At 69.9% G+C, this 48,230-nt stretch carries 37 protein-coding genes, 1 tRNA gene, 4 pseudogenes and 1 riboswitch; of the genes and pseudogenes, 25 read left to right on the forward strand and 17 right to left on the reverse strand.

What is annotated here, in order from left to right:
- The first annotated feature begins 150 nt into the window (after positions 1-150).
- A complete protein-coding gene (locus tag BKN37_RS06055; protein WP_071023271.1) occupies positions 151-495 on the forward strand; it encodes a type II toxin-antitoxin system HicB family antitoxin in 345 nt (114 codons plus the stop codon).
- 85 nt (positions 496-580) lie between these two features.
- Entirely contained in the window at positions 581-1,591 is a 1,011-nt protein-coding gene (locus BKN37_RS06060; RefSeq protein ID WP_071023275.1) for an LLM class flavin-dependent oxidoreductase, read from the forward strand.
- Here BKN37_RS06060 and BKN37_RS06065 read toward each other — a convergent pair.
- From BKN37_RS06065 to BKN37_RS06075, 3 genes and pseudogenes are all read right to left on the reverse strand, one after another.
- A pseudogene (locus BKN37_RS06065) lies at positions 1,588-3,101 on the reverse strand (SulP family inorganic anion transporter). The gene BKN37_RS06060 and the pseudogene BKN37_RS06065 overlap by 4 nt on opposite strands.
- A 251-nt stretch (positions 3,102-3,352) precedes the next feature.
- The gene (locus BKN37_RS06070; RefSeq protein ID WP_071023376.1) at positions 3,353-4,378 is read right to left on the reverse strand and encodes an NAD(P)H-dependent glycerol-3-phosphate dehydrogenase; all 1,026 of its coding nucleotides are present in this window, start codon (positions 4,376-4,378) and stop codon (positions 3,353-3,355) included.
- Between the two features lie 50 nt (positions 4,379-4,428).
- The gene (locus BKN37_RS06075) at positions 4,429-4,722 is read right to left on the reverse strand and encodes a WXG100 family type VII secretion target (RefSeq protein ID WP_083341605.1); all 294 of its coding nucleotides are present in this window, start codon (positions 4,720-4,722) and stop codon (positions 4,429-4,431) included.
- 124 nt (positions 4,723-4,846) lie between these two features.
- Between BKN37_RS06075 and BKN37_RS06080 the strand changes: the two genes are divergently transcribed.
- Positions 4,847-6,202, forward strand: coding sequence for a hypothetical protein (locus BKN37_RS06080; protein ID WP_071023278.1), 1,356 nt, complete (start codon positions 4,847-4,849; stop codon positions 6,200-6,202).
- Positions 6,203-6,284: 82 nt separating this feature from the next.
- Here the strand turns inward: BKN37_RS06080 and BKN37_RS06085 are convergent, their stop codons facing one another.
- Together BKN37_RS06085 and BKN37_RS06090 are read right to left on the reverse strand one after the other, a co-directional pair.
- Positions 6,285-7,754: a flavin-containing monooxygenase gene (locus BKN37_RS06085; protein ID WP_071023281.1), complete on the reverse strand. Its 1,470-nt coding sequence runs from the start codon at positions 7,752-7,754 to the stop codon at positions 6,285-6,287.
- Between the two features lie 80 nt (positions 7,755-7,834).
- Positions 7,835-8,326, reverse strand: a complete 492-nt coding sequence (locus BKN37_RS06090; RefSeq protein ID WP_071023285.1) for a YajQ family cyclic di-GMP-binding protein — start codon at positions 8,324-8,326, stop codon at positions 7,835-7,837.
- Between the two features lie 86 nt (positions 8,327-8,412).
- Between BKN37_RS06090 and BKN37_RS06095 the strand changes: the two genes are divergently transcribed.
- Both BKN37_RS06095 and BKN37_RS29745 read left to right on the forward strand, forming a co-directional pair.
- Positions 8,413-8,498, forward strand: a tRNA-Tyr gene (locus tag BKN37_RS06095).
- Positions 8,499-8,542: 44 nt separating this feature from the next.
- Positions 8,543-9,460, forward strand: a pseudogene (locus BKN37_RS29745) (glycosyltransferase 87 family protein); the annotation flags it as partial.
- A gap of 288 nt (positions 9,461-9,748) precedes the next feature.
- Here BKN37_RS29745 and BKN37_RS06100 read toward each other — a convergent pair.
- Positions 9,749-10,180: a pyridoxamine 5'-phosphate oxidase family protein gene (locus tag BKN37_RS06100; RefSeq protein ID WP_071023382.1), complete on the reverse strand. Its 432-nt coding sequence runs from the start codon at positions 10,178-10,180 to the stop codon at positions 9,749-9,751.
- Positions 10,181-10,233: 53 nt separating this feature from the next.
- Here BKN37_RS06100 and BKN37_RS06105 point away from each other — a divergent pair, with 53 nt between their 5' ends.
- From BKN37_RS06105 to BKN37_RS06120, 4 genes are all read left to right on the forward strand, one after another.
- Positions 10,234-10,980 (forward strand): Mut7-C RNAse domain-containing protein, encoded by a 747-nt coding sequence (locus BKN37_RS06105; RefSeq protein WP_071023288.1) that lies wholly within the window; start codon positions 10,234-10,236, stop codon positions 10,978-10,980.
- Positions 10,981-10,994: 14 nt separating this feature from the next.
- The gene (locus BKN37_RS06110) at positions 10,995-11,483 is read left to right on the forward strand and encodes a DUF309 domain-containing protein (RefSeq protein ID WP_071023292.1); all 489 of its coding nucleotides are present in this window, start codon (positions 10,995-10,997) and stop codon (positions 11,481-11,483) included.
- Positions 11,467-12,399 (forward strand): SAM-dependent methyltransferase, encoded by a 933-nt coding sequence (locus BKN37_RS06115; RefSeq protein ID WP_071023295.1) that lies wholly within the window; start codon positions 11,467-11,469, stop codon positions 12,397-12,399. The genes BKN37_RS06110 and BKN37_RS06115 overlap by 17 nt, the downstream gene beginning before the upstream one ends.
- 553 nt (positions 12,400-12,952) lie before the next feature.
- The gene (locus tag BKN37_RS06120; RefSeq protein ID WP_071023300.1) at positions 12,953-13,735 is read left to right on the forward strand and encodes a PIG-L deacetylase family protein; all 783 of its coding nucleotides are present in this window, start codon (positions 12,953-12,955) and stop codon (positions 13,733-13,735) included.
- Here BKN37_RS06120 and BKN37_RS06125 read toward each other — a convergent pair.
- Positions 13,722-15,833 carry an FUSC family protein gene (locus BKN37_RS06125; protein ID WP_083341607.1) on the reverse strand — a complete coding sequence of 704 codons (2,112 nt, stop codon included), beginning with the start codon at positions 15,831-15,833 and terminating at the stop codon, positions 13,722-13,724. The genes BKN37_RS06120 and BKN37_RS06125 overlap by 14 nt on opposite strands.
- A gap of 104 nt (positions 15,834-15,937) precedes the next feature.
- Here BKN37_RS06125 and galT point away from each other — a divergent pair, with 104 nt between their 5' ends.
- From galT to BKN37_RS06140, 3 genes are all read left to right on the forward strand, one after another.
- Positions 15,938-17,008 carry a galactose-1-phosphate uridylyltransferase gene (gene galT, locus BKN37_RS06130; RefSeq protein WP_071023303.1) on the forward strand — a complete coding sequence of 357 codons (1,071 nt, stop codon included), beginning with the start codon at positions 15,938-15,940 and terminating at the stop codon, positions 17,006-17,008.
- Positions 17,005-18,078 (forward strand): galactokinase, encoded by a 1,074-nt coding sequence (locus BKN37_RS06135; protein ID WP_071023307.1) that lies wholly within the window; start codon positions 17,005-17,007, stop codon positions 18,076-18,078. The genes galT and BKN37_RS06135 overlap by 4 nt, the downstream gene beginning before the upstream one ends.
- Before the next feature lie 253 nt (positions 18,079-18,331).
- Positions 18,332-18,652: a hypothetical protein gene (locus tag BKN37_RS06140; protein WP_071023310.1), complete on the forward strand. Its 321-nt coding sequence runs from the start codon at positions 18,332-18,334 to the stop codon at positions 18,650-18,652.
- A 1-nt stretch (position 18,653) separates the two neighbouring features.
- Here the strand turns inward: BKN37_RS06140 and BKN37_RS06145 are convergent, their stop codons facing one another.
- Positions 18,654-21,020 (reverse strand): lysylphosphatidylglycerol synthase transmembrane domain-containing protein, encoded by a 2,367-nt coding sequence (locus BKN37_RS06145; protein ID WP_071023313.1) that lies wholly within the window; start codon positions 21,018-21,020, stop codon positions 18,654-18,656.
- 198 nt (positions 21,021-21,218) lie between these two features.
- Between BKN37_RS06145 and BKN37_RS06150 the strand changes: the two genes are divergently transcribed.
- From BKN37_RS06150 to BKN37_RS06165, 4 genes are all read left to right on the forward strand, one after another.
- Positions 21,219-22,046, forward strand: a complete 828-nt coding sequence (locus tag BKN37_RS06150) for a protein kinase family protein (RefSeq protein WP_071023316.1) — start codon at positions 21,219-21,221, stop codon at positions 22,044-22,046.
- A 5-nt stretch (positions 22,047-22,051) separates the two neighbouring features.
- Positions 22,052-23,041, forward strand: coding sequence for a vWA domain-containing protein (locus BKN37_RS06155; RefSeq protein WP_071023320.1), 990 nt, complete (start codon positions 22,052-22,054; stop codon positions 23,039-23,041).
- A gap of 14 nt (positions 23,042-23,055) precedes the next feature.
- Positions 23,056-24,345 (forward strand): adenylosuccinate synthetase, encoded by a 1,290-nt coding sequence (locus BKN37_RS06160; protein ID WP_071023324.1) that lies wholly within the window; start codon positions 23,056-23,058, stop codon positions 24,343-24,345.
- 699 nt (positions 24,346-25,044) lie between these two features.
- Complete coding sequence (locus tag BKN37_RS06165) at positions 25,045-25,440, forward strand: tautomerase family protein (RefSeq protein ID WP_071023329.1); 396 nt, start codon at positions 25,045-25,047, stop codon at positions 25,438-25,440.
- 9 nt (positions 25,441-25,449) lie between these two features.
- Here the strand turns inward: BKN37_RS06165 and BKN37_RS06170 are convergent, their stop codons facing one another.
- The 4 genes from BKN37_RS06170 to BKN37_RS06185 all read right to left on the reverse strand — a co-directional run bounded on the left by BKN37_RS06170 (position 25,450) and on the right by BKN37_RS06185 (position 28,229).
- On the reverse strand, positions 25,450-26,325 hold the full coding sequence (locus tag BKN37_RS06170; protein ID WP_071023332.1) for an oxidoreductase: 876 nt from the start codon (positions 26,323-26,325) through the stop codon (positions 25,450-25,452).
- A gap of 107 nt (positions 26,326-26,432) precedes the next feature.
- On the reverse strand, positions 26,433-27,284 hold the full coding sequence (locus BKN37_RS06175) for an acyl-CoA thioesterase (protein WP_071023335.1): 852 nt from the start codon (positions 27,282-27,284) through the stop codon (positions 26,433-26,435).
- 113 nt (positions 27,285-27,397) lie between these two features.
- The gene (locus BKN37_RS06180) at positions 27,398-27,589 is read right to left on the reverse strand and encodes a hypothetical protein (RefSeq protein WP_071023338.1); all 192 of its coding nucleotides are present in this window, start codon (positions 27,587-27,589) and stop codon (positions 27,398-27,400) included.
- 100 nt (positions 27,590-27,689) lie between these two features.
- Positions 27,690-28,229 carry a hypothetical protein gene (locus BKN37_RS06185; protein WP_242657109.1) on the reverse strand — a complete coding sequence of 180 codons (540 nt, stop codon included), beginning with the start codon at positions 28,227-28,229 and terminating at the stop codon, positions 27,690-27,692.
- Positions 28,230-28,559: 330 nt separating this feature from the next.
- Here BKN37_RS06185 and BKN37_RS06190 point away from each other — a divergent pair, with 330 nt between their 5' ends.
- Both BKN37_RS06190 and BKN37_RS06195 read left to right on the forward strand, forming a co-directional pair.
- Complete coding sequence (locus tag BKN37_RS06190) at positions 28,560-29,522, forward strand: DUF7159 family protein (RefSeq protein WP_071023341.1); 963 nt, start codon at positions 28,560-28,562, stop codon at positions 29,520-29,522.
- Positions 29,523-29,683: 161 nt separating this feature from the next.
- Positions 29,684-31,138 (forward strand): ADP-ribosylglycohydrolase family protein, encoded by a 1,455-nt coding sequence (locus BKN37_RS06195; protein ID WP_071023345.1) that lies wholly within the window; start codon positions 29,684-29,686, stop codon positions 31,136-31,138.
- Positions 31,139-31,149: 11 nt separating this feature from the next.
- On the opposite strand, the gene BKN37_RS06200 is transcribed toward BKN37_RS06195, so the two are convergent.
- Complete coding sequence (locus BKN37_RS06200) at positions 31,150-31,551, reverse strand: hypothetical protein (protein WP_071023349.1); 402 nt, start codon at positions 31,549-31,551, stop codon at positions 31,150-31,152.
- A 736-nt stretch (positions 31,552-32,287) separates the two neighbouring features.
- Positions 32,288-32,397: riboswitch (SAM riboswitch) on the forward strand.
- Between the two features lie 31 nt (positions 32,398-32,428).
- Between BKN37_RS06200 and BKN37_RS06205 the strand changes: the two genes are divergently transcribed.
- From BKN37_RS06205 to BKN37_RS06230, 6 genes are all read left to right on the forward strand, one after another.
- A complete protein-coding gene (locus BKN37_RS06205; RefSeq protein WP_071023352.1) occupies positions 32,429-33,202 on the forward strand; it encodes a hypothetical protein in 774 nt (257 codons plus the stop codon).
- A gap of 446 nt (positions 33,203-33,648) precedes the next feature.
- Positions 33,649-34,542, forward strand: a complete 894-nt coding sequence (locus tag BKN37_RS06210; RefSeq protein WP_071023356.1) for a lytic transglycosylase domain-containing protein — start codon at positions 33,649-33,651, stop codon at positions 34,540-34,542.
- A gap of 70 nt (positions 34,543-34,612) precedes the next feature.
- Positions 34,613-35,095 carry a nuclear transport factor 2 family protein gene (locus BKN37_RS06215; protein ID WP_071023360.1) on the forward strand — a complete coding sequence of 161 codons (483 nt, stop codon included), beginning with the start codon at positions 34,613-34,615 and terminating at the stop codon, positions 35,093-35,095.
- A gap of 1 nt (position 35,096) precedes the next feature.
- Positions 35,097-35,918 carry an SDR family NAD(P)-dependent oxidoreductase gene (locus BKN37_RS06220; protein ID WP_071023364.1) on the forward strand — a complete coding sequence of 274 codons (822 nt, stop codon included), beginning with the start codon at positions 35,097-35,099 and terminating at the stop codon, positions 35,916-35,918.
- A gap of 131 nt (positions 35,919-36,049) precedes the next feature.
- Positions 36,050-37,510, forward strand: coding sequence for a protein adenylyltransferase SelO (locus tag BKN37_RS06225; protein ID WP_071023367.1), 1,461 nt, complete (start codon positions 36,050-36,052; stop codon positions 37,508-37,510).
- 108 nt (positions 37,511-37,618) lie between these two features.
- Positions 37,619-38,206 carry an ADP-ribosyltransferase family protein gene (locus BKN37_RS06230; RefSeq protein ID WP_071023370.1) on the forward strand — a complete coding sequence of 196 codons (588 nt, stop codon included), beginning with the start codon at positions 37,619-37,621 and terminating at the stop codon, positions 38,204-38,206.
- Positions 38,207-38,543: 337 nt separating this feature from the next.
- Here the strand turns inward: BKN37_RS06230 and BKN37_RS06235 are convergent, their stop codons facing one another.
- From BKN37_RS06235 to BKN37_RS30355, 3 genes and pseudogenes are all read right to left on the reverse strand, one after another.
- On the reverse strand, positions 38,544-39,815 hold the full coding sequence (locus BKN37_RS06235; RefSeq protein WP_242657110.1) for a DUF6880 family protein: 1,272 nt from the start codon (positions 39,813-39,815) through the stop codon (positions 38,544-38,546).
- A gap of 267 nt (positions 39,816-40,082) precedes the next feature.
- Positions 40,083-40,850, reverse strand: coding sequence for a hypothetical protein (locus BKN37_RS27605; RefSeq protein WP_242657111.1), 768 nt, complete (start codon positions 40,848-40,850; stop codon positions 40,083-40,085).
- Between the two features lie 165 nt (positions 40,851-41,015).
- A pseudogene (locus tag BKN37_RS30355) lies at positions 41,016-41,162 on the reverse strand (DUF4236 domain-containing protein); the annotation flags it as partial.
- Positions 41,163-41,578: 416 nt separating this feature from the next.
- Between BKN37_RS30355 and BKN37_RS06240 the strand changes: the two are divergent.
- Positions 41,579-47,941, forward strand: a complete 6,363-nt coding sequence (locus BKN37_RS06240) for a DUF3320 domain-containing protein (protein ID WP_071023373.1) — start codon at positions 41,579-41,581, stop codon at positions 47,939-47,941.
- Between the two features lie 119 nt (positions 47,942-48,060).
- Here BKN37_RS06240 and BKN37_RS28250 read toward each other — a convergent pair.
- A pseudogene (locus tag BKN37_RS28250) lies at positions 48,061-48,230 on the reverse strand (IS256 family transposase); the annotation flags it as partial.

Consider the following 48,230-nt stretch of genomic DNA (forward strand, 5'->3'; position numbering starts at 1 on the left):
CCCGTCGCGCGGTCCCGTCGCGCCCGCCCCGGCACGGCACCCAGGCCCCACCCGCCGCGCAGGGCCCACGGAGCATTTCTGCCCCACCAGCCCCAGATCCTGGGGATATGTGGCTTGTCGAAACGGATAGCGCATGCGCTACTACCCGGCATGAACCACTTCACCTACCGCGCGGAATGGTCCCGCGAACGCAACCAATACGTGGGCCTGTGCCTGGAATTGCCGCGGCTGACGTTTTGGGCGTGGACGATGCAGGAGGCGATGGCCGGGATCGAGCAACTCGTCGACGAAGACATCGCCGAACGGGAGGCGGCCGGCGAGAAGCTGCCAACGCCCATCACCGACCGGCCCTTCAGCGGCAAGTTCCTGGTCCGGACGTCGCCCATGTTGCATGCGCGGCTTGCCGTCGAGGCCGCCGATCAAAATGTGTCGATGAATTACTGGGTGGCGTTGAAGCTGGCGGAGCGCCCGCCGCCAAGCCTGCTGGACTGGTGATATCGCCGGCGCTATCCGTTTCGCGCGCACCTACATGGTCCGGAATTCGGTACGGGTGGGGCCAGAGTGACTAGCCTCATAGCCTATGAGCACCTACGGTGTCGCGATCCTCAGCTCGGACCTCAAAACCCTCGCCGAGGACGCCAAAAAGGCCGACGAGAAGGGGCTCGACGCCGTGTGGGCCTCGGAGTTCTATTCCCGCTCGGCCACCGTCTCGATGGCCGCCATGGCCACCGCCACCCAAACCTGCCGGATCGGGTCGTCCATCCTGTACGGCATCGGGCGCAGCCCGCTGGTGCTGGCCACCGAGGCCCGTGATCTCGACGAGCTGTCGAACGGCCGGCTGGTGCTCGGCATCGGCAACGGCACCAAACGGATGATGAGCGACTGGCACGGCGTGCAAGACACCTCCGCGCCGGCGCTGCGGATGGAAGAACTGGTGCCGCTGGTGCGGCGCATCTGGAACCTGCACGAGGGCCCGATCCGCCACGAGGGCCGCTTCTACAAGATGAACCTGATCCCCACCGAACAGGTGCCGCCGCCCAAACGCGACATCCCGATCGTCACCGCCGGGGTGCGACCCCGGATGTGCGAGGCGGCCGGCCGGGTCGCCGACGGGCTGGCCGGCCATCCGCTGTTCACCACCAAATACGTCGAGGAAATCGTCAAACCCGCCGTCGCCAAGGGCGCCGCGCACGCCGGCCGCAACCCGGACGACGTCGAGATCATCTCCATGGTCATGTGTTCCATCCACGACGACCCGCTCATCGCCCGCCGCGAACTGGCCCAACAGATCGCTTTCTATGCCTCGGTCAAGACCTACGACACGGTGCTCGACGTCAACGGCTTCACCAAGGAGGGGCAAGCCATCCGCGAGGCCTTCGGAAGGCGCGACCTGCCGGCCATGTTCGACGCGGTCTCCGAGGAGATGATCGACACCATGGGGGTGGCCGGCACCGCCGAGCAGGTCCGCGACGGGCTGCGCCGCTACGAGGGGGTGCTGGACCACATCATGGTCTACCCGCCGTCGATCGGCATTGCCCCCCAACGGGTCCGGGACAACTATGACGCGCTGCTGGACGCCTGCGCCCGTTAAGCGGGCTCAGCAGGGGAAGCAGGGCGTGAATCGCGGTGGCGGATACTGACCGTCCCGCCGGCGCCGCGATGCTGGCGCTGCCAGTCGTCGATCGCCTGCTGCGCGGCGTGATCGAGATAGTTGGTCGCGATGTCGACGGTGACGGCGCTGCGGGCCGGGATCTCGGCCAGCACCCGAGTCAGCTTGGGCAGCGCCAGGAAGGTGCAGGCCCCGGCCACCGTCACATGCCACTGGTCACCGATGTGCTCGGCGGTGATCTTGGCCCGGATCACCCGCCACCCGGTCACCGCGATGGCCAGCAGCAGCCCGACCAGGACCCCGTGCAGCAGGTTGACGAACACCACGCACGACACGGTCACCAGGTACACCATGAAATCACCGTTGCGCCGGGCGGTTTCGATGTGCGCCAGGTTCACCAGCTCGATCCCGATGACGATGAGCAGACCGGCCAGCGCCGCGGTGGGGATCTTTTGGACCAGCGCCGCGAACGGCAGGGTGAACAGCAGGATCCATACCCCGTGCAGGACGGCCGAGGCGCTGGTTTTGGCGCCGGCCTTGATGTTGGCCGAGCTGCGCACGATCACCCCGGCGATCGGCAGCCCGCCCAGCATCCCGGACGCGATGTTGGCGGTGCCCTGCCCGATCAGCTCCCGGTTGAAGTCGGTGCGTGGCCCGGTGTGCATCCGGTCCACGCGGCCGCGGTCAGCAGGCTTTGCACGCTGGCGATCAGCGCCACGGTGAGCACCCCGGTGGCCACCGCGCCCCAGTTGCCGTCGGGCAGCGCCGGCAGCGCCAGCGCGTCCAGCAGCGACCCGTCGAACGTGATCCGGGCCACGTCGAACGGGAACACCAGCGAGAGCGCCGTCACCCCGACGATGGCGACCAGCGGCCCGGGCACGTAGGACAGCGGCGCCGGGACCCGCCGCCAGGCGATCAGCGTGACGATCACCAGCACCCCCAGCACCAGGCCGCCGCCGTGCGCGCCGACGATCTGATCCGGCAGGCCAATGACGTTATGCCAGGCCGAGCTCTTGGACTCCCCGCCCAGCAGCACGTGCGCCTGCTGCAGCGCGATGGTGATCCCGATCCCGGCCAGCATGGCGTGCACGACGACCGGGGAGATCGCCAGCGCGGCCCGCGCCACCCGGCTCAACCCCAGCAGCACCTGCAGCACCCCCGCCGCCACCGTGATCAAACACGTCACCGCCCAACCGAACTGGGCGACCAGGTCGGCGACGATCACGGTCATCCCGGCGGCCGGCCCGCTGACCTGCAGCGGCGACCCGCCGATCAGCCCGCCGAGGATGCCGCCGACCACGGCGGCGATCAACCCGGCCAGCACCGGCGCATCGGAGGCGATCGCGATGCCCAGTGACAGCGGAAGCGCCACCAAGAACACCACCACCGAGGCGGGCAGGTCGTAGCGGCACAGCGAGCGCAGCCGCTCGGTTCGCGACGGCGCCGGGTCTTGGTCAACGGGGTGGCTGGCCAATGGCTCGGTGTGCTGAATCGGTCGCTCCCTTGTTCGGTGACGTTCGCTTTGGACACGGAGCGTAACGACGTGCGGTTACCGCTGCGGTTTACGACGTTGCGCCGACGTAAACACTTCGTACACAGGGCTTTACTGATGCTGTGAGCACGGTGGTGCGCTGCTCGACGCCCAATAGCTATGGGCCAGGCTATTTATCGGGCAAACGGTGCGGCAACCGGCAAGCGGTGACACATAGAGAACCCAAATCTTTGCGGTTCAGATCACACCGATCAGAACCCGGCGCCGTGCACCTCGTGGCCGGGGGTTTCGGCGATCAAGCCGCGGTAGGCGTCCTCGACGGTGGCGCCGTGGTTGATCACCGCGTCGACCTCGCGGGCGATCGGCATGTTCAGCCCGTACTTGTTGGCGAACTCCATCACCACGCTGGCGGCCTTGACCCCCTCGGCCACCTGGTTCATCGACGCGATGATCTCGTCGATGGTCTTGCCGGTGCCCAGCTGCTCGCCGACGTGCCGGTTGCGGCTGCGCTGGCTGGTGCAGGTGACGATCAGATCGCCCATGCCGGCCAGCCCGGCGAAGGTGTCGCGCTGGCCGCCCATCGCCTCGCCGAGCTTGGCCATCTCGCGCACCGCGCGGGCCATCACCATGGCGCGGGTGTTCTCCCCGATGCCCAGCGAATAGCCCATGCCGACGGCGATCGCATACACGTTCTTCAGCGCGCCGGCCATCTCCACACCCACCACATCATCGGTGGTGTAGGTGCGAAACCGCTTGGTGCGGAACAGGTTCGCCAGGTTGGCGGCCATGTGCTGGTCGGGCATCGCCAGCACCGCGGCGGCGGCGTAGCCCTCGCCGACCTCGCGGGCGATGTTGGGGCCGGCCAGGATGCCGGCCGGATGCCCGGGCAGCACCTCCTCGACGATCTGGCTCATCCGCATATTGGTGCCCTGTTCGAGGCCCTTGACCAGCGACACCACCGGCACCCAGGCCCGCAGCTCGGCGGCCAGCTCGGTGAGCACCCCGCGGAAGCCGTGCGAGGGCACCCCCATCACGATGACGTCGGCGCAGGCCGCGGCCTCGGCGAAGTCGGTGGTGGCCCGCAGCGTGTCGGACAGCTCCACCGCGTCACCCAGATAGCGGCTGTTGCGGTGGTTGTCGTTGATGTCGGCGGCGGTTTCCGCGGAGCGCACCCACTGCAGCGTCGGCCCGCGCCGCGCACAGATCGACGCGACGGTGGTGCCCCAGGAGCCCCCGCCGAGGACGACGACGTTCGGTTCCCGCTGTCTCGGTGCCATGGCGATCACCCTATGGCCGACCCCGGCCCTCTCACGGCGAGTTGGCGAACTCAGCCGTCCGGCGGCGCCAGCAGCCGCGCGTTCGTCGTCTCCATCGCCGCAAACCGCAGCGCACCGGTGTGCAGGTCGGTGGCGTGCTCGCCGACCCGGCCCACCATCGTCGTCGACGCCGCCGCCCAGCGCGACGCCCGGCGGCTCAGCGCGGCGGCCGAGCGCCCGGCCCACCCGGGCGCCGCCGACGCGATGCGGTTGTCGGCGGCCAGGTGCCGCGTCGCCAGGTCCTCGCCGTGCCCGCCGACCTGCACCGCCGCCGTCACCAGGCGCTCCACCGAAACCCGCAACACCGTTTCTGCATAGCAAGACCGCGCCGGGCTGTCACTTCAGCCCGGCGCGGTGCTGCACAGCCGCCGGCCCGAGGTGAAGTGACGGCGGCCGGCCGCGCTGCCACACTCCGGCCCAGGGGTCGCCATGAGTGGGAACGGGATATCGGTCGCCGAGTTGCAGCGCTGGAGCGCCGAATCGGTGCGCGCGGTGTTCCACGCGGCCACCGACCGCGGGCGGGCCGCCTTCGATGTGGCCGACGGGCTGGCCGCCCTCGACGTGTTCGACGACTGGGGCGGGGACACCGCGGTCGCCGCCAAGACGTCGATCAGCCAAACCCGCCAAGACCTCGACGCGCACGGCCAGGAGGCGATGGCCGTCGCGCACGCCGCGAAAACCGCCGCCGACGGCATCGAGGCGCTGCAGGCCCGGCTGCGGGCGCTGATCGCCGAAGCCGACCAGCATGCGCTGGTGGTGAACCCGTCGACCAGCCGGGTGGAATTCAGCGACCACGTCACCAACCCGGTCGACGCGCTGATCACCGCGCTGGACCTGCAGCACCGCCTCGACGCGCTGCTGGCCGACGCCGACGCCCTCGACGACACGCTGGCCACCGCGATCAACATGGCCGACGGGGACGCCGTCATCCCGAGCATCCCCGGCGCGCCGGAGCACGCCGAAACCCGGCTGCAACACCAAATCGACGCGTTCACCGAGGTTTTCGGCCGCCCGCCGGTGTCGGCCGCGGACTGGGAGACCGCGGCCGCGCTGGATCCGCACAGCTATGAGGACAAGAACGCCGGCGCCGAACCGCACATCGTGGTGGGCCGCATTCAGCCGGTGCCCGGCCAAGGCGTGGTCCGGGCGAACCTGTTCATCCCGTCGGCCAGCGTCAAGGACCCGACGTTGTCGCACTGGCCGCCGTTCGACGACAACGCCGGCGACAACCGCGGCTTCGACCCGGCGGCCGGCCCGGAACGCGCCCGGGTGTCGGTGGACGTCGACTACGAAAACGGGCTGGTGGTGGTGCGGCAGAACCCGTCGGTCAACCTGACCACCGGGCAGGTCCGGGCCGGCACCCCGACGGTGAAGGTCGCGCAGCGCCGCGACGGCTCGGTGTACCTGCGGTATCAGGCGGCCGACCCGTTCTCACCCGGCGGGGAGACGCTGGCCAAGAACACGCTGTGCGTGCAGGGGGAACTGGTCGTGCAACCCGGCGCCGCGACCCCGCGCCTCGGTGGCGTGGTCAGCGCGTTCCCGGCGCTGGAGGTCTACAACGACCGGGCGGCCCCCGGCGGGGTGCCGACCACCGCGACGCTGGGCCAGATGTGGCCCGCCAACACCGGCCAATGGGGCCCGATGCTCGGCTTGCCGTTCACCCGCAGCGTCGGCGACGACCGGCTGCTCAGCGACTTCGTCGGCGTCGCGACCGGCACCATGTATCCGCTACCCACCCCGCTGGGCCCGCCCGCGCATCCCCCGGCCGTGGTGATGGTCAAGTAGGTCCGCCGAGCAGACACAAAAGCCCCCTCCCGGGCGCCAAAATGGGTACTTTTGCGTCTGCTCGCGCTAGAGGCTGCCCGCGCTAGACGGCGACCCGGTCGGCGGCCCGGCCGAACACCATCGCCTCCTCGATGCGGTCGAACCGGTAGTCGATCGCGTCGGCGAAGTAGTTCTGCCGCACATTCCACGGCCGCCGGGTGCCCGACTTCGGCAGCGCATGCAACGCGCGCTGCACGTAGCCGGCCTGGATGTCCCAGGCCGGCTTCTCCGGCATCGGCTCGCCACCCAGATGCGGGTAGGCGTGCGTGTAGCCGCGGGTCCGCATGTAGGCCAACAGTTTTGCGGTGGCCCGGGCGGTCATGTCGGCGCGCAGCGTCCACGAGGCGTTGGTGTAGCCCACGCACCAGAACAGGTTGGGCACGTCTTCGAGCATGTGCGCCTTGTAGACGAACCGCTCCTGCGGCTTGATCTCGGTGCCGTCCAAGCTGATTCGCACCCCGCCCAGCGCCTGCAGCTGCAGGCCGGTGGCGGTGACGATCACGTCGGCGTCCAGGTGCGCCCCGGAGCGCAGCGCGATGCCGGTGGCGTCGAAGTGGTCGATGTGGTCGGTGACCACCGCGGCGCGGCCGTCGCTGATCGCGGTGTACAGGTCGGCGTCGGGGATCAGGCACAGCCGCTGATCCCACGGGTCATACGGCGGCTTGAAGTGGGTGTCCACCGCGTAGCCGGGCGGCAGGTTGTTGACGGCCTGCCGGCGCAGCAGCCACTTCATCAGCGGCGGGGTTTTGCGCGCCAAGAACCAGATCATGCCCTCGAACAGCGCGTTGCGGATCCGGATGATCGGGTGAGCCCAGTTGCGCGGCAACACCGTCCGCAGCGCGTCGGCGAACGGGCTGAACTTCGACGCCGAGATCAGATACGTCGGGGTGCGCTGCAGCATGGTGACGTGGGCGGCCTTCTCGGTCAGCGACGGGATCAGCGACACCGCGGTGGCTCCGGACCCGATCACCACCATCTTCTTGCCGGTGTAGTCCAGCTGCTCGGGCCAGTGCTGCGGATGCACGACGGTGCCGCCGAACTGCTCGATGCCGGGGAACTCCGGGGTGTAGCCGGCGTCGTAGTTGTAGTAGCCGGACCCGAAGAACACGAACCGGGACCGGTAGTGCTGCGTCGCACCGTCCTGCTCGACGGTGACCGTCCAGGTGTCGGTGGTCGAATCCCAATCGGCCGCGCGCACATAGCTGTTGAACCGGATGTGGCGGTCGATGCCGTATTTGTGCGCGGTCGCGGTCAGGTATTCGCGGATGTGCGCCCCGTCGGCCACGCCTTCCTTGCGGGTCCACGGCTCGTAGGGGAAGCACAGCGTGAAGATGGACGAATCCGAGCGCACCCCCGGGTAGCGGAACAGGTCCCAGGTGCCGCCGATGTGGGCGCGTCGCTCCAGCACCACGTAGCGGGTGTCCGGGTTGCGTTGGGTGATGCGGTAGGCCGCGCCGAGACCGGAGATACCGGCCCCGATGATGACGACGTCGACGTCTGCGTGCACCGTCATGACCCAGCCTCGCTTCCCGGCAACTGTGGCGCCTATCACCCTAGGGTAGGCACCCACCGGTTGATTGGGCCAGGGACGGCTTACCGGTAGTTGACGAACTGCAGCGCCACCGGCAGGTCGGCGCCCTTGAGCAACGCGATCACGGCCTGCAGGTCGTCGCGCTTTTTGGAGCTGACCCGCACCTCGTCGCCCTGGATCTGGGTCTTGACGCCCTTGGGGCCCTCGTCGCGGATCAGCTTGGTGATCTTCTTGGCGTTCTCGGCGTCGATGCCCTGCTTGAGGCTGCCGGTGACCTTGTAGGTCTTGCCGGAGGCCTGCGGCTCGCCGGCGTCGAACGCCTTCATCGAGATGTCGCGGCGGACCAGCTTCTCCTTGAACACGTCGATCGCGGCCTTGACCCGCTCCTCGGTCGAGCTGGTCAGCTCGATGTTCTCCTCGCCCTTCCAGGCGATCGAGGTGTCGGTGCCGCGGAAGTCGAACCGGGTGGCCAACTCCTTGGCGGCCTGGTTCAAGGCGTTGTCCACCTCCTGGCGGTCGACCTTGCTGACGACGTCGAACGATGAATCCGCCATTATTGGTCCCCTCTCAGTGCTCTGCGGAAGGCCGTGGCCATTTGTATCGTGGGTACATCTTCGTTGTAGTCTGCTAAACGCGATACGGCAGGTTGCCCGAGCGGCCAATGGGAGCGGACTGTAAATCCGTCGGCTTACGCCTACGCAGGTTCGAATCCTGCACCTGCCACCAAGCGCCACCGAAGTACTGTCTGTCGACCTAGCGGGGGGCACACGATGGGCGGCGCGAACCGCACGCTGGTGGTGCGACGACCGGCGCTGCTGGTGCTGGCCGCCTGGGCCGCGGCGTCGGTGACGCTGCTGGTGACCACGGTCCCGCTGTGGAAAAAATGGGTCGGGCTGTTCGCCGGCGGCATCGACCTCGAGGTGTACCGGGTCGGCGCCGAGCAGGTGTTTCGGGCCGGCGGATCGCTGTACGACGGGCCGCTGGTCGGGCACCTGTACTACATCTACACCCCGTTCGCGGCGCTGACCTTCCTGCCGATGCAACTGCTGCCGCACGGCTCGGAGAAATACGTCTGGATGGGCATCAACGTCGCGCTGCTGGTCGCCGCGGTGCTGCGGTGCTGGCAGCTGCTGGGCTACCGGATCAGCCGGGGCGTGGTCGGGGTCTCGATGCTGCTGGCGCTGATCTGCCTGTTCCTCGACCCGGTGCGCAGCACCCTGTTTTGGGGCCAGATCAACCTGGTGCTGCTGTTGCTGGTGCTGTGGGACACCGGGCAGCCGCACACCAGCCGGCTGGCCGGTGTCGGGGTGGGGCTGGCGGCCGGCATCAAGCTGACCCCGGGCTACTTTTTGCTGTACTACCTGGCGCTGCGCCGGTGGCGGGCCGCGGCGACCGCGGTCGCGACCGTCGCCGCGACGATCGGGCTGGGTTTCGCGGTGCTGCCGCGGGATTCGTGGAAGTTCTGGACCGGGACGTTTTTCGACTCGACCCGGATCGCGCGCACCACCCACCTGTCCAACCAGTCGCTGCGCGGCGCGCTGGCCCGGCTGGCCGGCGGCACCCCGCCGGCGTGGTGGTGGCCGGTGGCGGCGCTGGCCGTCACCGTCGTCGCACTCGGCATCGCGGTGGCGCTGTACCGGGGCGGGGAGCGGCTGCTGGCGGTGACCGTCGTCGGCCTGGGATCCACTGCGGTGTCGCCGTTTTCGTGGATGCACCACTGGGTGTGGTTCGTGCCGCTGATGGTCTACCTGGTGCACCGGGCATTGCACGCCCGGTGGTGGTGGCTGGGGGTCGCCGCGGTGTTCGTGGTGATGGGCACCTGGCCGCACACCTACCCCTATGACCGCACCCCGCGGCTGGGGTTGTACCTGTTCCCGCCGACCTGGCTACCCAAGCTGGTGGTGGCCAACCTGTACCTGGTGGTCTATGCGGTCATCCTGGTGGGCGCCGCCGTCATCGCGGTGACGGCCCGGCGCTCACAGGTCGTCGGAGAAATCGGCGGTGAACCAGCGGTCGGGCCGGATGGTGAACAGCACGCTGGCGGCGCCGTCCATCTGCCGGGCGAACTCGCGCCCACCCTGCTCGCCGAGGTAGCGGACGGCGACGGCCTCGCGGAGCTCGGCCGGCGCCGGTGAGGCCGCGTCGACGACGGTGCCCTCCACGATCACGTACTGGTACGGCAGTTCCTCGCGCTGCACAACCAGGGTCACCGCGCCGGCCCGCTCGATGAGCTTGGCCTTGCGGTTCCCGGCGCCGGTGTTGATCCGGATGTCGCCGCCGGGGGTGTAGTCGTACCAGATCGGGACGCTGGCCGGCGGCCGGCCGTTCTCGGCGGCCACCGACAGCACCGCGACGTGCTTGTCGGCGAGAAATTGCTGACGTTCGGTTTCGGTGAAGGCTTTGGGCATGTTCGTCTCGAACATCGCCGCGCCTTGAGCTATTCCCCGTGCCACCATGGGGGATGGCCGGCTACGTGGAGGTCCGGGCATACGCCGAGCTCAACGACTTCCTGGGCGCCGACGCCCGCGGGGTGACGGTGCGCCGCCCGTTCCGCGACCACCAGACCGTCAAGGATGTGCTGGAGGCGATGGGCATCCCGCACACCGAGATCGACCTCATCGTGGTCAACGGCGTGCCGCGCGGGTTCGGTCACCGGCCCGCCGTCGGCGACCGCATCGCCGCCTACCCGATGTTCGAGGCGCTCGACATCGCGGCGATCGCCCGGCTGCGGCCGGTGCCGCTGCGCGACCCGCGGTTCGTCGTCGACGTCAACCTCGGTCGGCTGGCGCGGCTGCTGCGGATGCTCGGGTTCGACGTGTGGTGGTCGCACGACGCCGACGACGCCGCCCTCGCCGAGATCAGCCTTTCTCAGCAGCGGATCCTGCTGACCCGAGACCGGGGCCTGCTGAAGCGGCGCGCGATCACCCACGGCCTGTTCGTGCGCGCCGACCAGCCCGATGAGCAGACCCTGGAGATCCTGCGGCGGCTGGACCTGGCCCAGCGGCTGGCGCCGTTGACCCGGTGCGTGTGCTGCAACGGCGTGTTGGCCGCGGTGGCCAAGGCCGAGGTCGCCGACGTCTTGGAGCCGCTGACCCGGCGCTACTACCACCAATTCAGCCGCTGCGCGGACTGCGGACGGATCTACTGGCCCGGCTCGCACCACGCCCGGCTGCTGGCGCTGGTCGAGGGATTCCGCGACCGGCTGTGAGCCATGATGGGCGGATGGCCGAGCGTGATCGCGACGAATCGGGCCGCCCGCGCAGCGCGCGCCCGCGGGACGCGCTGGGTCGACCGCTGCCGCGGGGCAGCGCCGGGGTGCCCCGCATCCCCGACGACCTGCGGCTGCCGCCGGCCGAAACCCTGGCCTACGCCCAGGACCTGCTGGACCGGGGGTTGGCGTTCAACGCGCACGAGGTGCTGGAGGCGGCGTGGAAGAACGGGCCTTCTTCCGAGCGCGACTTGTGGCAGGGCCTGGCCCAGCTGGCGGTCGGCATCACCCACATCCAGCGCGGCAATGTGACGGGCGCGACGGCGTTGCTGTCCAGTGCGACGGCCCGGCTGTCCGGCCCGGCCCGGCACGGCATCGATGTGGCCGGGTTGGTCGGCTTCGCGGCCGCGCTGATCGACGACCTGGCGGCGGGGGCGTCGATTCCGCCGCAGCGGCTGCGGCCCCGGCTGCGGGTACCGTCGAATCGTGGCCCGAACCGATGACGACAGCTGGGACATCACCGAAAGCGTGGGCGCGACGGCGCTGGGGGTGGCGGCGGCCCGCGCCGCCGAGACCGAAAGCGCCAACCCGCTGATCTCCGACCCCTATGCGCGGGTGTTCCTGGACGCCGCCGGGGAGGGCATCTGGAATATGTTCGCGCCGACCGCGCTGCCCGCCGAGCTGGCCGAGGCCGAACCCGACCTGCCGGCGCGGATGCGGGCGATGGGCGACTACATGGCCTGCCGGACCGCGTTTTTCGACGACTTCTTTGCCGCAGCGGGCGGTGCCGGGGTGCGGCAGGTGGTGATCCTGGCCGCCGGGCTGGACGCGCGGGCGTGGCGGCTGGACTGGCCGGTCGGCACGACGGTGTACGAGCTCGACCAACCCAAGGTGCTGGAGTTCAAGGCGTCGACGCTGCGGGCGCACGGCGCGCAGCCCAAGGCGGGGCTGGTGCATGTCCCGGTGGACCTGCGCCAGGACTGGCCGGCGGCGCTGCAGCGGGCCGGCTTCGACGCGTCGGCGCCCAGCGCGTGGCTGGCCGAGGGGCTGTTGCCGTTTCTGCCGGCCGCGGCGCAGGACCTGCTGTTCGAGCGGGTGCAGGCGTTGACCGCCGCGGGCAGCCGCATCGCCGTCGAGGCCACCGGGCCGGACTTCTTGGATCCCGACATCCGGGCCCGGCAGCGCGCGCTGATGCAACGCTTCCGGGCGCTGTCCAGCGAGGCGACCGAGCTGCCCGACTTCGAGGAGCTGTGGTACTTCGAGGAGCGCACCGATGTCGGCGACTGGCTGGCGGGGCGCGGCTGGCAGGTGTCGGTGGAGCCGTCCGCCGAGATGATGGCCCGCTACGGTCGCCGCCCGCCCGCCGACCTGGAAGACCCGGCGCCGGGCAGCCTGTTCGTCTCCGCGCAGCGGGTGTAGGGCGGATTCGCCGGCGCGCCGCGCGATCGGGAGCGGCCGGTGCCGGGGTGAGCTGTGAGCCCGGTGTCCCTTCTGCCACACCTGTCCCGGCGAGAGGGGCATGTGGTGTTGCGTCCGCGTCTGAGCGACAACTCGGGTGTTCAGGCCGGCAACCGAGCGATTGCATGTCGCTTGCGGCACATGTGTCTCTGGTGTCGCAGTCGTCACGGATTGTCGCTGGGGGGAGACTGCCCGGCTATCAGCGACAAAAGGTCGCCGGGCGGGTTCTCGGGGCCGAGCCCCAGCCTCGAAACTGCGGTGACGGCGCCGAGACTGCGGTGAGGGCGTCGAACCTGCGGTGAGGGCGTCGAGCCTGAACTGGTGGCGTCGAGACTGACGTGAGGGCGTCATCGCAGCCAAAATCAGGCTCTGAGTTCAGGCTGGGCGCCGTCAGTTCAGCCTCGATGCTCTGAGTTCCGTCTCGGCGCCGCCACCGCAGCCTCGACGCCGCCACCGCAGCCTCGGCGCGGCGGCGAACCACCCACACCCCCATCCGACCGGCATACTGCATGGCATGGCTACTGTCGTCGCATTCCACGCCCACCCCGACGACGAGGCGATCCTCACCGGCGGCACACTGGCCCGCGCGGCTGCCGCCGGGCATCGGGTGGTGATCGTCACCGCCACCGACGGCCACATGGACGACGGCGACGCCCCGCACCGGCTGGATGAATTGCGGTCCAGCGCCCGCATTCTCGGCGCGCACCGGGTGGAATGCCTCGGCTACGCCGACAGCGGCTACGGCCCCGACTTCTATCCCGACCCGCCGAAGCGGGTCCGGTTCGGGCGCGCCGACCGCGAGGAGGCCGCGCAGCGGCTGGCCGCGATCCTGCGCGACGAGGACGCCGACCTGCTGCTCAGCTACCAACCCAACGGCGGCTACGGTCACCGCGACCACGTCCAGGTGCACCACGTCGGCAAGCGGGCCGCCGAGATCGCCGCCACCCCCCGCCTGCTGGAGGCGACCATGCCGCGCGAATTGCTGTGCCGCATCGCCGATCTCGCGCGCCTGCTGCGGCTGCCCGCCCCCTACGAACGTGACGTCGCCCGCGCCGCCTACGCGCCGCGGGCGACCATCACCCACCGGATCAACGTGTTCCGGTTCGCCCGGCAAAAGCGCGACGCGTTCGCCGCGCACCGCTCCCAGATCACCGGGCCGGCCGCGCGGCTGTTCGGGCTGCTGCTGCGGTTGCCGCCGCAGGTGTTCGGGGTGGTGTTCGCCCGCGAATGGTTCGTCGACCCCACCGCGCGCCCCGGCACCGTGCACCGCGACATCTTCGCGGTCACCACAGCGTGATCTGCCCGGCGCCCAGGTCCACGGCGGCGTCGACGACGGCCCGGTCGATCTGGCGCAGCGCGTGCGAGGCACCCAGCAGCCGGCGGCTGTCCGGGCCGACCAGGGTGTCGACGGCGTCGAGCAGGTCGGTGGCGGGCATGACGTCGGGCGCCTCCCGCTGATCCAGGGTGGCCACCAGCGCGCCGATATTGCGTCGGGTCTGGGCGGCCGCGGCGGCGACGGCGTCGGCCAATTCCGTTGACACCGTCGGTGTTTCAACGCTGGCGCGGGCCAGGGCACGCGCGTAGTGGTCGCAGGCGGTCAGCAGCCGCAGCCCCCGCTTAATGCTGCGCCGCCCACCGAGCCCGGCCACCCCGACGGTGCGCGGTTTGGCGGTGTCCCGGAACTGCTGGAGTTTGCGGTCCAGCCCGCGGGCTTGTTCGGTCAGCCCGGCGGTGGCGTCGTCGTCGGCCAGGGCGGCGACGCAGGTGGCGATCAGCTCGGACAGCGCGGTCAAAAACGCGCGGGCGTCGTTGCGGATCGAGGTGCCGGTCCGGGTCGGCAGCACCAGCAGCGCCACCGTCACCCCGATGACCGCGCCGATCGCGGTCTCCTCGATCCGCAACAGCAGCAGATCCACGCTGAATTGGCCGAGCAGCCCGTACAGCAACGCCAACATGGTGGTGATCCAGAAGATCATCAGGCTGTAGGCCACCTTCATCAGGTACACCGCGCAGAACAGGCACACGAAGATCAGCACCAGCGCGACGACGTCGTGCCCGGACACCAGCGTCGCGACCAGCACCCCCGACGGCACCCCGAGCACGGTGCCCAGCAGCCGCTGCCAGCCCTTGGTCAGCGTTTCGCCCCACGAGGTGGTGCCGGCGAAGGTGACGAACGCGGTGATCACCGCCCAATACCAGCGCGCCGGGGACACCAGCTCGCCGACGACGATCGCCAACGTCGCCGCGATGGTGACCTGGATGGCTTGCCGGGTGGTCGGCCGTAGCCCGCGCCGCGGCTGCTCCTCGGCGTCGGCGCCGACGGCCAGCGGCGCCCCGGCTTCCACGCCCTCGGCGGCGGCTCGCTCGATCATCGCCCGGATCGCCGACCCGGCCGCCGCGGTGTCCAGGATCGCCATCGCCAGCCGGCGGGCCTGGACACCGGCGTCGGGCAGGTCGCGCACCGACCGCGCCAGCTCGGCGGCGCGGCGCAACCCGCCCGATCCCGGCGCGCGCATATCGAACGCCAGCTGGGCCAGCGCCTCGGCCAGCTCGGCGCGGCCCGGAATGTCGACGGCGGCCGCCCGGGCCGCGGCGGCGGCGACGCGTTCCACGGTCAGTTCGGCGTCGAACAGCCGCAGCGCCAGCTCCCCGCCGCCGACACCCGGCCACACCAACGCCGGGTCGACCTTGTCCTCGATCTGGTTGTGCACCATCAGCGCGGTCTCGTTGAGCCGTGCCACCCGTACCCGCAGCTGGTGGCGGCGCCGCTCGTCGAACCGGCCGGTGCGCACCGCGTCGGCGGCGGTGTCGACGACGACGGCCATCCGCGCCCGCAGCGAGGCCACGGTGCGGCGCAACACCCGCTCGGGCCGGTCGGGCAGCACGTAGCTGCTCATCACGAAGCTGCACAGGGTGCCGACCGCGACGGCCACGATCAGCCACGGCAACTCGGCGGTGCCGGCCCGGAAGAACAGGGTGAAGAAGTAGGCCATGAACGCGACCATCCCCAACGCCACCCCGCGGCCGCCGAACCGGCGGATGTACACCGCGGCGAAGATGATCACCACGAACACCGCGTCGGCGGCGATGCGGTGCGGGGCCAGCACCGCCGCCGCGGTGATCGCGGCGGCAGCCGGCAGCGGCAGCAGCGCCAGGGTGATCCTCTGTTGCCGCGGATCGGGGTCGTTGACCGAGCGCGCCGACACCATCGCGATCACCGCGCCCAGCAGCGCCACCGTCAACGGCTGGTGGGTGACCCGGGTCAGCAGGTACAGCAGCCCGAGCGCGACGCCCAACGCGATCGTGGTGCGGGCCGCCAGCTGCAGCCGCAGCAGCCCGGGGTCGGATTCGATCGCCCAGTTGCGGGCCCGCTCGTACAGGGCCGCGGGCGGCACCGGAGCGGCGCGGGGGTTGTCCACGACCTCGTCGCGACCGGACACCCGCGCCACCTTTCGTCTGTTCGCATCCCCCGTCTCATGGTGCACTAGGGTTCCTGACCGTGACGGCGCCGACGCGGTGGACCCTGGCCGACGGCCGCGACCTGCTGTTTTTCGCGCTGCCCGGCCACACCCCGGCACCGGTGGCCGACCGGCGGCCGCTGCCGCCGCGCCCCGCGGACCCCACCCAGCTGCGGTTTGACCGCGCCACCGGGCAGTGGGTGATCATCGCCGCCGGGCGCCAAGACCGTACCTACAAACCGCCCGCCGAGGCGTGCCCGCTGTGCCCGGGGCCGACCGGGCTGACCAGCGAGGTGCCCGCCGCCGACTACGACGTGGTGGTGTTCGAGAACCGGTTCCCCAGCCTGGCCGGTGCGGCGGCCGTCCCGACGCCCGACGGCGACGGGTTCGTCGCCGCGCCCGGATCCGGCCGCTGCGAGGTGATCTGCTTTTCCGCCGATCACGCCGGATCGTTCGCCGACCTGCCGCTCGCGCACGCCCGGCTGGTGGTGGACGCCTGGCGGCACCGCACCGCCGACCTGCTGGCCCGACCCGGCATCGCGCAGGTGTTCTGCTTCGAGAACCGCGGCGAGGAGATCGGGGTCACGCTGGCGCATCCGCACGGCCAGATCTACGGCTACCCGTATGTCACGCCGCGCACCGCCGCCATGCTGGAGCAGGCCCGGGCGCACCGGACCAGCCACGGCCACAACCTGTTTGCCGACCTGCTGGCCGCCGAGGTCACCGAGGGTATCCGGGTGGTGCTGCGCAACGAATGGTTCACCGCGTTCGTGCCGTTCGCCGCCCGCTGGCCGGTCGAGGTGCACCTGTACCCAAACCGGATGGTGCACAACCTGACCGAGCTGACCGACACGGAGCTGGACGCGTTCACCGCGATGTACCGGGAGCTGCTGGCCCGCTTCGACCGGCTGTATGACGCCCCGCTGCCGTACATGGCGGCGCTGCACCAGTACACCGCGGCGCAGCCCGACGGCTACTTTCACGTCGAGCTGATGTCGATTCGGCGCAGCGCCACCAAGTTGAAATACCTGGCGGCCTCCGAGTCGGCGATGGACGCCTTCATCGTCGACGTGACCCCCGAGGCCGTGGCCGCGCGGCTGCGCGAGCTGTGATCAGCTACGCCGCGCCCGGTCGGATCAACCTGATCGGCGAACACACCGACTACAACAGCGGTTTCGCGTTGCCGATCGCGCTGCCGGCCCGCACCACCGTCACCTTCGACCCCGCCGACACCGACGCGATCACCGCCCGCAGCGACCGCGCCGACGCCACGGTGCGCCTCCCGCTGGACACCGCCCCCGGCGCGGTGACCGGCTGGGCGGCCTATGTGGCCGGGGTGATCTGGGCGCTGCGCGCCGCCGGACACCCGGTGCCGGGCGGCACGCTGTCGATCACCAGCGAGGTGGCGATCGGGTCGGGGCTGTCGTCGTCGGCGGCGCTGGAATGCGCGGTGCTGGGCGCGTTGCTGGCGGCGACCGGGACGCGCCTGGACCGCCTCGAGCAGGCCCGCATCGCGCAGCGCGCCGAAAACGACTACGTGGGGGCACCCACCGGGTTGCTTGATCAGCTGGCGTCGCTGTTCGGGGCGCCGGATACCGCGCTGCTCATCGACTTTCGCGACACCACCGTGTCTCCGGTTCCGTTCCAGCCGACCGGGGCGGTGCTGCTGCTGATCGATTCCCGCGCCGCGCACCAGCACGTCGGCGGCGAGTACGCGGCGCGGCGGGCGTCGTGCGAACGCGCGGCCGCCGACCTGGGGGTGGCCTCGCTGCGCGACGTACAGCAGGCCGGCGCCGCGGTGCTGGGCGGGGTCAGAGACCCGGTCGACGCCCGGCGGGCCCGGCACATCCTCACCGAAAATCAGCGAGTGCTGGATTTCGTGGCGGCGCTGGCCGATTCGGATCTTGTGGCCGCCGGTCGGCTGCTGAGCGCGTCGCATGCCTCGATGCGCGACGACTTCGCGATCACCACCGACCACATCGATCTGATCGCCGCGACCGCCGTGACCGCCGGCGCGCTGGGGGCCCGGATGACCGGCGGCGGGTTCGGCGGCTGCGTGATCGCGCTGGTGCCCGACGACCGGGCGGCGGTGGTCGCCGCGGCGGTGCGGCAGGCGGTCGCCGCCGCCGGCTATGTCGAGCCGAGCATCAGCACCACCCATGCCGCGGCCGGCGCCGGCTAGCCCTGCTGAAATCGACGCGAAAATTGCCAGTCAACCCGTGAATCGGGGGGTTGCGCGCCATATGGACGTCGATCTCAGCAGCGCCCGGTCGCGGCGGTACGTTCCACACGCGCCCGGAACCCCGATTGTCGCTCAGACGCGGACGCACAGCCATATGCCTCCGCCGCAGGGGCTCCTGTGGCCACTGTGAATGGAGCCGGCCGGCGCCGAAATTCGTGCAGCCCGGCACGCAACACCGTGCCACGCTTAACGGGTGTATCCGCCGCGCCAGTCCCCGGGCGTCCTCGCGGTGCGCATCGTCACCGGGGTGGTGGGCGGTGCGGCGGCGTTACTGTGGCTGCTGCTGGCGTTCGCGGTGCTCAGCTCGCGCTTCGACACCAACCCGGCCGGCGATCCGCACGGCTACGTCTTGCTGTTCGGCACGTTGATGTCGGTGCCCGTGGGCGCGGTGTGCGCGGCGACGCTGCCGTTCGCGTTCCCCCGGCAGCGCTGGCCGTTGGGCTTCGCCGTCGTGGTCCCCGCGTTCGTGGTCGGCACCGTGCTGCTGTTCGCCGCGTTCCTCACCGCGCACTAGGTCAGATCATCTCGCTGCGGGTCAACCACCGCATCACCGGCCACCCGATAAACACCGGCAGCCAGCAGGTCAGCACCCGATACAGCAGCACCGACGGCACCCCCACCGCCGCGGGCACGCCGAAGGCGGCCAGCCCACCGATCAGGGCGGCCTCCACCGCGCCGACCCCGCCGGGGGTGGGCGCCGCCGAGGCTAGCGTGCCGCCGACCATGGTTACCACGGTGACGGTGACGAACGAGGTGTTGCCGCCGAACGCCTCCACGCTGGCCCACAACGCCAGCGCCGCACCCAAAGTCGTGCCGGCCGCGCCCAGCACGATCAACGCCAGCCGCCGCGGCTCGCGGGCCAACTCGATCAGGTCGCTGGACACCTCGGTCAGCCGGGGCCGCACCGCGGTGGCCAGCCAGCGCCGCAGGTTGGGCACTAGCAGGAAGGTGCCGACCGCCCCCAGCGCCACCCCGGCGATCAGGTACAGCATGGTGGGGCTGGGCACGAAATGCGACAGGTCGGCCGACGCGCCGGCGGCGGTGCTGAAGATGATCAGCAGCGCGACGTGCACGATCACCTGCACCGACTGCTGCAACGCCACCGCCGCGGTGGCCCGCAGCGTGCTCAGCCCGCCCTTGACCAGAAACCGGGTCGAGAGCGCCAACCCGCCGACCCCGGCCGGGGTGGTGGTGGCCGCAAACGTGTTGGCCACCTGCATGATCGACAGGTTCCGGAAGCTCACCGCCCCGTTGGCGCAGGCCCACAACGCTCCGGCCGCGCCCACATAGGTCAGCGCCGACACCGCCAGCCCCACCAGCGCCCACCACCAATTCGCGGTCCGCAGTTCGGAAAAGAACGTCGGCACCGCGCTGATAAACGGGTAGGCGACATACACCAGCGCCACCAGCAGCACCAACTGGATCAGCTGGCTGCGGGTGAACCGGGTGATCGTCTTGGCCTGGATCTGGTCGGCGCCGGTCTGGCGTTTGACCTCCTCGCGGGCGGCGGCGATGACGGCTTTGGCGTCGGGCACCGCGTCCCGGACCCGGGCCGGCACCGCGGTTTTGGTCAGCCGGCGCGACGCGGCCAGCACGGTGTCCTTGCCGAACGCGTCGATCGCGGCCGTCACCGCCGCCCTCGCGTCGTAGAGCGCCGACGTCGTCACCAACAGTTGGGCGATATCGGACTGCAGCTGCGCGTCGGTGGCGCCGTATTCGGCGTTGCCGAACCCGCCGAACAGCACGGCGTCGTCGGCGGCGGTGATCTCCTTGGCGCGCAGGTCGCCGTGGGCGATGCGGTGGTCGTGCAGCCGGTGCAGCGACTCCCACACCGCGGCCACCGGGGTGCTGTCGACGCCCTCGGCGATCGGCAGACCGCGCGGCGGGCTGTGCGCATACAGCGTCCAACCCCGGTCCAGGGCGGCCAACGCCACCGTCGAGGTGTTGGCCACGCCCACCTCCCCGATGGCCACCGCCATCAGCGCGCGGTGCTCGACGGCCCGGTGCAGCGAGGCGTGGATCGGCGAGGTTTCGGTGGCCCGCAGCCGCAGCTTGCGCCACAGCTGGCGCAGCGCCCCGCCGCTGCGCTGATTCGGCCCGTACAACTCGATCAGCGCCGGGGTGTCGGCCGCCCCGGACAACACCAGCGGCCCGCGCCCGGCCGGCCGCAGCACGGTCAGCCCGGACACCACGCAGCCGCGCGCGGCCAGCGCCCGCACCGCCCCGTCCAGCGGCACCTCCAGCGCCGGGGTGCCCACCACCAGCACCACCAGGGCGCCGACGAACCAGCCCACCGTCAACCCCAGCAGCGAGCGGGCCGGCACGATCGCCGACACCACCAAATGGATCGGCACGAACGCCAGCAGCAGCGTCCACCACCAGCGCCGCCACCGCGACGGCAGCCACGGCCCGGACACGGTGAGCACCGCGGCCAGCATCGCGATCCAGCGCGGGTCGTCGAGGAACTGGGCCAGCGTGGTGGCCAGCCGCTCGGACAGGTCGAAATGCCAGCGCGGCGCGGCGATGCCCTTGCCGGTGATCGACAGCGGCAAAAACGCCAGCAGCGCGGCCACCGCGTAGGCGCCGAGCAGTTTCCACTGCCGCCCGGCGAGCAGCCCGATCAGGATCATGAACGGCAACGCCAGGATGGCCACGCCGTAGGCCAGGTAGACCAGGTTGGACTGGGTGGGGGACAGCACCCCGACGATCCGGGAGACCGAGCGTTCCAGCGCCACCCACTCGTAGCGGGTGACCAGCGAACTGGTGATCACCACCGCGAGGAACACCGCCGCCAGCGCCAGCCGCAAGATGTCGTTGGTGCGCCGGATCGGGGGTTGCAGCAGGCTGCCGGTTACCCGGATATCGCGCCCGTCAACTCGCATGATCACTCTCGGCTTGGCTTGGTGCCGCGGTTGGCGGCTTGCCGGACAACTTAACCGGACAGCTGTTCTCCGGGCGAGCAGACACAGAATCGCATCGCGCGGGCGTTTCGCGTGCGAATTTGCGTCTGCTCGGCGGCGGGGGCGGGCCGCACGCAAGCGGTGTCGCCAACCAGAGTTCTAGTCGTATACACTAAAACAATGAACACCGACCAAGTCACCACGCTGGCGTCGAGCAGCCAGAGCTACCGGCTGGGACCGTTGCACCGGCGTGGCTCGGTGGCCAACCTGTACACCGCCACCACCGCCGACGGCGCCCAGGTGATGCTGAAACTGCCCCGAAAACCGCGCTCCAACATGCTGATCGAGGCCGAACAGGCCGCGCTGCGCGACCTCGCAGAGCTGGCCGCCGCCGAAACCTGGCTGCCGCCGTATCTGACCCGGCTCACCGACACGCTCACCCACCACGACGACGCCACCGGCGCCGCCCGCCGGGTCAGCGTGCTGGCCCCGCTGCTCGACGGGTTCGTCACGCTGGCCGACGTCGCCGCCGCCTACCCGGACGGCCTGGACCCGCGCGACTACGCCTGGATGCACCGCCGGCTGCTGCGGGCGCTGGCCGCCGTGCACGCCGCGGGCTGGGTGCACGGCGCGCTCACCCCCGCCAACATCCTCATCCACCCGGCCGCGCACGGGGTGGTGCTGGCCGGCTGGTCGTTCGCCACCGGGGCCGGGCAGCGGCTGGCCGCCCGCACCAGCACCGACGAGCGGCTGTATCCGCCCGAGGCGCTGGCCGGCGAGCCGGTGTCCGGCGAATCCGACGTGTACATGGTCCACGCGCTGATGGATCAGCTACTCGGACCCGCCGCACCCGAGCCGCTGCGCCGGTTCAGCCGCGGCTGTCGACAGCGCTCGCCGCGGCGCCGCCCCGACGCGGCCGCCCTGATCGGCGAATTCGACGACCTGCTCGACCGGCTCTACGGGAAGCGCCGCTTCCGGCCGTTCGAGCTGCCCCAGAAAGGGAGGTAACCGACATGGGATTTGGCTACTGGGACGACGACACCTACCGGGCCGCACACACCTACCGCGCCGCGCGCGGACAGTCCGACTTCTCCTACACCGACGACCTGCGCGCGCTGCCACGCTCGCAATGGCGGGTGGACCCCGGCCTGGACCCGCACGGGGTGGCCTACCGGGAATCCCGGGATTCGGCCGATCACCCCGACTCGCTGCCGGTGGTGGTGCTGTTCGACGTGACCGGGTCGATGGGCACCATCCCGCGCATCATGCAGCAGAAGCTGGGCAAGCTGCACGGCCTGCTGCAGCGCAAGGGCTACGCCGCCGACCCGCAGATCCTGTTCGGGGCGATCGGCGACGCCGACACCGACATGGTGCCGCTGCAGGTCGGCCAGTTCGAAGCCGACAACGCGATGGACGACCAGCTGCGCACCGTGTTCCTGGAAGGCGGTGGGGGAGGCCAAAAGTCGGAAAGCTACGAGCTGGCCGCCTACTTCCTGGCCCGGCACACCGCCACCGACGCCTGGGATAAGCGCGGCAAGAAGGGGTATGTGTTCATCGTCGGCGACGAACTCAACAAGCCCCGGCTGGCGGCCCGGCACGTGCGGGCGGTGATCGGCGACGACGTCGCCGAGGACATCGACGTCGCCTCCATCTACCGGGAACTGCAACGACGCTGGAACGTGTACTTCGTGCTGCCCGGCTCCTCGTACTACTACGACGACACCGAGATCGCCGACCACTGGCGCGGGCTGCTCGGCGAACGCTTCCTGTGCCTGGACGACCCGGCGGCGGTGTGCGAGCTGATCGCGCTGACGATCGGCGTCGAGGAGGACAGCGTCGAGCTGGGTGCGGGGCTGGCCGACCTGATCGACGTCGGGTCGCCCAACGAAGCCGCGTCGGTGCGCAAAGCGCTGACCCGGGTGGCCGCCGACCGCGGTACGGTCAGCACCACCGCGCTGCCGGCCGACCTCGACGGCGACGACGACGTCGTCACCGCCACCTGAGCAAAGGAGTTGTGATGCCCGACAACATCTTCGGCGACCGGCACCCGATCGTGGTGGACCTGGGGTTCGGGGACGCCGGCAAGGGCGCGACGGTGGACTGGTTGTGCTCACCGGCCGCCGGGCTCGACGTGGCCGCGGTGGTCCGGTTCAACGGCGGCGCGCAGGCCGCCCACAACGTCGTCGTCGGCGAGGTGCACCACACGTTTTCCCAGTTCGGGTCCGGCACGTTGTCGGGCATCGCGACCTTCCTCTCCGCACACATGCTGGTCGAACCGATCGCGCTGGCCGGCGAGGCCCGCGACCTCGCCGCGCTGGGTGTCGCCGACCCGTTGGGGTTGCTGGCCGTCGACGCGGCGGCGTTGCTGACCACCCCGATTCACGTGGCCGCCAACCGGGCCCGCGAGGACGCCCGCGGCGCGGCCCGGCACGGCTCCTGCGGCAAGGGGATCGGGGAGACCGCCGGGTATGCGCTGGAGCACGACGCGCCCACAGTCGGCGACTGCCGCCACCCCGACCTGCTTGCCGCCAAGCTGACCGCGCTGGCCGCGCACTACGCCGGGTTGCTGGCCGGCAGCCCGCACCGCTATCCCGCGCTGGACGCGATGGTCGAGATGTACCGCGAATTCGCCGGCACCGTCGAGATTGTCGGGCCGGGTTACCTGCGGTCGCTGGCCGGCCGGGGCCGGCTGATGTTCGAGGGCGCCCAGGGCGTGCTGCTCGACGAATGGCGCGGCCTGCACCCGCACACCACCTGGTCGACGGTGGAGCCGTCCCACGCCCGGGCCATGCTGGCCGAGATCGGGCAGCATGGCTACGTGCTGGGCGTCACCCGCAGCTATCTGACCCGGCACGGCGCCGGCCCGTTCCCCACCGAGGACCCCGCGCTGGGCGCGCTGCTGCCCGAGCCGCACAACGGCACCGGCGCCTACCAGGGCGCGTTTCGGGTGGGCGCGTTCGATCCGCTGTTGCTGCGCTACGCGATTGCCGCCTGCGGCGGGGTGGACGGGCTGGCCGTCACCCACCTCGACGCGCTGGACCGCGCCCCGCTTCGGGCCGCCGTGGGCTACCGCACCGCCGCCGGCCCGCTCACCGGCGTCGACTGCGGGCCGTGGCGCGACCTGGGCTACCAGCGGCGGCTCACCGACCTGCTGGCCACCGCCGACCCGGTGCTGGGGCCGGTCCCGGCGTCGGTCGAGGGGTTTCTCGGTTACGTCGAGCGGGCGCTGGGCTCCCCGGTGGTGTTGGGCGCCGACGGCCCCGACCGGGCCGATCGGGCGGTGCGCGCGTTGGCGGTGGCGGCGTGACCCCCAGCGAGCTGTCGCTGACCTCGGTCGACGTTGTCGCGCTGCACTTTCCGGGCACCGACGCGAGGCCCACCGTCGGCGTCGGACCGCGGCCGTGGGACCCCGAGCAGGGCACGCTGGCGCTGCCGGGAGTGCTGCACGGCCGCGGGGAGCTGCTCACCGAGTCGGCGCAGCGGGCGCTGTCCGCCAAGCTGGGCGCCCCGGCGTCGGCGGTGCGGACGGTGGGGCAGCTGCGGGTGTTCGACGCCCCGCACCGGGACCCGCGCGGCCCGACGCTGTCGATCGCCATGTTCGCGGTGCTCGCCGACGACTGGGCCGACCCCGCCGTCACCTGGATCGACCTCGACCACCAGCCGGTGTTGGCGTTCGACCACAACCGGATCCTGCACGACACCCGGGTGATCCTGGCCGACAAGCTGTTTCACGACCTGCCGTTCACCCGGGCGCTGCTGGGCGACCGGTTCCCGGTGACCCGGGCGTTGGCCGCCGCCGAGACGCTGCACGGCCGCCCGGTCGACCGCGGCAACTTCAACCGCACCCTGCGCGCCACCCCCGGGCTGGTCCGCACCGGCGACACCGCACAAGCCCGCGGCACCGGCCGGCCGGCGTCGGTGTGGCGGTGGGACGACGCGGGGGGACCGGCGCCGCCGCACGAATCTCGGATGACGCACCGACCCCTGGTGTGCAACGATCCACCGCATGCCCAGCTCACTGATCGAGGTTCGCCGCCACTACACGCCCGCCGAAGAAGTCGCCCTCATCGATGCGGTCCACGCCGCGCTGGTGGCCGCGTTCCAGATCCCGGCCGCGGACAAGAACGTGCGGCTGGTCGCCCACGAGCCGCATCGGTTCGCCCACTCGCCGAACCTGACGCACCCGGAGCGCTACACCCTGGTGACCATCGACTGTTTCGCCGGCCGATCGGTGGACGCCAAACGGAACCTCTACGGCGAGATCGTGCGTCGGCTCGCCGAACTCGGTGTCCCCGCCGACCACGTCCGGATCCTGCTGCGCGAGAGCGTGCCGGAGAATTGGGGCATCCGCGGCGGGCGCGCCGCCTGCGACGTCGACCTGGGTTTTCAGGTCAACGTGTAACCCCGGCCGCTACAGCTCGTAGCTCACGCCGGTCAGCTTCTCGGACTCCTCCCAAAGCCGGCGCCACAGCGTCTCATTGCGGGACAGCCGGCTCGACGGGCAGGGCTCGACCGGGCCGCGGGTCTGCCGTAATCGGTTGGGCCCCCAGTAGATCGTCGGGTCGGCGTCCGGCATGGTCGCGGCGAACAGCGTCGACTCCGCGGCCCGCTCCGGGGGTTGGCCGACCAGCCGGGCGCCCTGCTTGGCGACCAGATCCAGCAGCGTCTCGGTCTTGGTGAACAGGTCGGTGCCCGACACCCCGGGGTGTACGGCGTAGGAGCGTTTGGTCGACCCAGCCGCGGCCAGCCGCCGCTGCAGCTCGCGGGCGAACATCAGGTTGGCCAGCTTGGATTGGGCGTAGGCCAGGTTGCGCTGGTAGCGGCGGTGCTCATAGTTCAGGTCGTCGATCCACAGCTTGGGGGTCTGGCGGTGCGCGATGCTCGACAGCGTCACCACCCGGTCGCTGATCTTGTCCAGCAGCAGCCCGGTCAACGCGAAGTGGCCCAGGTGGTTGACCCCGAACTGGGTTTCGAAGCCGTCGACGGTGCGGCGAAACGGGATGTTCATCAGCCCGGCGTTGTTGATCAGCACGTCGAAACCGGTTTGCTGGTCGGCGAATTCGCGCACCGACGCCAAGTCGGCGAGATCCAGGGCGGCCACCGTCACGTCGCCGTCGATGTCGTCGGCGATCGGCTGGGCCTTGGCGACGTTGCGGCAGGCCATCACCACGGTGGCGCCCTTGCCGGCCAGCACCCGGGTGGTGATCTCGCCGAGCCCGCCGTTGGCGCCGGTCACCACGAAGGTGCGGCCGTGCTGGTCGGGGATGTCAGCTGGTTGCCAGGCCATGCGCGTCTGCCTTCCGTGGGGGTCCTTCTTCCGCGAGCGTGCACAAATGTAGTCGCCACCCGGCTGGGGCTGGCATTTTGCGCACGCTGGCGCCGGGGCCGGCCCGGTCAGGTGGTGCCCCGGCCGAAATACAGCTCCTGGGTCGCGGTCGCGACCAGCTGCCCGGCCCGGTTGTACATCGTCGACGTCGCCAGGCCGCGTCCCGCCACGCCGCTGGGCGAAAACTGGTCCGACAGCACCCAATCCGACAGGTCGATGGGCCGCTGGAACCACAGCGCGTGGTCGATGAGCGCGTTGAACGTGCTGACCGGGGTGGCCCGCCGCATCGCCAGCGCGGTCTCCACCATGGTGGTGCCGGACAGATAGGTCAGCAGGCAGCTGGGCAGCGCGGCGTCGTCGGGTACCGGGCCGGCGGGCTTCCACCACAGCCGGATCCGCGGGGACGGCGCCGGCAGCTCGAGCGCCAGCCGCGGCGGCGGGTCGACGTAGCGCAGCTCGAACGGGCGCGGCTGCACCCAGTGCCCGTCGAGTTCGTCGGCGTAGTCGGCCAGCTGCTGCTGCATCGGGGGCAGCGCATCGGGGTCGGGCACGTCGGGCAGCGGCTGGTGGTAGTCGGGGGCGGGCACCGGCGCGCTGAACGACGCCAGCGCCTCCAGCAGGATCTGGCCGTCCTGGCGGGCGGTGACCTGCCGGGTCGACAGCGTGCCGCCGTCGCGGGCCACGTCGACGTGCAGGTCGACCGGGCGACGGGCGTCGCCGGGCCGGATGTAGTAGACGTGCACGCTGTGCGGGGTGCGGCCGGGCGCGGTCCGGCTCGCCGCCATCAGCGCCTGGGCCGCGATGTGCCCGCCGACGATGTGGTGGGCGGGATTGTCGAGCTGGGTGGCCACGAAGTGCTGGTCGGCGATGCGGTCGACGTCGAGGGTGGCGACGATGTCGGCCAGGGTCGGGTAGGGCACCCGGTCATGATGCCGCAGCCGCCGCCGGGGACGTCGGGCAGTCACATCTGCCTCAGGCGTCGCCGCGCGGGAAGGGTGTGGTGTTGCGTCCGCGTCTGAGCGACAACTGGGCGTTAGCGCGGGGTGCGCGGGCGGCCGGGCTTGCGGCGCCAGCCCTGCGCGAACTTGCGCACCGCGAGCGCGTCCCACACCGCCGCCGTGATATCGGATGCGCCATCGTTTTCCAGCGCGTGGTCATGGTCGGAGATTCGGGGCAGCTGTGGCGGATGTGGCTGAATGCCAGCCAGGTCGCCGCGGAGCGTCATTGCGCGCGGTGGGTGTATCGTTGAGAATGCCTTGGTGAAGAGCCGGGGAAGTGGAGCCGGGAGCCCGCACGTTTTGCGAGGTCGCCCGGCTCTCGCGTTTTCAGACCACGGTGTGGACTGTGACAAGCGGCGCAACAAGGTTGCGTAGCGCGCCGCCCGTGCCGTACGCCCACGCGATGAGGTCCGCCGCCCACAGCAGTTCGTGAGAGGTTGGCGCGTCTATAGCGACTCGGACCCGATCGAGAGCGTCAACTCGTGCCAAGGCGCCGGTGAGGGCTGCCTTGTCCTGCTTATCCTGCGAGCAGGATTCCACCAGAATCCGCGTTGCCCCGGCGTCAGCCGCGCAACAGGCCAGAGCGTCGAGGCATTGACTTCGCACCTCGCGTTCCGTTCGCCGGGTGCCCTGCATTCTGCCGACGAAGATGTGAGCCTGGGCGACGGGACGTAAACGGACGAAATCGGCGATGAGACGATCACGATTGCGGGTCTCGTCTTTCAGGTGAAGGCGGTTTCGGTTCCTCGGCTTGAGATCGCGCATCACCTTACGGGCGGAGTCGAGGTCGTGATCGGCAACCACTGCCGCACACAGAAGATAGTCCCGGCGACGGGACTCATCCACGAAGAACTCGACCGCGGTCATGTTGACTGGGCAGGTTAGCTCACCGCAACGACATCGGCCGGCGCCATGCGAGGAGCGAGGATGACGGTCTAAGCGGGCCGAACATGTCATAGGTCGGCTCTGCTCGATGAGACCGGTCGCCTACCGCCGCCGTGGTATCGGATGCGCCATCGTTTTCCAGCGCGCGGTCATGGTCGGAGATTCGGGGTAGCAGTGGCGGATGTGGCTGAAGCGAAGCAACATGGCGGGCTGCCGCAGGAAACCCGCCCGACCCGACACGGGGCGCCACCAGCCACCCCGGCGCGCTATCGGTAGCCTCGGATGCGGTCCGCAGACGATCGGAGGCCATCCATGGACCGGGTGCTCGGTCTTTCGATGACATCGACCGTTGTCCGGTGGGTGCTGGTCGACGGTGTCACCGGCGACGGCGACGCCGTCGACCGCGGTGCGCTGGGCATCGGCGACATCGATGCCTTTGACGCCGACGCCCTGCTCGCGACGCTGGTCGACGGCGCGGATCTGCACGCGGTCGGGCTCACCTGGAGCCCGGACGCCGCAGCCGCCGCCGCCAAGGTGCAAACCGCGCTGGGCGGCACCGCGCACGCGGTCAGCGACGTCGCGGCCACCGAGCTGCTCGCCAGCGGCATCGCCGACCTGGCCGGCTACGACTTCCTGGTGGTGTGCGCGGTGGAACCCGGCGCCACCGTCGTCGCCACGGTCAACGCCCGACGGGTGACCGCGCAGCGCCTCCCTAGCACCGACGCCAAACCGCCGATCGAGCCGATCCGCGCGGCGGTGCACGGGGTGCGCCCGCGGCCCGACGCGATCTTCGTGCTGGGCTCCGGGGACGCCGACGCCGTCGTCGCCGCGCTGCAAGACCAGACCGGGATCCCGGTCATCACCGCCGCCGAAGCCGACTTCGCGCTGCCGCGCGGCGCGGCGTTGGCGGCGGCGCGCGCGGACACCGTTCCCGCCGCGCCGGTTATGCCGCCGCGGAATCCGCGGGTGCGGGTGCTGGCGTCGGTGCTGGCCGCCGCGGTCGTGGTGCTGGTCGTCGCGCTGTCGCTGGCCGTGGCGCCGCGCCTGCAGCCGTCGTCGCCGCGGCACCCGCAGCACAGCACCGCCGCCCACCAAACCCCGGCCACCCCGCCGAGGGCTAAACCCACGGTGGCCCCCGCCGCGCAGCCGTCGATGCTGCAGCCGCTGCTCGAAGAGCAGCCGCCGGTCTACGTTCCGCCGGCCGCGCCGGCGCCCCCGCCGCGCATCCGCGACCGCATCAAAGAAAAGCTCCCGCGGCTCAACCCCTTCCGCTAGGCCGGTGAGCACCGCGCCCGCTCCCGCCTGCTGCGCCGCCGGCCCGCGCGAGGCCCACCGCACCACGACGGTCGGATCCACCGTGACCGGACCGGCGCGCCCACCGACCGGTAGGTGACCCGAGCGCCTTCCGCGGGAGGCTTGGCGACAGGAGAGGCGTCGTGACCGATTTGACCGCTGCACAACGGGATCGGGCCTGCGGCACCCTGCTGGGCACCGCCGCCGGCGACGCGCTGGGCGCCGGGTATGAGTTCGAGGGCCCGCGCGCACCCGATCAACCGGTCGCGATGATCGGCGGCGGGCTGGGCCCGTTTGCCCCCGGCGAGTGGACCGACGACACCTCGATGGCCATCGCGATCGCCGAGATCGCCGCCACCGGCACGGATCTGGCCGCCGAGGCGGCGCTGGACTGCATCGTCGACCGCTGGCACGGCTGGGCCCAGAACGCCAAGGACGTCGGCGTGCAAACCCGCTCGGTGCTCGCCGCCGCCGCGCAGCGCGGGATCAGCGCCCGCACCGTGCGCGCCGAGGCCGCGGCCCTGCACCAGCGCAGCGGCCGCACCGCGGGCAACGGGTCGCTGATGCGCACCGCGCCGGTGACGCTGGCCTACCTCGACGACGGGGCCGCCCTGGTCAACGCGGCCCGGGTGATCAGCGAACTGACCCACTACGACCCCGACGCCGGAGACGCCTGCGTGCTGTGGTGCACCGCGATCCGCCACGGTGTGCGGACCGGGCAGCTGGACGCCCGGATCGGCCTGGGCCACCTGGACGCCGACCGGCGCAACCGGTGGGCGGCGCGGCTGGACGAGGCCGAAAACTCCTCGCCGGCGGCGTTTTCCGGCAACAACGGCTGGGTGGTCGCGGCCCTGCAGGGCGCCTGGTCGGCGATCGCCACCACCCCGGTGCCGATCGAGCAGGCCGGCGCGGAAGTGTTCCGGGCCGACCATCTGCGGTTGGCGCTGGAGGCCGCGGTGCGCGGCGGCGGGGACACCGACACGGTGGCCGCGATCGCGGGGGGACTGCTGGGCGCGGTGTACGGGGCCTCGGCGGTGCCGGCGCGCTGGCGGCTGATGTTGCACGGCTGGCCGGGGTTGACGACCCGCGGGCTGATCCAGCTGGCCGACAACATCATCGACAAGGGCCGGCCGGACCCCCTCGACTACAGCGGCTACCCGCAGGCCCGGGCGGCCGTGCCGCATCCGCACGACCCGAAGGTGTGGATCGGCGGGATCGCGGCGCTGGGCAGTCTGTCGGCGGAGGTCGATGCGGTGGTGTCGTTGTGCCGGGTCGCCGACGCCGATCTGCCCGCCGGGGCCCAGCACCTCGATGTGCGGCTCATCGACCGGCAGGGGGAGAACCCCAACCTGGACTTCGTGTTGCTGGACACCGTGCGCGCGCTCGAGCAGCTGCGCGCGGAGGGCCGCACCGTGTTCCTGCACTGCGTGCAGGCCTACAGCCGCACCCCGGCCATCGCCGCGCTGTACGGCGCCCGCGCCCGGGGCATCGATGTCGATGCCGCGCTGCGCGACGTGTGCGCGGTGTTGCCGGGCGCGGACCCGAACCCCGAGTTCCGGGCGGCGCTGCGCCGGCTGCAACCGCGGAGCGGGGCGTGACCCCGGAAGGGTCAGTCGGCGATCAGCCGTGCCGCTGCACCCATTTCGCGTCGCCGGCGGATCTCGTAGCTGCCCGGCGCGATCCCCATGTAGCCGTGCTCGGGATGCCCCAGGTAGGCGATGGAGCCGTCGGGCACCGTCAGGCTGGCGACCCGAAGGTCGTGGGGTGCGTCGGTGTCACAGTAGACCGGTCCGTCCGCGGCGTAGATGACGTGGGTGTTGCCGCCGTTCTCGGCGTGCACCACCGGGGTGCCCGACGCCGGCACCGCGGTGGTCGCCGGGTACGCGGCCGGTAACACCAGCACGTCGCCCTGGCGCTGCATGCCGGACAGCACCGGGATGTCGACGTCGCCGTCGTGCGGGGTGAGGACGCTGACCCCGGTCGTTCGGACCAGCTCACTGATGGTTGCCACCTAGTGTTTCCCTTTCGGTTGGGGGCTCGCGGCTCGGGTCGCGCGGGCCAAGTGGGCGATCGCCCCCCGGAGTCGTGGTGCAGCCGGTAACGGTCGGCGGCGACTTCGACGTGCAGTTCGCTGGGCCGGTCGCCGACCAGCACGCATTCGCGGGTCGGCCGCCGGCGGGTCAGGCGGGTGTCTGGATGGGCGCGGGTTTGCTGCCAGAGTTGGTTACCCAGCGCAAATTTGGCCTCGACGCGGCAGAATGCGGCGAATGCCCACCGCGCCGTGGCTGCGGGCCCCGACGGCGGCTCCACCCATAGGGGTTGCCGCGCTTTGCTGTTCGGGTGGCCCTCGACGGGCGGCGGGGTAGCGTCCAGCGCGCCGCTCATCGCCGAGCACGCCGCTGTGTGCACCGGCGCACGATACCGCAGGCCGACGGTCGACGCCATACCTGAGGTGCCGCCCGGCGTCCCGGTGGCCGCGGCGCATCCCGGACCGTCCCGCCGCTGGGTGCGCGGCGTGGAGCATCGGGCGTCGTCGAGCCACTCCGGGGTCAAGGACGGCAGCGGGTCGCGGTGGCGCGCAGGCAAGTCGGCGAATTGTTCGACGGCCTGCGGCGACGCCAAATCCGGCATGGCTCCTCCTTTCGCGGTGGCCGTCACGCTAGCGGCGGGCACCGACAAGGCGCTCGCGCTAGGCCCCGTGGTGAGCACCCGGGACTTGTCGGTGCCCCGGCCTAGCGTGGGGTCCGCTTCACGAGACGCCGTCGCCAAGCTCCGACTCGACGGCGCGCCAACCCAGCTCGGGGTGGCTCGGATGACGAAGCGACCGGCACCGGACGGGCGCCGGTACGGGCGCGGCCACAGCGAGGTTCAGACAGCGGGAGGTAACCATGCGGCATTGTCGACACCAGGCGACGGGGGAGAGCCGGGTCGTTCTGCTCGGTGACCACGAGACGGTGGGCGGGCACCGGGACGACCTGGCCGAGCTGGCGGCCCAGCAGTCCTGTGTGGTCGCCGACGCGTTCGCGTTCGCGCCGGGTGAAGCCGGCGCGCACGACGAGCTGACCGAGGTCGATGCGGTGGTGTCGGCGCTGGGGCGCGCGATCGCCGACCGGGCCGACGTCTGGGTGCCGTTCTTGGGCGCGGATCTCGGACGCGAACAGCATTGGCGGCGGCTAAGTCTGGTGCTGCAGCGGCACGGGCTGACGTTGCGGGCCGGCCGCGACCTCGACCCGTTCCCGACCGACGGCGGGGCCAGCGAAATCGACTACGCGCTGCGCCGGGAAGTCCAGGCGGTCGACGAGCTCGACCATGCGGCGCTGGCGGCGGTGGGGGTAGACAGCCTCGGCCGCGAAATCGAACGGGCCGTGGCGGACGCCGGGGCGGCGCCGGGTGCTCGACGTGACCCTGCCGGCGCCCGCCCGAGCACCGACGTTGGTGCACCGCCGCTTCCGGCGCCGACGACACCGTGGGCGCAGCGCCAGCCGATGCTCAAGCGTTACGTGCGCTGGCTGGTGCACGGCTGCGGCGTCACGCAGGCGGCCACCGCCCGGGTGCTGAATTCCACCGGGCAGCGCACCCCGACGGGCCGCGAGTGGCAGGCGGGCACGGTGTCCAACCTGCTCAACGGGCGGTATGACCGCCGCGGCACGGCCAGCCGGTGACGAGGATGCGCATGGCTACCCAGTCGTGCTTCTTCCCGCATTCGAGGCCCGTGCCGTGATCCGCCCGCGGCCGTCTGCTGGGAGCGGACGAGCGGGACACCATGATGAGCTCATCAAGGGCGGGCCGCGGCGCGGAAGGACATAGCGATGCGTCCGAGTCTGAGCGACAACGGCAGCGGGGAGGTCGACGCCCGTGCAGATTTGCCGCACGGTTATGGGTTGTCGCTCAGACTCGGACGCACGCATATATGCCCAAGTCGGTGAGACCCGCCGAACGCTGGGGTCGCCGGCGCTATGCGCACGTACGGGCGCTGCGTCAATACCGACCGAGTGCCCTCGGGAAAAGGCGGCGCACGGGTAGCCTGAGCGCCGCGGGTCGCGCACGATCACCGGCGTTATAAAAGGTTCGCGGTGGCGGCGCTCGACCCGGCGAGCGAGGGAGAAGCATGCGTGCGACGAGCGGGACGCGCACCGGGGTGGCCCGTCGTCGTGCGTTGTTCCGCTTACCGGTCCGCGGCAGCGCACTGCTCGTCGCGGGAGCACTGCTACTCGCCTCGCCGACTCGCGCGGAGCCGCCGCCCACGGACCCCGTGGCCCTCGCCGACAGCCTGGTCGCCGCCGAGCAGACCCTGCGTGACCCGTCGGCGTCGGATGCGGTGCTGACCGAGGCGGCGCACCGCCAGCAGGCGGCCTACCGCGCCCTGGGGTGGCATCCGGACTGGGATGCCGTGGTGCGCCCGCGGATTCCGGCGCCGCTGCTGGGCGGCTATGACCACAACGTCGACGCGCGCCGGCAGATGGTCGCGCTGGTGGCCAGCGACGCCAGGGCCGCGCTGCCGGCGTGGCGCATCGACCCGCCGGCGCCGGCCGACGAGCTGCTCGGCTACTACCACGAAGCGGAGGCGGCCACCGGGGTCGGCTGGAACTACCTGGCGGCGATCAACTTCATCGAAACCACCTTCGGCCGGGTCGTCGGCGCCAGCAGCGCCGATGCGCGCGGCCCCATGCAGTTTCTGCCGGCGACGTTCGCGCGATATGGCGACGGCGGCGACATCTTCGCCCCGCACGACGCCATCCTGGCCGCCGGGCGCCTGTTGGCCGCCAACGGTTTCGCCGCCAACCCCGACCGGGCCGTCTTCGCCTACAACCACTCCGCGAAGTACGTGCGCGCGGTCGACGACTACGCCGCCGTGCTGGGCGCCGATCCGGCCGCGTTCGCCGGCTACTACCGCTGGGATGTGTACTGCCACACCACGGCCGGGGACGTGCTGCTGCCGATCGGGTACGCGGCCGACGCACCGATCCCGGTGGGTGAGTACCTGGCGAACCACCCGCAGTGAGGATGCGCGGGGTGCATCGATCGCGATGACATGATGCGAGCTGTCCCACGGCGATCGGGAGGACCACCGGATGACACGCACCGTCGAGGAACGCCTGGCGGCACTCGAGCAGATCGAGGCGATCAAGGCGCTCAAACACCGCTACTTTCGCGCCTGCGACGCCAAAGATCCCGACACCATGCGGTCGTGTTTCATCGCCGACGGCGCCGACATCGACTACGGCCCGCTGGGCGACTTCGCCGACGCCAACCACCTGGCCGCGGTGTTCCGGCGCATCGCGCTGCACACCGTGGACGGTCGCCCGGTGATCCTGGACATGCACCACGGCATGCACCCGGACATCACCCTGACCGGGCCGGATCGCGCGACCGGGCGGTGGACGCTGAAGTTTCGGCAGCTCAACCTGATCGAGCGCACCGAGCGGCTGCTCACCGGCGACTACGACGACGACTACGTGCTGTGCGACGGCGCCTGGAAGATGGCGCGCAGCCAGTTCCGGCAGCACTGGTCGCTCACCCGCCCGCTGGGGCCCGACGCGGTCGTGGAGTGCTGAGGTGACCCGGGTCGCGCTGGTCACCGGCGCCAGCCGCAGCGTCGGCAAGGGCATCGCGGTGGCGTTGGGTACCGACGGCTGGACCGTCTACGTCACCGCCCGCGGCGACGTCGGGGTCGGCGGCCCGCTGGACGCCACCGCCGCCGCAGTCACCGCGCGCGGCGGAAAAGGGATCGCGGTGCGCTGCGATCACCGCGACGACGATCAGATCGCCGCCCTGTTCGCCCGCATCGCCGCCGAGCAGGGCCGGCTGGACCTGCTGGTCAACAACGTGTGGGCCGCGCCCAAGGGGTTCGCCGGGTTCACCGACCCGTTCTGGAAACGCCCGATCAGCGACTGGGATTCGCTGATCGGGGTGGGGTTGCGGGCCCACTATGTGGCGTCGGTGCACGCCGCGCAACTGATGGTGCCGGCCGGGTCGGGCCTGATCGTGAACATCTCGTCGTTCGGCACCCGCGGGCATCTGCATTCGGTGCTCTACGGCATGTCCAAGGCCGGGCTGGACAAGATGGCCGCCGACATGGCCGTCGATCTCGCCGGCACCGGGGTCAGCGCGCTGTCGCTGTGGCCCGGGTTGGTGAGAAACGAGGCGATGGTGGCGTCGGGGCTCACCGAGTTTCAGGGCTTCTCGCTGGCCAACGCCGAGACCCCGGAGTTCATCGGCCGGGTGATCGTCGCGCTGGCAGGCGACCCGCAGGTCGGGGCGCGCAGCGGGCACACGCTGATCACCGCCGAAACCGCGCTGGAGTACGGCGTCACCGACGTGGCGGGTAACCAACCCGACTCGCATCGGGACCTGTTCGGCGGCGGCCCGCTGTACTGAACGCCGAAGTGAGGGGCCCGTCATCGGCCGCGATCGGTCCCTTGCTGTCCGGCGGCCCGTTGGTGTGAACCAGGACTGCTTACTGTCGCCGGATCCCCGACCGCAGCCCAACGCCCCGTAGCCTGAACAGCGTGCGCCTCTCACCAGCCGCGACCGTCGCCCTCGACGGCTGCTTCGCCCGCGAATTCCCGGAGCTGGCGGTGCCGTGGCAGGCCGAGACGCCACCAGACCCGCATCTGCTGGTGCTCAACGAGCCGCTGGCCACCGAGTTAGGCATGGACCCGGAGTGGCTGCGCAGCCCGGAAGGCCTCGGCCTGCTGGTCGGCACGGCCGTTGCCGACGACGCCACCCCGGTCGCGCAGGCCTACGCCGGACACCAGTTCGGCAACTACGTTCCGGTGCTCGGCGACGGCCGAGCGCTCCTGCTCGGCGAACTGGGCGCAGAAAGCCGCCGCGATCTGGCGCTCAAAGGTTCCGGGCGCACCCCGTTCGCCCGTGGCGGTGACGGCCTGGCGGTGGTGGGGCCTATGCTGCGCGAATACCTCGCCAGCGAAGCCATGCACGCGCTGGGCATCCCCACCACCCGCTCGCTGGCCGTGGTGGCCACCGGGCGTGACGTGCAGCGCGATACCGTGCTGCCCGGGGCGGTGCTGGCCCGCGTCGCCGCCAGCCACCTGCGGGTCGGCAGCTTCCAGCTCGCCGCCCAACAAGCTCGCGCCGCCGGCGATCTCGGGCTGTTGCGCCGGCTGGCCGACCACGCGGTCACCCGCCACTACCCGCAGGCCGCCCAAGGCGACAACCGCTACGTCGCCCTGTTCGAAGCGGTCGTCGACGCCCAGGCGTCGTTGGTGGCCCGCTGGATGCTGATCGGGTTTGTGCACGGGGTGATGAACACCGACAACATGACGATCTCCGGGGAGACCATCGACTACGGGCCGTGCGCGTTTATGGAGGCCTACGACCCGGCCACCGTGTTCAGCTCGATCGACTACGCCGGGCGCTACGCCTACGGCAACCAGCCGCGGATCGCGCAGTGGAACCTGGCCCGCTTCGCCGAGGCGCTGCTGCCGCTGTTCGCCGACGACCAGGCGCAGGCGGTGACGCTGGCGACGGACGCCCTCGAGGGATTCCTGCCGCGCTATCAAGCTTTTTGGTCGGCCGGGATGGCGGCCAAGTTCGGATTGTCCGAGGGCGGAGCCGCGACCAGCGTCGTTGATGACGCGTTGGTGTTGCTGCGGGAGAACGCCGTGGACTTTACCTCGTTCTTTAGGGCATTGAGCGCGGCTGGGCGAGACGACAGTGCTTCTGCGCGAGCGATGTTCGCCGCTCCCGCCGAGTTCGACGAATGGCTGGGGCGCTGGCAGGCGCTGGGGCCAGATCCGGACGCGATGGATCGGGTGAACCCGGTCTACATCCCGCGCAATCACCTGGTGGAGCAGGCGTTGACGGCCGCGACGGGTGGCGATCTCGCGTCGGTGCAGCGGTTGCTGGACGTGATTGGTGAGCCATATCGGGAGCGCGTCGGCCTGGAGTCCTACGCCGCGCCGGCGCCATCAGACTTCGGTGCATACCGGACGTTTTGCGGTACGTGACGCCTACGTCGGCGGCTCGCGCGATGCTCAGGCGGCTCGCCAGGGTTGTGAGCGAACGTCGTGGCGACGCGGCCGTGAAGTGACTGCGCTCAGGTCCGTCGGCACAATATGCCCATCAGCGGACATGAGGAAAGCCCTGCCGAACGTCTGAACACGCTATTTGCGAAGCAGGCGAACGATGCGACGCCAACGCAAAGGCTCTCGGTCAGGGATTGGCAGGGCAAGGATGAGCGCTTCTACCGCGAAGTTCAGCGAGCCGCCCAAAATCAGACGGCTTCCGCTCGGGCATATGACGTCATGGACGACTTGCAGGATCTCATGGCGGAATTGCCCGAAGAGGTGCAAGTTTGGCGCGGCATCCGGAATATCGACGCGGCGCTCGGTGTACCGAACGACAGACTCGAAAGTCTAATCGACCTCGACCGCGACATTCCGATGTTCTTCGCCACGTCGCTCGATAGGAACGTCGCCGAGACGGAGTTCACCACCCCTGGGCTCCGCCCCGCCGTGTACAAAATCCATGCTCAGTCGGGCACACCAGCGCTCTGGGTTCCTCCGTTGGGACTTCAAAGCGACGCCTACCAGCAAGAATTGCTCTTTCCGCCAGGGATCGTCATGCGTATCGTCGGAGTGGCGAGAGCCTATAGTGTTCCCATAGTCGAGGTGGAGGTTCGCGATGGGGAAGTGGGACGATGACATCCCGCTGCAGCCTCGCGGCGCGGCGCAACCAAGCTCGGTAGCAGCACTGCTTCGTGCACTGAAGCTGACCGACGCCTCGAAGCCTGCTCAGTTGGCTGGCATGCGGGAATGGCTGAAGACTCACACACCGAGCCCGGGCATGGAGCACAGCCTCCGTCGCAAGGGCTACGCGCGCCTCTTGGACGAGCGCACTTCGGCGTAAGCACAGCAACTGGTTCTATTCGGTTCCTGACCCGCTGGGCCGGGCCATCGCGGGCCGGATGGACGTGTGGCCCGCCGCACGGCCGAAACCCGTGGCGATCAGGAGGCGGGCGCCTCCGGTGGGACGACAACGTCAGGGCAGCCCGGCCCGATCGAGCTCCAGTTGCAGCCGCGGGCGACGACGATATCTGTCGCGCAGGTCGGCGATGAACGCGTCGACGTCCGCGGACTCGCTTGACCCCGCGGCCAGCTTGCGCATCTTCTTGAGTCGCCGCGCGGCGCTGCGGTAGTTGCGCGCGTCCGCAGCTTCCAGCTCCCGCTCGACGAGACGGGTGTAGACGGGCAGAACAGCCAGCGGCTCGAGCTTCTCGTAGGCCTTGGCGAGGTCGCTCCAGGTGCGGTCGTCATCGAGGCCGAGGTTGTGCGCCAGCCGCCAAGCGAACGGAACGTCTTCGAGCGACAGTTGCGCGAATGACACCGCGTCGCGCGGCTGCGACGCGAGGCGCCCGAGCACCTCATCCCGGTAGTCGAGCCAGGCGGCGCGGGCGTCGCGGTACAGCCGGCCCGCGGTGGTCGACGACGGCCAGCGGCGGAACACCTCGACCCGCGCCGCCAGCAGGTCGTCGGGCCGATGCTCGGCCAGCAGGTCGCACCAGTAGTCGGCGGCCCGGCGAGCCTGATGGCCGTCGTCGAAATCGGTGGCCTGCTTGGCCCAGTCGATCGCGGCGTCGATCTCCCCGATTTCCATGAGCGCTGCAGCGGTGTCCTGCAGCCGCGCGGCGACGCGCCGGCCTCGGGCATGGGTGCGAATGATGGCGTCGACGTCCCGATCCCAAACGGCCAGACGCTGGGCGTTCCAATCCAGGGTGAACCAGGCACCGGCGTGTGGCGATGAGAATGGTTGATCCTCGGGCGGTCGCGGGCCGAGAGTCGCAGCGCGTTCGTCGAGCCTGGCGCGGTAGGCGGCCATGCCGGCGGCGCCCAGCGCCGGCGCGTAGGCGACGGGGTCGATGGTGAAGTAGTCACACTCGTTGTCGAACTGGAACTTCACCATCCAGTCCACGAGCTTGCTGGCGGCCGGGCGGGCCCGGGCCGCCAGGATCGGGTGCAGGTCCAGAAGGTCGCGGCAGGCGTCGCCGATGATCCCGCTGGAGTCGTCGGCCCGCATAATCACCTTCAGTGCCGAGGCGATCGCCCGTTGGGTTACCGCGAACACCTCGGCGGGGTCGTCGTCCTGGGCGGCTTGCTGCAGGATCGCCACGGCCTCGTGCATCCGGGCCCCGTGCGCGTTGGCGACGTTCCACCGCCAGACATCGGCCCGGGTCCTGATGAGGGGGAGAACGGCGTCGGCGAGCGCAGTCACCCGGCCATCATGGTCGAACTGCGCACCGGGCGGCCCGCCCACCTCGCACCGGCGACCTGGGCGGCGTGGCGACACCGACCGGTCAGGCAGAGTTATTGCCGTGCTGCGCGTCGATGACGCGTTGAATCAGCTCCGCGATGTGTTGCTGGCCCGCGGCCGGTCATGTCGAATTTCGCCCGCATCTCGACAAAAACCGCTGTCGACTGCCGTGAACTTTTCGTCGATGTGCGTGAACCGCTCGTCCACCCGTCATGTCCTGGCGAAGGTCGTTCACGTCTTGGCGGCGTTCGCCCACACGCTTCTTCACCCCTATGCGGCCTCGATGGCGGGTGCCGACGAGATTGCCTTTGCGAGTGGTTGTGCTGCCTGTTCTCGTGAGATCTGCACGATCCAATGAAGGCCGTGCACAGTGGTTAGGATTAGTCGCCCGTAGAGCATCACTGGAAGTTGCTGGTTGTCGTTGAATCGGCGGTCAGGTGTCCCGTTGATGTTCACGTATCGCCATGTAGTGTCCACCTGGACGGCATCGCTAGGCGGCGTCGAACTTTCGATAAATCGTGTCGGTTGGTACGCGACCCGCAAATCGGAGTAGCCGACGTCGCTAAACCGCTTGCCATCACGGACGAGGAGCCGGTCCGGTAAGAAATGCAGGGCGGACTGCCCCGCGGAAATCGATGGAATTTCAATATTCGTTTTCAGTTGCTTGGGGCCAGAGAAGTCGGCGGCAGCGCTTACCGAGCTTATGAGCGTGGATGCTCCAGCGTTTCGCTTGAATTGTTGAACGCCGATTATGTCACCGGCCTGTGTGACGCGCCAAAGCTTCTGCGACTCGGTGAGCCATGCCCACTGGGTGACAAGAGTGTCAAACCAACCGTGGACAGTGTCATGTACTTCGTAAAACACAACAACAGTGCGACGCGCCTGATCGTTGAGGTATAGCCATGTGCATAGCGGGATGACTACGAGCCAGATGATGAGGCCGAACGGAATTGTGATCAGACCCAGCAGCCCTCCGACGACAGCGGTCGGTATCCACCAGGCGAACCGCGACGCTGCAGAGTTCAGCTGGTCAACCATGTCTCCACGTCTAGTCGGTTCGAGTGCCATTGCCGTCGCACCGGTGACGTCTTCCATTACAACGTCATGAGGATCGAACCGCGGAAGACTCGAAGGCGGCACAGCCGCCGGCCGGGTCTCACGTGACGAGGATTTGCCGCCATTTAGCGAGGCGCGGTAATAGACGCCATGTCGGCCCATGTGCACGTAGTTACCCCGTGGTCCGGTGCTGAGTCGGAATCCCCGTACACCAGCACTCACCCCCAGCCCAGATTTGCTGAGGTTAAACCGGAATGGTCCTGCCTTAATGCTCTTGCGGACGTAAAACCCCATCACTCACCTCTAAGTCCGAGCCCTCTTCACCGATGCAAATAGGGCGCACAACCGGACGCCTGCGGCCGAATTCAATGCCGAAAGTGGCAGGGCGCGCTGCCCCGAATCCGTTGCGCGCTATGCCCACCCGCTGCTGAACGAGCCGTCTGAACGGGAACGGTAGCAGAACGGTGAGCGGCCCACCGGCGGTTCAAGAGGCAAGGTTGTCGCAGCCGTCAGGCTCGCAGCAGCGGCCTCAATCGCGTTGCCGCCTTAGCGGTAGGGCCGCATGTAGCAAACCGGGTGCCCCGAGACATGACTGACGATTGTCACCTGTCGCTTCACGCCGCCGCTGCCCAATTTGTCGGCGCCGAAGTCTAGGCTGCTGCGCAGCGGTATCAGCAACGCTGCTGGTGCGCAGCTGTTAGGAGTACGCGGTGACCGAGACCAACTATCACGCAACGGTGGGCGAAGCCCTGGGAATCCTCATTGACGGATTGGGCCCGTTTGTCGAGAGGGTCCTCGCCGAAGTGTTGCCGCCGGGCATCGAGTGGCCCGAACTGCTGCGCCGCAAGGACATGGCTGCCGGTCGTCGGGTCGGCCTCTACCGCAGCCGCGATCTGTCGTTGATGCTGCGCGCGATGACCGAACGCCTCGGTGAACTCGGCTACCCGTTCAACCGTGATCTGCCCCGGCAGGGGCAGAACTACGCCAGCGAGCTGCGTGATGTCCGCAATCGCTGGGCCCACAACGAACCGTTTACCGCTGCCCAGGCATACCGGGCCCTCGACTCCGCCGAATTGCTCCTGCGTGCCATCGGCGCCGACAAGCAGACCGCCCAGATCACCGACCTGAAGGTGACGGTGGCCCCGATACCGCCGGCACAGCCGGAATCGGGAACGGGGGGACAGTTCGCCCGCTCCCAAGAACCTTCACGACGCGAAGCGGCCGCAGAGACCGCGGGTGCGCCGCGCATCCAGATCCACGCGGTCGCCGACCTCAGCTACCCGATGGCGCACTGCCAGATACCGGTCATTGACCACGTCACGGTCGACAACGCCGGTGAGGAACTGCGTGGCGCGGTCCTCGAACTCGACGTCGTAAGCGCCGACGGCTCCCACGGCGGGCCGCGCGAGGTTCATCTTGACCTTGCCGCCCACAAACCGACGATCCTGGGAGATGTCGACCTGGTGCTCGACCCGGCCGCCATGCTGGCCGTCGGCGAGCAGCGACCGGGAACCATCCGCGCCGTCCTACGCGACACCCACGGGGCGCCGCTGGCCAAGGCGACCACCGATGTCACCGTTCTGGCTGCCAACCAGTGGAAGGCGAAGCCGCTCCAGCTGGCGCTAGAGATGCTGGCCGCCCACGTGCAACCCAACTCGACCGCGGTCACTGCACTGCTGCCCAAGGTCTCCGACCGGCTGCAGACCCTGACCGGTCGCTCCGCGATCGACGGCTATCAAAGCGACAATCCGGAACGGGTCGACGCCATCGCGCAGGCGGTGTATGACACCATGCGGGCCACCGACATCCGTTACGCCGAACCGCCGGCGAGTTGGGGCCTGGACGGGCAGAAGGTCCGCACCCCCGCCGAGGTGCTCGACGGCCGGCTCGGGACCTGCCTGGATACGACGCTGACCATGGCGGCCGTGCTGGAGCAGGCCGGCGTCAACTCCACGGTCTGGGTGCTGAAAGGGCATGCCTTCCTCGGGTACTGGCGAGACGATACGGCGTTGGCGGCGGTGGCGACCACCGAGGTCGTTGACATCGTCAACCTCGTTGACCTCGACCACATCCGGTTAGTGGAGACGACGATGCTCACCGGCGGTGCGCAGGCGGCGGATTTCGCCGATGCGGTCGCGGCGCCGCGCGTCAAATACCTCGGCGGGGATCTGTCCGAGATCCTGGGCGTCACCGATATCCGGAGCGCCCGTCGGGCGCGGATCTTCCCGCTACCTAGCCGCGCCGTCGACGCCGACGGCAACGTGGTTGTCACGGAGTACCGGCCGCCCGCCGGCCCGGTGATCGCCCCGTATGTCACTCGCGAAGGAGCCGCCCCGAGCAAGTTGGCCGAGTCCGCGCCGCCCCGGGTCGGCCAGTGGAAGAACGCGCTGCTGGACCTCAGCCTGCGCAACCGGCTGATCAACTACACCGAACGCGCCGGATTCCGGCTCGAGGTTCCCGGCCCGGCGCTAGCGCGGTTCGAGGACGACATCAACGCGTCGGCGCCCATCACGCTGCTGGCCTCCGACGAGATCCCGAGCATCGACGCCGCACGCGGCACCCGGTACGCCCGCGACCTTCCCGAAGACGAACGCATCCAGCTGCTCGCGGAGAAGCGCAGCGCCCACATCGATATCACTGCCGCGGCGTACAAGACCAAGCTGCGGTACGTGGCCTACAAGGCCAAAACCATCGTGGAGGAGACCGGCTCCAACAACCTCTACCTCGCGTTCGGGATGCTCAATTGGCGCTTCAACGATCGTGACTTGCGCTCACCGGTCGTGCTGGTACCGGTGATGCTGTCGACGAAGAATCGGGGCGAGCGCTACGTACTGACCCTTGATGAAGCCGGGGCATCGACACCGAACTACTGCCTAGTCGAGAAGTTGCGGGTGGCGTTCGGTTTGGAGATTCCGGAATTGGCCAATCCCGCCGAGGACGCCTCGGGGATCGATCTGGCCGGCACATTTGATGCGGTGCGCCGCGCCATCGCCAAGGTGGGCCTGCATTTCCGGGTCGAGGAGACGGTGCACCTGTCGGTGCTGCAGTTCGCCAAATTCCCGCTGTGGAAGGACCTCGACGAGTCTTGGCGGACGCTGGCGAACAACAGCCTGGTCACCCACCTCATCGAGACGCCGCTGGAGCCCTACACGGATCCGGTCGCCGAGGTTTCCGGTGTCGACCTCGATGAATTGCGGGCTACCATGCCGGTGCCGGCGGATTCGTCCCAGTTGCAGGCGGTGGCCGAAGCTGGCGCCGGCCGCACCTTCGTGTTGGAAGGGCCACCCGGAACCGGGAAATCGCAGACGATCACCAACCTGCTAGCGCATGCGATGACCGCGGGGCGCAAGGTGCTGTTTGTTGCCGAGAAGAGGGCCGCCCTCGACGTCGTCAAGAAGCGACTCGAGGCCGTTGGCTTGGGTGAGTTATCGCTGAACCTGCACGACAAGTCCGCCCGCCCGGCCTCGGTTCGGGCACAAATTAAAGCGGCTCTGGATCTCCGGGTCAGCGCCGACACTGATCGGTTGCATACCTACAGAAAATCGACCGAAGCCAGCCGCCACACCCTGCGCCGCTACGCGCAGCGGCTGCACGAGACCAACGCGGCCGGGCTGTCGGCCTACACCGCTCGGTCCACGGAACTGGCCGCCGATCAGGATGTGCCCCCGCTGGATGTGCCGCGCGACCTCGTCGCCAACGGAGCCGCCGAGACGTTCGAGCAGATCGGCGATGTGCTGCGTGCGCTGCCGGCAAAAACCGACTTGGCGCGGCCGGGTACGCACCATCCGTGGAGCTTTCTCGACAGCCCACCGCAGGGCGGATTCGACGTCGCCAAGATCCACAGCGCCGCAGTTGCCTTCGATGACGCGCTCGATAACGCCCAACGCCAAGGTCTTGAGCTTGACAGGCTTGGCCGGGCCGAAAGTCCGGCGGACATAGCAGCGTGGGCTCGACTTGCCGATGCGCCCCGCCATGACCTCCAGGGGATCGACCGCTTGCACGCCGACGGCTTGACCACCGAGCTACAGGCGCTGAGTCAAGCGGTGGCCAGCCTGGGCGCGACACCGCCCGCATGGTTGGCCACTGCCGGCCCCGCAGCCGTCGATCTCGATCTCCCGTGGATTCACGAAGCCGCACGAGCTGCCGACGAGTCCGGCTTTTTTGGCCGCAAGAAGCGGCGCCGGGCGGTGTTGGCTCAGCTGGCCGCTGTACTCGCGGTTGATCCGAAAACTGTTGACCTGAAATCCTTGTCGTCGCTCACCGGCGAGATGGCACAAACTCATGCAGCGGTGTCCGACCTGGGTGCCCGGTTCGCCCGGCTTCCCGTCGCCGTCGTCGGGTACCCGTGGAATCCGCTGCTCCCGGATGCGTGTGCGCAGGTCCGGGCAAGCCTGGATTGGCTGGCCTGGATCGTTCCCACCCTCGCGACAGCACCGCAGCATCCGCACGTGGCAGATCTGCGGGAGTTCTACGCCCACACTGCTGTCGGTGCGATGGCCGAACCGCTGCGCCGGCTCGCTGCCGCCTGGCAGGCGCTGACCGAGGCTACGGGGGTTTCACCCGTCGAACAGCAGTCTTGGGGTGGTGACTCCTTCCTTGCCAGGTGGTGGGCGACGCGCGGGCTGCGAAGGTTGGAGACCGTCGCATCGTTGGAACGCTGGGTGGATCTGGTCACGCATGTCGAGCCGCTCCGCGGCGTGGGCATGGGCGCAGCACGCAGGGCCATTCTGACCGGTCGGATACCCGCCGAGGACGCTGAATTGGCGTTCGAGCGGGGCATCGCCGCGGCATCCATCGGCGAGCGTCTGGACGCGACCGCATTGGGTGACTTCGACGTCGCCGCGCACGCCAAGACCATCCAGCGGTTTACCGAGAGCACCCGCGGGATCCGCGAGGAGCTGCCCCGCGCCATTCCGGCGCAGCTGTTGGCCGCACGCCGCTTCGACGCCGCTGCCGACAGCGGGCAGGTCGGCGGGCTGCGCCGGCAACTGGAACGCCGTCGCGGTGGAATGGGCATCCGCATGCTGATGGAGAACTTTGGGGAGCTGATCACGTCGATCCTGCCGTGCACGCTGATGAGCCCGGACTCGGTGGCCCGCTTCTTCCCCGCCAAACACGGCCTCTTCGACATCGTGGTGTTCGACGAAGCCTCGCAGATCCGGGTCGCCGATGCGATCGGTGCGATGGGGCGGTCTAAGTCAGTGGTCATTGTCGGTGACAGCAAACAGATGCCGCCGACCAGCTTCGCCGAAGCGGGCGCAACCATCGACGACGACGAGGGGTACGACCCCGAGGTGGTGCTCGATGAGGAGTCCATTCTCACCGAGTGTGTGCAGGCGCGGGTGCCGCGGCAATGGCTGTCGTGGCATTACCGCAGCCAGGACGAGTCCCTGATCGCATTCAGCAACTGTCACTACTACGAGGGGCGGCTGGCGTCGTTCCCGGCCCCACTGGCTGCGGCACCGTCGGTGGGTGCCGGGCACGGTGTCTCTCTGGTCCGGGTCGATGGGGTCTTCGAGCGGTCGGGCCGCGGTAAAGCGTTGCGCACCAACCGTGTCGAAGCCGACCGGATCGTCGCCGACATCCGCCGCCGCTTCGACGCCTCTCCCGATGCGGCGCCGTCGCTGGGCGTAGTCACCTTCAACCTGCAGCAGCGCGACCTGATCGAAAACCTGTTGCGCGATGCCGGAGACGACCGGCTGTTGCAGGCCTTGGACGAACCCGATGGGCTGTTCGTGAAGAACCTGGAGAATGTGCAGGGCGACGAACGCGACACGATCTTGTTTTCGGTGGCATTTAGCGCCAACGATAAGGGCGTGGTGCCGTTGAACTTCGGCCCGCTGTCCAAACCGGGTGGGGAACGCCGGCTCAACGTGGCGATCACCCGGGCGCGCCGAGAGGTGGTGCTGTACGCCAGCTTCGACCCGCAGCAGCTACGCGCCGAGGAGACCACCCAAGTCGGTACCAAGCACCTGAAGGCGTACCTGGAGATGGCCACGCACGGGGTGGACGCGATCAACGGGGACGGGCGACGGCAGGCGGTGATCGATCGGCACCGGGACGACATCGCCGCCGCGCTGCGCGCCGAAGGCCTGCCGGTGGCCACCGATGTCGGCCTGTCGGATTTTCGGGTCGATCTGGTGCTTTCTGACCCGGACACGCCGGGCCAACCGCTGGTGGCGGTGTTGCTGGATGGGCCGAGCTGGTATCTGCGGCGCACCGTCGCAGACCGTGACGCGCTGCCGATCGACGTGTTGGCCAACCTGCTGCGCTGGCCTGGCGTGGAGCGGGTGTGGATGCCGGAGTGGCTGCAGCAACGCGACGCCACGATCGCGAGGTTGCGCCAGGCCGTTTCCGACGCGAGACGGCGGAAGGTCGAGCGTGACCAGGCGCCCGTTGCGCCGGCGCGCGAACCTGTCATGGCGGAGCCGCAGGAATTCGCCCGGCTCAAGTCCGCCCCGATGCCAGCTGCTCAACCGGTTGAACCCACGAAATCCAGGCGACACCCGATGCTGCAGACCTACCGCGAGTGGGTGCCTCGGCCCGCGGGCGATGTCAGCGTGCTAAACGACGTTGCGATGGAGTACGCCAAACAGCAAGTACTAGCGGTGATTCACGCCGTGATTGGCAGCGAAGCGCCCGTCCACCCCGACCGCTTGGTCAAGTTGGTCGGCAGCGCATTCGGGCTGAGCCGGGTCGCTGAGGGACGGCGCCGAGCCATCCGACAGATAGTTCCGCGTGAGTACAAACGCGATGACGAAGGCTTCTACTGGCCAACTGAGGCGGACCCCGAGACCTGGCGTGTCGTCCGGTGCCCCGTCGAAGGCGACAGCCGCCCCCTCGACGAGGTCAGCCTTGTCGAGATCGGCAACGCGATGATCGTGGTCGCCGAGCGGGCCGGCGGCATCGACCCCGATGAAGTCAAGCGGGAGGTGCTTGGTCTATTCGGCGGTCGCCGGATGACGACGGCGATCGGGGCGCGTTTGGATGCGGCGTTGGATAGGGCGGTAGAGAAGGGGATGTTGACCTTGTCTGGCGGTTTGCTGGTTGTGCACGGGAAGGATGGTTTCTAGCAATGGCGTACCCCTCGAAAGCCGGGGGCCTAAATGAATAGGTGGATAGCGTCCCGTGGAGTGGTGGACTTCGGATCGGGCGTGGTTCACGCGTTGTGATCAACGAGTCATGTTGAACGCTAGGCGATTTGGTGTTGTTTGGCAAGGGCTGCCGCGGCGTGTTTTTTGGCGATAACCACCCGTAGCTCGTCCATGGAGACATCGGAGAGGTAGCGGCGGGTGACTTGCCATTCGTCGTGGGATTCGATGACCACCGCGGTCGCCAAGCGCAGGAACGCTGCCGGGTTGG

Source organism: Mycobacterium talmoniae (assembly GCF_001854525.1).
Lineage (GTDB): Bacteria > Actinomycetota > Actinomycetes > Mycobacteriales > Mycobacteriaceae > Mycobacterium > Mycobacterium talmoniae.

What these genes read in the sequence shown, in the direction of transcription:
- BKN37_RS06055 (WP_071023271.1), top strand. Translation starts at nt 151, where the DNA reads ATGAACCACTTCACCTACCGCGCGGAATGGTCCCGCGAACGCAACCAA.
- BKN37_RS06060 (WP_071023275.1), top strand. Translation starts at nt 581, where the DNA reads ATGAGCACCTACGGTGTCGCGATCCTCAGCTCGGACCTCAAAACCCTC.
- BKN37_RS06070 (WP_071023376.1), bottom strand. Translation starts at nt 4,378, where the DNA reads ATGGCACCGAGACAGCGGGAACCGAACGTCGTCGTCCTCGGCGGGGGC.
- BKN37_RS06080 (WP_071023278.1), top strand. Translation starts at nt 4,847, where the DNA reads ATGAGTGGGAACGGGATATCGGTCGCCGAGTTGCAGCGCTGGAGCGCC.
- BKN37_RS06085 (WP_071023281.1), bottom strand. Translation starts at nt 7,754, where the DNA reads ATGACGGTGCACGCAGACGTCGACGTCGTCATCATCGGGGCCGGTATC.
- BKN37_RS06090 (WP_071023285.1), bottom strand. Translation starts at nt 8,326, where the DNA reads ATGGCGGATTCATCGTTCGACGTCGTCAGCAAGGTCGACCGCCAGGAG.
- BKN37_RS06100 (WP_071023382.1), bottom strand. Translation starts at nt 10,180, where the DNA reads ATGCCCAAAGCCTTCACCGAAACCGAACGTCAGCAATTTCTCGCCGAC.
- BKN37_RS06105 (WP_071023288.1), top strand. Translation starts at nt 10,234, where the DNA reads ATGGCCGGCTACGTGGAGGTCCGGGCATACGCCGAGCTCAACGACTTC.
- BKN37_RS06110 (WP_071023292.1), top strand. Translation starts at nt 10,995, where the DNA reads ATGGCCGAGCGTGATCGCGACGAATCGGGCCGCCCGCGCAGCGCGCGC.
- BKN37_RS06120 (WP_071023300.1), top strand. Translation starts at nt 12,953, where the DNA reads ATGGCTACTGTCGTCGCATTCCACGCCCACCCCGACGACGAGGCGATC.
- BKN37_RS06145 (WP_071023313.1), bottom strand. Translation starts at nt 21,020, where the DNA reads ATGCGAGTTGACGGGCGCGATATCCGGGTAACCGGCAGCCTGCTGCAA.
- BKN37_RS06150 (WP_071023316.1), top strand. Translation starts at nt 21,219, where the DNA reads ATGAACACCGACCAAGTCACCACGCTGGCGTCGAGCAGCCAGAGCTAC.
- BKN37_RS06155 (WP_071023320.1), top strand. Translation starts at nt 22,052, where the DNA reads ATGGGATTTGGCTACTGGGACGACGACACCTACCGGGCCGCACACACC.
- BKN37_RS06160 (WP_071023324.1), top strand. Translation starts at nt 23,056, where the DNA reads ATGCCCGACAACATCTTCGGCGACCGGCACCCGATCGTGGTGGACCTG.
- BKN37_RS06165 (WP_071023329.1), top strand. Translation starts at nt 25,045, where the DNA reads ATGCCCAGCTCACTGATCGAGGTTCGCCGCCACTACACGCCCGCCGAA.
- BKN37_RS06170 (WP_071023332.1), bottom strand. Translation starts at nt 26,325, where the DNA reads ATGGCCTGGCAACCAGCTGACATCCCCGACCAGCACGGCCGCACCTTC.
- BKN37_RS06180 (WP_071023338.1), bottom strand. Translation starts at nt 27,589, where the DNA reads ATGACGCTCCGCGGCGACCTGGCTGGCATTCAGCCACATCCGCCACAG.
- BKN37_RS06185 (WP_242657109.1), bottom strand. Translation starts at nt 28,229, where the DNA reads ATGACCGCGGTCGAGTTCTTCGTGGATGAGTCCCGTCGCCGGGACTAT.
- BKN37_RS06190 (WP_071023341.1), top strand. Translation starts at nt 28,560, where the DNA reads ATGGACCGGGTGCTCGGTCTTTCGATGACATCGACCGTTGTCCGGTGG.
- BKN37_RS06205 (WP_071023352.1), top strand. Translation starts at nt 32,429, where the DNA reads ATGCGGCATTGTCGACACCAGGCGACGGGGGAGAGCCGGGTCGTTCTG.
- BKN37_RS06210 (WP_071023356.1), top strand. Translation starts at nt 33,649, where the DNA reads ATGCGTGCGACGAGCGGGACGCGCACCGGGGTGGCCCGTCGTCGTGCG.
- BKN37_RS06215 (WP_071023360.1), top strand. Translation starts at nt 34,613, where the DNA reads ATGACACGCACCGTCGAGGAACGCCTGGCGGCACTCGAGCAGATCGAG.
- BKN37_RS06230 (WP_071023370.1), top strand. Translation starts at nt 37,619, where the DNA reads ATGCCCATCAGCGGACATGAGGAAAGCCCTGCCGAACGTCTGAACACG.
- BKN37_RS27605 (WP_242657111.1), bottom strand. Translation starts at nt 40,850, where the DNA reads ATGGTTGACCAGCTGAACTCTGCAGCGTCGCGGTTCGCCTGGTGGATA.